51 protein-coding genes, 3 tRNA genes and 1 pseudogene (1 of these 55 cut by a window edge) are annotated in these 45,864 nt (G+C 66.4%); 5 read left to right on the forward strand and 50 right to left on the reverse strand.

Annotated features, from left to right (window positions below; translation table 11 throughout):
- The 8 genes and pseudogenes from K7G19_RS23945 to K7G19_RS23980 all read right to left on the reverse strand — a co-directional run.
- Positions 1 to 1,732, reverse strand: partial view of a glutamate synthase-related protein gene (locus tag K7G19_RS23945; protein ID WP_226109530.1) — the beginning only. Its footprint begins 2,978 nt before the window's first position; 1,732 of the gene's 4,710 nt are visible here — the first part of the coding sequence; the start codon lies at positions 1,730 to 1,732; the stop codon falls past the left edge of the window.
- A 500-nt stretch (positions 1,733 to 2,232) separates the two neighbouring features.
- A complete protein-coding gene (locus K7G19_RS23950; protein ID WP_226109504.1) occupies positions 2,233 to 2,949 on the reverse strand; it encodes a transposase in 717 nt (238 codons plus the stop codon).
- Between the two features lie 310 nt (positions 2,950 to 3,259).
- Positions 3,260 to 4,396: a deoxyguanosinetriphosphate triphosphohydrolase gene (locus K7G19_RS23955; protein WP_149319724.1), complete on the reverse strand. Its 1,137-nt coding sequence runs from the start codon at positions 4,394 to 4,396 to the stop codon at positions 3,260 to 3,262.
- 60 nt (positions 4,397 to 4,456) lie between these two features.
- Positions 4,457 to 5,563 (reverse strand): 3-dehydroquinate synthase, encoded by a 1,107-nt coding sequence (gene aroB / locus K7G19_RS23960; protein WP_149319725.1) that lies wholly within the window; start codon positions 5,561 to 5,563, stop codon positions 4,457 to 4,459.
- Positions 5,550 to 6,167: a shikimate kinase gene (locus tag K7G19_RS23965; protein ID WP_255650896.1), complete on the reverse strand. Its 618-nt coding sequence runs from the start codon at positions 6,165 to 6,167 to the stop codon at positions 5,550 to 5,552. The genes aroB and K7G19_RS23965 overlap by 14 nt, the downstream gene beginning before the upstream one ends.
- A gap of 227 nt (positions 6,168 to 6,394) precedes the next feature.
- Positions 6,395 to 7,798, reverse strand: a pseudogene (locus K7G19_RS23970) (type IV pilus secretin PilQ); the annotation flags it as partial.
- A gap of 392 nt (positions 7,799 to 8,190) precedes the next feature.
- Entirely contained in the window at positions 8,191 to 9,348 is a 1,158-nt protein-coding gene (locus K7G19_RS23975) for a pilus assembly protein PilP (protein ID WP_226109508.1), read from the reverse strand.
- On the reverse strand, positions 9,335 to 10,333 hold the full coding sequence (locus K7G19_RS23980) for a PilN domain-containing protein (RefSeq protein ID WP_226109509.1): 999 nt from the start codon (positions 10,331 to 10,333) through the stop codon (positions 9,335 to 9,337). Before K7G19_RS23980 ends, K7G19_RS23975 begins: the two co-directional genes overlap by 14 nt.
- Positions 10,334 to 10,825: 492 nt before the next feature.
- On the opposite strand from K7G19_RS23980, the gene K7G19_RS23985 reads away from it, so the two are divergent.
- Positions 10,826 to 13,204 carry a penicillin-binding protein 1A gene (locus K7G19_RS23985; RefSeq protein ID WP_149319729.1) on the forward strand — a complete coding sequence of 793 codons (2,379 nt, stop codon included), beginning with the start codon at positions 10,826 to 10,828 and terminating at the stop codon, positions 13,202 to 13,204.
- 226 nt (positions 13,205 to 13,430) lie between these two features.
- Here K7G19_RS23985 and cyaY read toward each other — a convergent pair whose 3' ends face one another.
- Positions 13,431 to 13,766 (reverse strand): iron donor protein CyaY, encoded by a 336-nt coding sequence (gene cyaY / locus K7G19_RS23990; RefSeq protein WP_226109510.1) that lies wholly within the window; start codon positions 13,764 to 13,766, stop codon positions 13,431 to 13,433.
- Between the two features lie 429 nt (positions 13,767 to 14,195).
- On the opposite strand from cyaY, the gene lysA reads away from it, so the two are divergent.
- On the forward strand, positions 14,196 to 15,455 hold the full coding sequence (gene lysA / locus K7G19_RS24000; protein WP_226109512.1) for a diaminopimelate decarboxylase: 1,260 nt from the start codon (positions 14,196 to 14,198) through the stop codon (positions 15,453 to 15,455).
- Between the two features lie 34 nt (positions 15,456 to 15,489).
- On the opposite strand, the gene msrQ is transcribed toward lysA, so the two are convergent.
- The 6 genes from msrQ to K7G19_RS24030 all read right to left on the reverse strand — a co-directional run bounded on the left by msrQ (position 15,490) and on the right by K7G19_RS24030 (position 22,389).
- Positions 15,490 to 16,266, reverse strand: a complete 777-nt coding sequence (msrQ, locus tag K7G19_RS24005; protein ID WP_226109513.1) for a protein-methionine-sulfoxide reductase heme-binding subunit MsrQ — start codon at positions 16,264 to 16,266, stop codon at positions 15,490 to 15,492.
- A gap of 52 nt (positions 16,267 to 16,318) precedes the next feature.
- Complete coding sequence (msrP, locus tag K7G19_RS24010; RefSeq protein WP_150082624.1) at positions 16,319 to 17,323, reverse strand: protein-methionine-sulfoxide reductase catalytic subunit MsrP; 1,005 nt, start codon at positions 17,321 to 17,323, stop codon at positions 16,319 to 16,321.
- Positions 17,324 to 17,523: 200 nt separating this feature from the next.
- A complete protein-coding gene (locus K7G19_RS24015) occupies positions 17,524 to 17,985 on the reverse strand; it encodes a hypothetical protein (RefSeq protein ID WP_149319735.1) in 462 nt (153 codons plus the stop codon).
- 161 nt (positions 17,986 to 18,146) lie between these two features.
- Complete coding sequence (gene ccsB, locus K7G19_RS24020; protein WP_223819518.1) at positions 18,147 to 19,355, reverse strand: c-type cytochrome biogenesis protein CcsB; 1,209 nt, start codon at positions 19,353 to 19,355, stop codon at positions 18,147 to 18,149.
- A 10-nt stretch (positions 19,356 to 19,365) separates the two neighbouring features.
- Entirely contained in the window at positions 19,366 to 21,582 is a 2,217-nt protein-coding gene (locus K7G19_RS24025) for a cytochrome c biogenesis protein ResB (RefSeq protein WP_226109514.1), read from the reverse strand.
- A gap of 147 nt (positions 21,583 to 21,729) precedes the next feature.
- On the reverse strand, positions 21,730 to 22,389 hold the full coding sequence (locus tag K7G19_RS24030) for a cytochrome c (RefSeq protein WP_149319737.1): 660 nt from the start codon (positions 22,387 to 22,389) through the stop codon (positions 21,730 to 21,732).
- Between the two features lie 280 nt (positions 22,390 to 22,669).
- Between K7G19_RS24030 and yihA the strand changes: the two genes are divergently transcribed.
- From yihA to K7G19_RS24045, 3 genes are all read left to right on the forward strand, one after another.
- A complete protein-coding gene (gene yihA / locus K7G19_RS24035; protein ID WP_226109515.1) occupies positions 22,670 to 23,461 on the forward strand; it encodes a ribosome biogenesis GTP-binding protein YihA/YsxC in 792 nt (263 codons plus the stop codon).
- Between the two features lie 297 nt (positions 23,462 to 23,758).
- Complete coding sequence (gene hemB / locus K7G19_RS24040; protein ID WP_150082627.1) at positions 23,759 to 24,751, forward strand: porphobilinogen synthase; 993 nt, start codon at positions 23,759 to 23,761, stop codon at positions 24,749 to 24,751.
- Positions 24,752 to 24,761: 10 nt separating this feature from the next.
- Entirely contained in the window at positions 24,762 to 26,096 is a 1,335-nt protein-coding gene (locus K7G19_RS24045; protein ID WP_226109516.1) for a magnesium transporter CorA family protein, read from the forward strand.
- Between the two features lie 67 nt (positions 26,097 to 26,163).
- Here K7G19_RS24045 and dsbD read toward each other — a convergent pair whose 3' ends face one another.
- The 35 genes from dsbD to K7G19_RS24220 all read right to left on the reverse strand — a co-directional run bounded on the left by dsbD (position 26,164) and on the right by K7G19_RS24220 (position 45,480).
- Positions 26,164 to 28,116, reverse strand: coding sequence for a protein-disulfide reductase DsbD (dsbD, locus tag K7G19_RS24050; protein WP_370639596.1), 1,953 nt, complete (start codon positions 28,114 to 28,116; stop codon positions 26,164 to 26,166).
- 219 nt (positions 28,117 to 28,335) lie between these two features.
- Entirely contained in the window at positions 28,336 to 28,677 is a 342-nt protein-coding gene (gene cutA, locus K7G19_RS24055) for a divalent-cation tolerance protein CutA (RefSeq protein WP_149319740.1), read from the reverse strand.
- Between the two features lie 133 nt (positions 28,678 to 28,810).
- Positions 28,811 to 29,206: a 50S ribosomal protein L17 gene (gene rplQ / locus K7G19_RS24060; RefSeq protein ID WP_006577446.1), complete on the reverse strand. Its 396-nt coding sequence runs from the start codon at positions 29,204 to 29,206 to the stop codon at positions 28,811 to 28,813.
- Between the two features lie 163 nt (positions 29,207 to 29,369).
- On the reverse strand, positions 29,370 to 30,350 hold the full coding sequence (gene rpoA, locus K7G19_RS24065) for a DNA-directed RNA polymerase subunit alpha (protein ID WP_149319741.1): 981 nt from the start codon (positions 30,348 to 30,350) through the stop codon (positions 29,370 to 29,372).
- 178 nt (positions 30,351 to 30,528) lie between these two features.
- Positions 30,529 to 31,152 (reverse strand): 30S ribosomal protein S4, encoded by a 624-nt coding sequence (gene rpsD / locus K7G19_RS24070; RefSeq protein WP_006577444.1) that lies wholly within the window; start codon positions 31,150 to 31,152, stop codon positions 30,529 to 30,531.
- Between the two features lie 283 nt (positions 31,153 to 31,435).
- Entirely contained in the window at positions 31,436 to 31,837 is a 402-nt protein-coding gene (gene rpsK, locus K7G19_RS24075; RefSeq protein WP_023264857.1) for a 30S ribosomal protein S11, read from the reverse strand.
- Between the two features lie 25 nt (positions 31,838 to 31,862).
- The gene (rpsM, locus tag K7G19_RS24080) at positions 31,863 to 32,228 is read right to left on the reverse strand and encodes a 30S ribosomal protein S13 (protein WP_006577443.1); all 366 of its coding nucleotides are present in this window, start codon (positions 32,226 to 32,228) and stop codon (positions 31,863 to 31,865) included.
- A 19-nt stretch (positions 32,229 to 32,247) separates the two neighbouring features.
- Positions 32,248 to 32,364: a 50S ribosomal protein L36 gene (rpmJ, locus tag K7G19_RS24085; protein ID WP_006160433.1), complete on the reverse strand. Its 117-nt coding sequence runs from the start codon at positions 32,362 to 32,364 to the stop codon at positions 32,248 to 32,250.
- A gap of 32 nt (positions 32,365 to 32,396) precedes the next feature.
- On the reverse strand, positions 32,397 to 32,615 hold the full coding sequence (infA, locus tag K7G19_RS24090) for a translation initiation factor IF-1 (RefSeq protein ID WP_006577442.1): 219 nt from the start codon (positions 32,613 to 32,615) through the stop codon (positions 32,397 to 32,399).
- 22 nt (positions 32,616 to 32,637) lie between these two features.
- Positions 32,638 to 33,981 (reverse strand): preprotein translocase subunit SecY, encoded by a 1,344-nt coding sequence (secY, locus tag K7G19_RS24095; RefSeq protein WP_149319742.1) that lies wholly within the window; start codon positions 33,979 to 33,981, stop codon positions 32,638 to 32,640.
- Between the two features lie 46 nt (positions 33,982 to 34,027).
- Positions 34,028 to 34,462: a 50S ribosomal protein L15 gene (gene rplO, locus K7G19_RS24100; protein ID WP_006576228.1), complete on the reverse strand. Its 435-nt coding sequence runs from the start codon at positions 34,460 to 34,462 to the stop codon at positions 34,028 to 34,030.
- Between the two features lie 32 nt (positions 34,463 to 34,494).
- Complete coding sequence (gene rpmD, locus K7G19_RS24105; RefSeq protein WP_006576229.1) at positions 34,495 to 34,677, reverse strand: 50S ribosomal protein L30; 183 nt, start codon at positions 34,675 to 34,677, stop codon at positions 34,495 to 34,497.
- A 14-nt stretch (positions 34,678 to 34,691) separates the two neighbouring features.
- Positions 34,692 to 35,210 (reverse strand): 30S ribosomal protein S5, encoded by a 519-nt coding sequence (gene rpsE / locus K7G19_RS24110; protein WP_006576230.1) that lies wholly within the window; start codon positions 35,208 to 35,210, stop codon positions 34,692 to 34,694.
- 20 nt (positions 35,211 to 35,230) lie between these two features.
- A complete protein-coding gene (rplR, locus tag K7G19_RS24115) occupies positions 35,231 to 35,587 on the reverse strand; it encodes a 50S ribosomal protein L18 (RefSeq protein WP_226109517.1) in 357 nt (118 codons plus the stop codon).
- An 11-nt stretch (positions 35,588 to 35,598) separates the two neighbouring features.
- Positions 35,599 to 36,132 carry a 50S ribosomal protein L6 gene (gene rplF / locus K7G19_RS24120; RefSeq protein WP_149319744.1) on the reverse strand — a complete coding sequence of 178 codons (534 nt, stop codon included), beginning with the start codon at positions 36,130 to 36,132 and terminating at the stop codon, positions 35,599 to 35,601.
- Positions 36,133 to 36,141: 9 nt separating this feature from the next.
- Positions 36,142 to 36,537: a 30S ribosomal protein S8 gene (gene rpsH, locus K7G19_RS24125; protein ID WP_006576233.1), complete on the reverse strand. Its 396-nt coding sequence runs from the start codon at positions 36,535 to 36,537 to the stop codon at positions 36,142 to 36,144.
- 27 nt (positions 36,538 to 36,564) lie between these two features.
- Positions 36,565 to 36,870, reverse strand: a complete 306-nt coding sequence (gene rpsN / locus K7G19_RS24130; protein WP_006576234.1) for a 30S ribosomal protein S14 — start codon at positions 36,868 to 36,870, stop codon at positions 36,565 to 36,567.
- A 9-nt stretch (positions 36,871 to 36,879) separates the two neighbouring features.
- Positions 36,880 to 37,422 (reverse strand): 50S ribosomal protein L5, encoded by a 543-nt coding sequence (rplE, locus tag K7G19_RS24135; RefSeq protein WP_006576235.1) that lies wholly within the window; start codon positions 37,420 to 37,422, stop codon positions 36,880 to 36,882.
- Between the two features lie 25 nt (positions 37,423 to 37,447).
- Positions 37,448 to 37,756 carry a 50S ribosomal protein L24 gene (rplX, locus tag K7G19_RS24140; RefSeq protein WP_226109518.1) on the reverse strand — a complete coding sequence of 103 codons (309 nt, stop codon included), beginning with the start codon at positions 37,754 to 37,756 and terminating at the stop codon, positions 37,448 to 37,450.
- 9 nt (positions 37,757 to 37,765) lie between these two features.
- Entirely contained in the window at positions 37,766 to 38,134 is a 369-nt protein-coding gene (gene rplN, locus K7G19_RS24145) for a 50S ribosomal protein L14 (protein WP_006576237.1), read from the reverse strand.
- Between the two features lie 291 nt (positions 38,135 to 38,425).
- Complete coding sequence (gene rpsQ, locus K7G19_RS24150; RefSeq protein ID WP_149319745.1) at positions 38,426 to 38,704, reverse strand: 30S ribosomal protein S17; 279 nt, start codon at positions 38,702 to 38,704, stop codon at positions 38,426 to 38,428.
- Positions 38,701 to 38,895 (reverse strand): 50S ribosomal protein L29, encoded by a 195-nt coding sequence (gene rpmC / locus K7G19_RS24155; RefSeq protein WP_006576239.1) that lies wholly within the window; start codon positions 38,893 to 38,895, stop codon positions 38,701 to 38,703. The genes rpsQ and rpmC overlap by 4 nt, the downstream gene beginning before the upstream one ends.
- Before the next feature lie 11 nt (positions 38,896 to 38,906).
- Positions 38,907 to 39,323: a 50S ribosomal protein L16 gene (rplP, locus tag K7G19_RS24160; RefSeq protein WP_006576240.1), complete on the reverse strand. Its 417-nt coding sequence runs from the start codon at positions 39,321 to 39,323 to the stop codon at positions 38,907 to 38,909.
- Positions 39,324 to 39,325: 2 nt separating this feature from the next.
- Positions 39,326 to 40,123 (reverse strand): 30S ribosomal protein S3, encoded by a 798-nt coding sequence (gene rpsC / locus K7G19_RS24165; protein WP_023264853.1) that lies wholly within the window; start codon positions 40,121 to 40,123, stop codon positions 39,326 to 39,328.
- A 9-nt stretch (positions 40,124 to 40,132) separates the two neighbouring features.
- Complete coding sequence (gene rplV, locus K7G19_RS24170) at positions 40,133 to 40,462, reverse strand: 50S ribosomal protein L22 (RefSeq protein WP_061956552.1); 330 nt, start codon at positions 40,460 to 40,462, stop codon at positions 40,133 to 40,135.
- A 9-nt stretch (positions 40,463 to 40,471) separates the two neighbouring features.
- Positions 40,472 to 40,747, reverse strand: coding sequence for a 30S ribosomal protein S19 (rpsS, locus tag K7G19_RS24175; RefSeq protein WP_006576244.1), 276 nt, complete (start codon positions 40,745 to 40,747; stop codon positions 40,472 to 40,474).
- Between the two features lie 22 nt (positions 40,748 to 40,769).
- A complete protein-coding gene (gene rplB, locus K7G19_RS24180) occupies positions 40,770 to 41,600 on the reverse strand; it encodes a 50S ribosomal protein L2 (protein ID WP_149319746.1) in 831 nt (276 codons plus the stop codon).
- A 2-nt stretch (positions 41,601 to 41,602) separates the two neighbouring features.
- The gene (gene rplW / locus K7G19_RS24185; RefSeq protein WP_006576245.1) at positions 41,603 to 41,917 is read right to left on the reverse strand and encodes a 50S ribosomal protein L23; all 315 of its coding nucleotides are present in this window, start codon (positions 41,915 to 41,917) and stop codon (positions 41,603 to 41,605) included.
- Complete coding sequence (gene rplD, locus K7G19_RS24190; RefSeq protein WP_149319747.1) at positions 41,914 to 42,534, reverse strand: 50S ribosomal protein L4; 621 nt, start codon at positions 42,532 to 42,534, stop codon at positions 41,914 to 41,916. Before rplD ends, rplW begins: the two co-directional genes overlap by 4 nt.
- An 11-nt stretch (positions 42,535 to 42,545) precedes the next feature.
- Positions 42,546 to 43,196: a 50S ribosomal protein L3 gene (gene rplC / locus K7G19_RS24195; RefSeq protein WP_226109534.1), complete on the reverse strand. Its 651-nt coding sequence runs from the start codon at positions 43,194 to 43,196 to the stop codon at positions 42,546 to 42,548.
- Between the two features lie 340 nt (positions 43,197 to 43,536).
- A complete protein-coding gene (rpsJ, locus tag K7G19_RS24200; RefSeq protein ID WP_006576248.1) occupies positions 43,537 to 43,845 on the reverse strand; it encodes a 30S ribosomal protein S10 in 309 nt (102 codons plus the stop codon).
- An 83-nt stretch (positions 43,846 to 43,928) separates the two neighbouring features.
- Positions 43,929 to 45,119 (reverse strand): elongation factor Tu, encoded by a 1,191-nt coding sequence (gene tuf, locus K7G19_RS24205; protein WP_053822680.1) that lies wholly within the window; start codon positions 45,117 to 45,119, stop codon positions 43,929 to 43,931.
- Positions 45,120 to 45,162: 43 nt separating this feature from the next.
- A tRNA-Thr gene (locus K7G19_RS24210) sits at positions 45,163 to 45,237 on the reverse strand.
- 32 nt (positions 45,238 to 45,269) lie between these two features.
- Positions 45,270 to 45,343 (reverse strand) — tRNA-Gly (locus tag K7G19_RS24215).
- Between the two features lie 51 nt (positions 45,344 to 45,394).
- Positions 45,395 to 45,480, reverse strand: a tRNA-Tyr gene (locus K7G19_RS24220).
- Positions 45,481 to 45,864: the final 384 nt, after the last annotated feature.

A 45,864-nucleotide genomic window follows, 5' to 3' on the forward strand; every position in this document is an offset into this window, starting at 1 on the left:
CGATGTTGCGGATCTTGGCGATGTCCTTGAAGTCCAGCACCGGCTGGGACACTTCGAGGCGCATCGGCGGGTTGATGTTGTTCAGCTCGAGCAGGTTCGGCTTCGGCCCGATGAAGGACACCAGCGACATCACCATGTTCTCGCGGATCGGATCGATCGGCGGGTTGGTGACCTGGGCGAACAGCTGCTTGAAGTAGTGGTACAGCGTCTTGTTCTTCGACGACAGCACCGCCAGCGGCGAGTCGTTGCCCATCGAGCCGGTCGCCTCTTCGCCGGACAGCGCCATCGGCGCCATCAGGAACTTGACGTCCTCCTGCGTGAAGCCGAACGCCTGCTGGCGGTCCAGCAGCTTGGCGGCGGGCTTGGCCTCGGAGGCGACGTCTTCCGGCTTCGCGTCGATCTCGTCGAGCTTGATGCGCACGGCGTCGATCCAGCTCTTGTAGGGCTTGGCGTTGGCCAGGTTGTCCTTCAGTTCCTTGTCGTCGATGATGCGGCCCTGCTCCATGTCGATCAGGAACATCTTGCCCGGCTGCAGGCGCCACTTCTGCACCACGCGCGACTCGGGGAACGGCAGCACGCCGGCCTCGGAGGCCAGCACCACGACGTCGTCCTCGGTCACGTAGAAGCGCGCCGGACGCAGGCCGTTGCGGTCCAGCGTCGCGCCGATCTGGCGGCCGTCGGTAAAGCAGATGGCCGCGGGGCCGTCCCACGGCTCCATCATCGCGGCGTGGTATTCGTAGAAGGCGCGACGGTTGTCGTCCATCAGCGTGTGCTGCTCCCACGCTTCCGGAATCATCATCATCATCGCGTGGACCAGCGGATAGCCGGCCATCGTCAGCAGCTCGAGGCAGTTGTCGAACGACGCGGTATCGGACTGGCCCGGATAGATCAGCGGCCACAGCTTGGGCAGGTCGTCGCCCAGCACCGGCGACGAGATCGCGCCGGTACGCGCGTTGATCCAGTTGACGTTGCCCTTGACGGTGTTGATTTCGCCGTTGTGGGCGACCATCCGGTACGGGTGCGCCAGCTCCCAGGCCGGGAAGGTGTTGGTCGAGAAGCGTTGGTGGACCAGCGCCAGCGCCGACACGGCGCGCGGGTCCTGCAGGTCGCGGTAGTACTGGCCGACCTGGTTGGCCAGCAGCAGGCCCTTGTAGACCACGGTGCGCGCCGACATCGACGGCACGAAGTATTCCTTGCCGTGCTTGAGCTTGAGCGCCTGGATGGCGTGGCTCGCGGTCTTGCGGATCACGTACAGCTTCCGCTCCAGCGCGTCCGTCGTCATGATGTCGCGGCCGCGGCCGATGAAGATCTGGCGGATCACCGGCTCGGTCTTGCGCACGGTCGGCGACATCGGCATGGTCGCGTCGACCGGCACGTCGCGCCAGCCCAGCACGACCTGGCCTTCCAGGCGGACGGTGCGCTCAAGCTCCTGTTCGCAGGCCAGGCGCGAGGCGTGTTCCTTCGGCAGGAAGATCATGCCGACGCCGTACTCGCCGGCCGGCGGCAGGGTCACGCCCTGCTTCGCCATTTCCTCGCGATAGAACTGGTCGGGAATCTGGATCAGGATGCCCGCGCCGTCGCCCATCAGGTGGTCCGCGCCCACTGCGCCGCGGTGATCCAGGTTCTCCAGGATCTTCAGGCCCTGCAGGATGATCTCGTGGCTCTTCTTGCCCTTGATATGGGCGACCATGCCGACGCCGCAGGCGTCATGCTCGTTGGCGGGGTCGTACATGCCTTGCGCCTGCGGGCGCCCGGCGGGCGCTTCGGCCAGTTGCGGGGTCGGTTGCTGGGCCGTTTGCTGGGCCGATTGCTGGGCCATCAGCGACTGGGCCTGCTCGGCCGGCGGGATTTGCGATTGGTCCACGGGCTTCGATTCCGGTGAGGGCAGCGCGCCTCGCGTGGCATCGGCCGGAACGGCGTTCGCGTGCAGTCCGGACGGACGTGGTGGGCAGCGAAGGGGACCGCAGCGGCGTACACAGGACGTGACGCGCCGCACAATGAATGTGGGTGGAGCAAATATAAAAGAATCGTCCGAGGCCCGCAAAAAAATAAAATGGGGTCAGATCATATTAATCCATGCCCTGTTTTGGTGATGGTCATTAATTGGGGACACATTAACATTGCACCATTTCGGGGCGGACGCGGCATCGCCATTGCGCATGCCATGGGACCGCCCACCGCTGCCGCAGACCGCTATCGCGGCCGCCATCGGCTGCCGTCGACAGGCACGAATCATGACGCTTCCGCGGCATCGGGTTCGGCCGGCGCACGCTTCGGCCGACCCTTCGGCAGCGGCTGCACACGCCGTTCGGCATTCCGCTCCAGGCCCCGCAGGAAGCCTTCGCTGCCAAGCGGCCAGCCGCTGTGCGCGTGCTTGCGCAGCACGGCCAGCGTGGACGACGACAGCCCTTCCGCCGCCAGCGACTGGTAACGCGACTGGCGCTCGAAGGGCGTGTTGCCGAGCGCCCAGTAGGCGGAGTGATCGCTCACAAAGGGGCTCGCCTCCAGGCCGACGTGATGGCGGTGGCTGCTCCATCGGTCCTCGTCCGGCGTGTTGGCCTCGCCCGCCCGTACGGCGTTGCCTTCGACGTAGAGCATGGCCGGCAGCATCCAGGCGTCCGGCTCCAGCACCGCCGAGCGGAAGCGCCCTTCCCACAGCGTGCCGGTGCGGTTGGCCACGCGATTGAAGTAACGGGCGTAGCGGCGGCCCACCGCCTGCATGGTCAGGCTGAGCGCGTCGTCGCGGCGCGGCGTCGCTACCAGATGGATATGGTTGGGCCGCAGCCCATAGGCATGCACCGCGAGATCGTGCTCGCGCGCCGCCATCCGCAGGCAGTCGAGGTAGAAGCGGTAGTCGTCGGGGCCCAGGAAGACCGGCTGGCGGTTGTTGCCACGTTGCAACACCAGTGCCGGCAGGCCGGTCGGGGAGAAGCGGGGAAGTCGTGCCATGGCGCCATCGTGTCAGAGCGATGGCGCGATGATAACTGATCTGTCCCTATTTTTGATGCGCGGACCTGGTGTGCGCGAGCTGCTGGGCTTGGTGCGCGGGCTTGGGGCGCGGGCTTGGGGCGCGGGCTTGGGGCGCGGGCTTGGTGCCCGGGCTAGGTACGCGGGCTTGGTGGGCGGGCTTGGGGCGCGGGCTTGGGGCGCGGGCTTGGGGCGCGGGCTTGGTGCCCGGCCTCGGTACGCGGGCTTGGTGCCCGGCCTCGGTACGCGGGCTTGGTGCGCGGGCTTGGTGCGCGGGCTTGGTGGCCGGTCGTCAGTTCTGCTCGCCGACCGCAAACATCCGCCGATGCTCGCGGATCGCGTAGCGGTCCGTCATGCCGGCGATGTAGTGCGCGATCAGCCGCGGCTGGTCGCCGCCATGGGACGCCTGGTACTGGGGCGGCAGCAGGCGCGGGTCGCCCATGAAAGCCTCGAACAGGTCGCTGATGATGCGCTGCGCCTTGGCCGACATCCGCATCACCAGGTAGTGGCGGTACAGATGGCGGAACAGGAAGCGCTTGAGCGCCTGCGCCTCCTCCCTGACCGCCGGGCTGAAGGCGACCAGCGGACCCGCCGCGCGCACCGCGTCGATATCGGCCGGCCGGGCGGCGGCGATATTGCGCTGGGTCGTCTCGATCAGGTCGACGATCAGCGTGTTGATCATCCGGCGGACCGTCTCGTTGATCATCCGGCGGCCGTTGATGCCCGGATAGGCCGCCATGACCTCCGCGCGATGGCGGCCCCACATCGGCACCTCGTCCATCTGCTCCAGCGTCAGCAGTCCCGAGCGCAGCCCGTCGTCGATGTCGTGGTTGTTGTAGGCGATCTCGTCGGCCAGATTCGCCAGCTGCGCCTCCAGCGACGGCTGCGTGCCTTCGAGAAAGCGCCGCCCCAGCTCGCCCAGCGCGGCGGCGTTGACGCGCGAGCAATGTTTGAGGATGCCCTCGCGCGTCTCGAAGGTCAGGTTCAGGCCGTTGAAGCCGCCGTAGCGCTCCTCCAGCTCGTCCACCACCAGCAGGCTCTGCAGGTTGTGCTCGAAGCCGCCGTGGTTCTTCATGCAGGCGTTCAGCGCATCCTGGCCGGCGTGGCCGAACGGCGTGTGGCCGAGGTCGTGCGCCAGCGAGATGGCCTCGACCAGGTCCTCGTTCAGCCGCAGGTTGCGGGCGATCGAGCGCGCGATCTGCGCCACCTCGAGGCTGTGCGTCAGCCGCGTGCGAAACAGGTCGCCCTCGTGGTTGACGAACACCTGCGTCTTGTATTCGAGCCGGCGGAACGCGGTGCTGTGGATCACGCGATCGCGGTCGCGCTGGAACTCGCTGCGCGAGGACGACGCCGGTTCGACATGGACACGCCCGCGCGACTGCGCCGAGTGCGCGGCATAGGGGGCGAGATGGCTTTCGAGGTCGGTCATGCGGCAATCCGGTTGGGCGATGCGGGCATCGTCTGAGGGTTGCGAGGCATGGCCGACCGCTTACGCGACCGGTGCCTCGACGGGACGTTTCAATACGGCGTGCTGCAGCGTGGCGCGCAGGTCGGCATCGGGCACGCTGGTGATCAGCGCCTCGCCGAGCTTCCTGAGCAGGATGAACTTGATCTGGCCGGCCTCCGCCTTCTTGTCGACCTTCATCAGCTCGATATAGCGGTCCACGCCCAGGTCGGGTGCCACCACCGGCAGCATCGCGGCGGCCACCAGCCGCTCGATGCGCGAGCGCGTCTCGATGTCGATGAAGCCCAGCCGCAGCGACAGGTCCGCGGCCATCACCATGCCGCAGCCCACCGCCTCGCCGTGCAGCCACTCGCCGTAGCCCATGCCGGCCTCGATCGCATGGCCGAAGGTATGGCCGAAATTGAGCGTGGCGCGGATGCCGCCCTCGCGCTCGTCGGCGGCCACCACCGCGGCCTTGATCTCGCAGGAGCGCTGCACCGCCAGCGCCAACATGTCGGCGTCGCAGGCGTTGAGCGCGCCGATATGCTGCTCGATCCAGGCGAAGTAGTCCGCGTCGGCGATCGCGCCATGCTTGATCACCTCGGCCAGGCCCGCGGCCAGTTCGCGCGGCGGCAGCGTCTTCAGCGTGCCGATATCGGCGATCACCGCCTGCGGCTGGTGGAAGGCGCCGATCATGTTCTTGCCGAGCGGATGGTTGATGCCGGTCTTGCCGCCCACCGACGAATCGACCTGGGCCAGCAGCGTGGTGGGCATCTGCACGAAGGGCACGCCGCGCATGTAGCAGGCCGCGGCAAACCCGGTCATGTCGCCGACCACGCCGCCGCCCAGCGCGATCAGCGTGGTCTTGCGGTCGGCCCCGGCGCCGAGCAGCGCATCGAAGATCAGGTTCAGCGTCTGCCAGTGCTTGAAGGACTCGCCGTCGGGCAGGGTCACCGTGCGCACGATCTTGCCCAGGCCGGTCAGCGTGGCCTCGACCCGCGCCGCGTACAGCGGGCCCACGGTCTCGTTGGTGACAATGACGGCGTGGCGGCCACGGACATGCGGGGCCAGCAGGTCGGCGCGGTCGAGCAGGCCGGCGCCGATATGGATGGGATAGCTGCGCTCTCCCAGGTCGACTTCAAGCGTGATCATCGGTCTTGGTATCTTGCGCCGGCTCGATGTCGGCATCGTGGTGGGGATCGCTGGCGCCGTCGCCGCGGACATCGCTCCGGGCGTCGCCGTGGATTTCGTTGCCGCCGGCCGCGGCGATCCAGCCGGACATCTCGAGTTGCATCAGCACCATATTAGCAAGCTGCGCTACCGAGGGCTTGCCGGTCTCGATGACGAAATCGGCGACCTCGCGATAGAGCGGGTCGCGCTCGGCGTACAGCGCCTCGAGACGCCCCTTCGGATCCTGCGTCTGCAGCAGCGGGCGGTTGCGGTCGTGCCGCGTGCGCAGCCACAGGTCGTGCGGGCTGGCGCGCAGATAGACCACCGTGCCGCGCGCCTTCAGCCGGCTGCGGTTCTCGGGCCGCAGCACCGCGCCGCCGCCGGTCGCGAGCACGATGCGCTCGCGCTGCGTCAGCTCGTCGATCATCTGCGCCTCGCGGTCGCGAAAGCCGCTCTCCCCTTCATGATCGAAGATCACCGGGATGCGCACGCCGCAGCGCGCCTCGATCTCATGGTCGGAATCGACGAAGGCATAGCCGAGGCGGCGGGCCACGGTGCGGCCGACAGTGGTCTTGCCGGCGCCCATCAGGCCGACGAAAAAAAGGTTCGGACGGGAAGCGGTCACGGATTCGCGGCGAGCCGATCGGCGCTCTGCAGGCGGCTCGCGGGTTGGAAACGGCATCATCTTCTTATGTCGGGCCCGGCGGGGCAAGACCCGTGCAGGCGCGGGGCCGGCGCGGAAGGCAAATCCCCGGCGAAAATCGCCCGATCCTGCCGCATGCCGGCGCCGCCGCTGCATTTGCGGGCCTCAGTCTACTGCATCCCGCCGAACGGGGCGCCCGAATGGCCCCGTGCCGGCGCGACGGCATCGCGCAGGATGCGTGGGGTCAGGAAGACCAGCAACTCGGTGCGATCACGCCAGACCGAGCGGCTGCCGAACAGCCGGCCGAGCACCGGGATATCGCCCAGCAGCGGCACCTTGGCGACATCGCCGCGCTCGGCGCGCGTATAGATGCCGCCAATCACCGCGGTGCCGCCGTTCTCGAGCAGCACCTGGGTCTGCACGTGCCTGGTGTCGATGGCGAAGCCCTGCGTGGTCTGCACCCCAACGCTGTCCTTGCTGACGTCGACGTCCAGCAGCACCTGGCCCTCGGGCGTGATCTGCGGCGTTACCTCCAGCTTCAGGTTGGCCTTGCGAAACTGCACCGAGGTCGCGCCGCTGGAGGTGGCCGCCTGATAGGGCAGCTCCGTGCCCTGCTCGATCAGCGCCTTGATATTGTTGGTGGTCACCACGCGCGGGCTCGAGACGATCTTGCCCTTGCCGTCCGCCTCCAGCGCGGACAGCTCCAGCGCAACGAAACGGCTGGCCGCGCTGTTGAACAGGCTGACCGCCAGATGGCCCGGGTCGGCGCCATGCAGCGCGCCGGCCGGCAGACTGAGCAAGGGCCCGGGCTCGCCGGCCGCGCCGGGCAGCACGTCGGTCCAGGTATCGGCGACGCGGCCGCGCCCGTACTGCGCGGCAAAGCCCAGCTTGACGCCCAGATTGCGGCTGAACTTGTCGTCGGCCTCGACGATGCGGGCCTCGATGATGACCTGGCGCACCGGCACGTCGATACGCGCCAGAAAGGCGGCGATCTGCTGCAGCCGCTCGGGCAGGTCGGAGACGAACAGCTGGTTGGTGCGGGCGTCCGCCGTCAGGCTGCCGCGGCGGGACAGCAGGCGCCCCGCCGATGCGCCAGCGGATGTGCCGACCGACGTGCCCATCGACGCGCCAACCGATGTGCCAATCGATGTGCCCGCAGGCGCGCCATGCCCGTGCGATCCGCCATAGGGGCCGTGTCCCGCCACGGCTGCGCCGGGTCCGCTCCCGAGCAGCAGCCGGCGAACATCGTCGGCGCGCTGGTAGTTCAGCTGGAACACCTGGCTGCCGACCGGCTCCAGATCCGCCAACTGCTGCCGCGCCTCCAGCTCGTGCCTGTCCCGCGCCGCCAGCTCCGCGCGCGGCGCGACCCACAGCACATTGCCCTCGCGCCGCGACGCCAACCCCTTGGCATCGAGCACGATCCGCAGCGCCTGCTCCCACGGCACGTCCTTGAGCCGCAGTGTCAGATTGCCCTGCACGCTGTCGCTGGCCACCACGTTCAGGTCGGTGAAATCGGCGAATACCTGCAGCAGGGCGCGGATATCGACGCGCTGGAAATTGAGGGACAGGCGGTCGCGCATGGGTGAAGCCGCGGCGGCGGGCCGCGACGCGGGCGTTGCGGCCGTTGTGGGTCTGACGGTCGTGGCGGCCGTGGCGGTCGTGGCGGCCGTGGCGGTCGTGGCGGTCGTGGCGGTCGTGGCGGTTGTGGCGGTTGTGGCGGTTGTGGCGGTTGTGGCGGTTGTGGCGGTTGTGGCGGTTGTGGCGGTTGTGGCGGTTGTGGCGGTTGTGGTGGACGTGGTGGGCGCGGGTACGGGCGCGAGCGTCGGCGCGGACGTGGGGGTGGGGTCGGGCTCAGGCGTGGCAGGCACGGCCGCCCCGAGCGCGCGCAGCGGAGCGGCGAGCGGGATAGCGAGGACAAGCGCGAACGCCAGCGTCCACGACGCGCGCCGCCGCGGCATGCGCCCCGTCATGCCGGCGCATCCAGCGCAAGGCGAGCCGTCGTCTCGATCCATCGATCCTCTCCGTTCCAGACGCGCTCGCGCAGCACGATCTCGTCCCGGCCGATGCGCACCACGACGCCATCGCGGCGGCCCAGACGCTGGCCGACCTGCAACGCCGCCACCATGCCATCGGCGCCATCCACGCGTATCACGCCGTAGGCGCGGCCCGCGCTATGCAGGCTGCCGACCATGCGGATCTGCTCCAGGGCATACGCCTCGAGCGGCTCGCGCGGACGCGCCGCGAGCGCATCGTCCGGCGGCGCGAATGACGGTGCGGCCAGCCGAGCGTAAGCGAAGGGGTCGATTGCCGCCGGATCGGTGTCGCCCGCATGGTGGGCGCCAAGCAACGGCAGGCGCAGCGCGACGTCCAGCGGCGCGGGCGTCCACGCCATCGAAGGCGGGGGCTGGCTTCCGGCTTTCCCGCGCGAGGTACGCGCCCCCCGCTGCTGCGCGGCGCGTTCTCCAACGTCGAGTGCCCGGTAGGCCAGCGCGACCGCCTCCATCGTCAGCTCGCCGGCGTCCCTGCCGTCCCTGCCGTCCTTGCGCTCCCTGCTTTCCCTGCCCTCCTTGCCGGCCGCCAACTGCATCGACTGCAGCGTCACCAGCCGAGGCAAGGCCGCGATATCGGCCAGCCAGGCCGCGATCTCGCGATAGCCGCCGTCGACGCGCAGCCTCAGCGGAATCCGGGCGAATTCCTCGCCTGCCTCCGCGGCCTGCGGCTGGAACAGCACGATCCGCAGCCCGCGGGCGGTGGCCAGCGCGCTCAACGTGACCAGCAGGTCGTCGATGCCGCCATGGTCGGGCAGATGGCGCTCCCGCCTCGTCAGCGCCTGCGTCAGTTCGGCCAGGCGCCGCCGCAACGGCTCGGCGCTCGCCGCCTCGGCCGCCTGTCGCCCGGCGGACTCGCGCAGCGCCGCGTGCTCGGCCTGCCGGCTGTCGAGCAAGTCCAGCTTGTCGCGCCAATGCCATTGCCAGCCGGCCGCCAGCACCGCGCAGGCGGCGAGGACGGGCCACAGCGGGGACCCTGCGGCAAACCCGCGCAGCGCTCCCGCATCGCGTTCGACCCACTGGCCAAGCCAGGATGCCGAGGCGGCCGGGCTCTCGTCTTCGTCATCCGGCGCCATGTGGGCTCCTGTCCGTCGGTGGCGATGTTGCCGTGGAGGCGCCAGTTCCAACCGCGCCCGCCCTGCCGGCCCTGCCTGCTCTGGCGGCCGTGCTTGCCGTGCTTGCCGTGCTTGCCGTGCTTGCCGTGCTTGCCGTGCTTGCCGTGCTTGCCCTGCTTGCCGTGCTTGCCGTGCTTGCCGCGCTTGCCGCGCTTGCCGCGCTTGCCGCGCTTGCCGCGCTTGCCGCGCCCGCAGTATCGACAGGGCGATAGACCAGCCGCACCGAGAACGCAAATGCCGCTGTCGGATCGCCGCCCGTGCCCGCCCCGACGGATGCCGAGCGCGACTCGATCAGTTCGGCGCGCGCCAGCCACGGCAACGGCGCGAGCTGGCGCACCAATGCCGCCACCCGCTCGTGATGGCGCGCCACCCCTTCGATCGTCACCGTGTCGTCCTGCTGGCTGACGCTGCGCAGATGGACGCCGGGCGGCATCTGGCGGGCCAGCGCATCAAGCAGTAGTGCGGGCCGGCCACGGTGGTGCAGCAGCGCATCGAGCGCGCCGCCGCGCCGGCTGACCGCCGCGATTTCCTGCCGCAGCCGGGCAGCCTCGTGCGCCGGCGCTTCCCATTGCCGCGCCCGCTCGGCCAGGGCGCGGTTGCCTCCCTCGATGGCCGCGATGCGGCGATCGAGTACATAGCCACCGACCAGCACGGCCGCCCCTGCCACGCCGGCTGCGGTGCGCCAGCCTGGCAGCAGCGAACCGGCCAGCCGGGCAGAAAGGGGCGCAAGCCGCGGCGCCAGATCCTTCAAATCCGGCGCCCGATCCCGGACCCATCGCGACGCCAGATCGCGCACCGATGGCGGCGCCAGACGCCGTGCCAGACGCGCCGCGCGATGCCATCCCCTCCGCCAGATTCCCTGCCCCCGCACGATGCCTCTCCCCTCGTCGATCCGGCACGGCGTTGAACTCGACGGCGCGATCGCGGCTCTAACCGGCGCTTCCACTGCTGACCGCCTGTCCGAAATCCGCCGCCCTGCCCTGCCCGTTTGCCTGCCCCGTTCTCGCCCATCACGCCGATCCGCGCCACGACCGACGACGCGCGCCTGCCGCACGCGTGCTGCCTGCATGGCCCCACGCGTCCCACACATCCCGCACACATGCGGCACACATGCGGTTCACATGCGGCTCACATGCCGCCCGCATGCTGCCCGCACGCCGCACGCACGCCGGGATGGCGCGACGATGGACCGATTCTCGGCAGGCGGACATGGCACCGGCAATGCGAGGCCATGCCCATCGAGCCGGTTTTCGCAAGTCACGGCGCGATTGCGCTTGGGCCGCAGGCGCCCATACTGATATGAGGGGCGACGATGAGCGGCGACGTTTTTTGGCCTTACATCTTGTAACAGCATGGATGCGCCCGCCACGGCACTACCCGCCCGGGAGCCGCGAAGGCGAGCGATATAATCCGGGCACCTCCAACTAGGTATTACCCAATGGCTACTGCACAACAGAAGCCGGCTAAACCGGCTCGCCGCCCGCTGTGGATACGCGCCAGCTACTGGGCGCTGGGCCTGATGGCCGCGGGTGTCGTCACGGTGGCCCTGCTGCTCGGCTACGCGCTTCTGGTGGCGGCGCCGAATCTGCCGTCGCTCGACACGCTGACCGACTACCGTCCCAAGATTCCGCTGCGCATCTACACCGCCGACAACGTGCTGATCGGCGAATTCGGCGAGGAGCGGCGCAATTTCGTGCCGATCGCCGAGATCCCCGACGTGATGAAGAAAGCCGTGCTGGCGATCGAGGATGATCGCTTCTACGAGCATGGCGGCGTCGATTTCATCGGCGTGCTGCGCGCGGGCCTGGCCAATCTGCGCGGCGGGCTGTCGCAGGGCGCGTCGACCATCACGATGCAGGTCGCGCGCAACTTCTTCCTGTCCAGCGAGAAGACCTACACCCGCAAGATCTACGAGATGATGCTGGCGTACAAGATCGAGGCGAATCTGAGCAAGGATCAGATCCTCGAGCTGTACATGAACCAGATCTATCTGGGCCAGCGCGCCTACGGCTTCTCCAGCGCCGCGCGCGTCTACTTCGGCAAGTCCATCAAGGACGTCACCGTGGCCGAGGCCGCGATGCTGGCCGGCCTGCCGAAGGCGCCGTCGGCCTACAACCCGGTGGTCAACCGCAAGCGCGCCAAGGTGCGGCAGGAATACATCCTGCAGCGCATGCGCGACCTGGGCTATATCACGCCGCAGCAGTACGACGAGGCGGTGCACGAAGAGCTGAAGGTCCGCAACGAGGGCAACGAGTTCTCGACCCACGCCGAGTACGTGGCCGAGATCGTGCGCCAGCTGATGTACGCCCAATACCGCGAGGAGACCTACACGCGCGGCCTGACGGTGTACACGACGCTGACCAAGGCCGACCAGGACGCGGCCTACGAGGCGGTGCGCACCGGCATCATGAACTACGAGCGCAAGCACGGCTATCGCGGCCCCGAGGCCTTCATCGACCTGCCGTCCGATCCGGCCGAGCGCGAGCAGGCCATCGACGACGCGCTGGTCGAGCATCCGGCCAGCGACGACATGCGCTCGGCGGTGGTCACCGCGGCATCGAGCAAGCAGGTGCGCGCGGTGCTGCTGTCCGGCGAGGAAGTGGTGATCGAGGGCCAGGCGCTGCGCTATATCGCGCCGTCGCTGGCGGCCAACGCCCAGCCCAAGGTCAAGATCCGTCCCGGCGCGATCATCCGGGTGGTGCAGAACGAGAAAGGCGCGTGGTCGGTGGCGCAGCTGCCCGAGGTGGCGGCAGCCTTCATCTCGCTGAACCCCGAGGACGGCGAGATCCGCGCGATGGTCGGCGGCTTCGATTTCAATCGCAACAAGTTCAACCACGTCACGCAGGCGTGGCGCCAGCCGGGTTCGAGCTTCAAGCCCTTCATCTATACGGCCGCGCTGGAAAAGGGCTTCTCGCCGGCGACCGTGATCAACGACGCGCCGCTGTCGATCGGCCCCGATACCGGCGGCCAGGTGTGGGAGCCCAAGAACTACGACGGCCGCTTCGAAGGCCCGATGACGATGCGCCGCGCGCTGGCCAAGTCGAAGAACCTGGTGTCGGTGCGGATCCTGCGCGCGATCGGCACGCAGTATGCGCAGGAGTTCATCACGCGCTTCGGCTTCGATGCCGACAAGCATGCGGCCTACCTGCCGATGGCGCTGGGCTCGGGCAGCGTGACGCCGCTGCAGATGGCGGGCGCCTATTCGGTGTTCGCCAACGGCGGCTATCGCATCAACCCGTACCTGATCCAGCGGGTGGTCGACGCGCGCGGCAACGTACTGTCGGAGACCAAGCCGCAGCGCGCCGGCGAGGACGCGGTACGCGTGCTCGACGCGCGCACGGCCTTCATCGCCGACAGCATGCTGCGCGACGTGGTGCGCACCGGCACCGCCTACAGTGCCAAGCAGCGCCTGGGCCGCAACGACCTGGCGGGCAAGACCGGTACCACCAACGACGCGGTCGACGCCTGGTTCGCCGGCTATACGCCGAAGCTGGTGGCGGTGGCCTGGATGGGCTACGACCAGCCCAAGAGCCTGGGCGTACGCGAGACCGGCGGCGGCCTGTCGCTGCCGATCTGGATCAGCTACATGTCGAAGATGCTCAAGGGCGTGCCCGAGAGCCCGGACCGCCAGCCGCCGGAAGGCGTGGTGATGGTGGCCGGCGACTGGACGCTGGAAGAGAATGCCGGCGGCGCCGGCGTGGCCTCGGTGGGCCTGGGCGATCCGTGGCCCGGCAAGGCACCCGATCCGGGCGCGCCATCGCCGGCGGATCTGGAGCAGGAAAAGCGCCGCATCCTGGAGATGTTCGGCGGCGGCTGATGCGGCCGACCGATGGCAAGACGCGATCGCACAACGCCCTCGCAAAAGCGCGATCGCACAACGAAAAGGCCAGCCCGATGGGCTGGCCTTTTTGCTTGCCACGGGGGCAGGTATGCGGTTATGCGGTTATGCGGTTATGCGGTTATGCGGTTATGCGGTTATGCGGTTGTCCGGTTGTCCGGTTGTCCGGTTGTGCGGTTGTGCCGATGCGCCGCTATGCGGAAAATCAGCCCAGCGTCAGCGTGGTCCCGGCCTGCTGGCTCAGGTAGCGCGACAGCGCCTGGTACAGCTCGGTGCCCTCGCGCGTGTCGACCCAGCGCTCGCCGTCGCGGCGGAAATGGAAGCCGCCGGCGCGCGCCGCGACCCACAGTTCCTGCATCGGCGCCTGGCTGTTGATGATGATCTTCGAGCCGTCCTCGAACTCGAGCTCCATCACATTGCCGCTGCGGTTGATTTCGATATCGGCGTCGGCCGAATCGGCGGCCTGCTCGATCGCGCTTTCCAGCCGATCCAGCTCGCCGGTCGCCAGCGCCAGGAACTCGCTTTCGCTCAAAAGGGACATGCTACACTCCAAGACCGCCAGCCGCGGCCGGTCCCTGCCGGGACCCGTTCCGGGCTGATGCATTGTTCTGCGGGCCGATCCGGGCGCCGACCCGAGTGCCCGCGGGCACCGTTGCCCGGCCCCGGCTGCTCCGGTCCGCCTCCCGTTCGACCCCTGTTTCCAAGGACGACCCGATGTTGCGTCGTGTTGCGATTGTAGCGGCGTTTGCCGCCGGCCTAGCGATGCCCCTGCTCGGCGGATGCGGCATTCGCGGCCCGCTGGTGATGCCGCAGCGCCCGCCCGCGCCGGTGCAGCCCAGCGTCTCCGATCCCGGCCTGTCGCAGCCGGACGCCGCGCCGATGCCCGCGCGCACGCCGGCGGCCCGCACGCCTTCGTCCTTCGCGCCTGCGTCCGCTCCTGCGGCCCCTGCCGCCCCTGCCGCTCGATAACATGACCGCATTTTTCCATCGCCGCGACGGCGCCCTCGCCGTCGAACAGGTGCCGCTCGCGCGTATCGCCGAGCAGTTCGGCACGCCGACCTACGTCTATTCGCGCGCGGCGCTGACCGCCGCCTACCAGGCCTACGCCGCCGCCTGCGCGGGCCATCGGGCCCGCGTGCAATACGCGATGAAGGCCAATTCGAATCTGGCCGTGCTGCAGGTGTTCGCGCAGCTTGGCGCGGGCTTCGACATCGTCTCGGGCGGCGAGCTGCAGCGCGTGCTGGCGGTGGGCGCCGATCCGCGCAAGGTCGTGTTCTCCGGCGTGGGCAAGTCCGAGGCCGAAATGGAACTGGCGCTGGCGCACGACGTGCTGTGCTTCAACGTCGAATCGATTCCCGAGCTCGACCGCCTGAACGCGGTCGCCGGCCGCGTCGGCAAGCGCGCGCGCGTGTCGCTGCGGATCAATCCGGACGTCGACGCGCGCACCCATCCGTATATCTCCACCGGACTCAAGGGCAACAAGTTCGGCATCGCCTTCGACGACGTGCTGCCGACCTACCGCGCGGCCGCCGCGCTGCCGCACCTGGAGATCACCGGCATCGACTGCCATATCGGTTCGCAGATCACCGAGGTCTCGCCCTACATCGAAGCGCTGGACAAGGTGCTCGACGTGATCGAGGCGCTCGAGCGCGAGGGCATCGTGCTGTCGCATATCGATGTCGGCGGCGGGCTGGGCATCACCTATGACGACGAGACTCCGCCCGATATCACCGGCTTCGCGCGCACGCTGCTCGAGCGCGTGGCGCAGCGCGGCCACGGCCATCGGGAGGTCCTGTTCGAGCCGGGCCGTTCGCTGGTCGGCAATGCCGGCGTGCTGCTGACGCGCGTCGAATTCCTCAAGCCCGGCGAGGCCAAGAACTTCTGCATCGTCGATGCGGCGATGAACGACCTGGCGCGCCCGGCAATGTACGAGGCCTTCCACCGCATCGAGCCGGTGGTGCCGCATGCGGGCGAGGCCGTGACCTATGACGTCGTTGGGCCGGTGTGCGAATCGGGCGACTGGCTGGGCCGCGATCGCGCGCTGGCGGTCGCACCCGGCGACCTGCTGGCCGTGATGTCGGCCGGCGCCTATGGCTTCGTGATGAGCTCGAACTACAACACTCGTGCGCGCGCGGCCGAGGTGATGGTCGACGGCGAGGCGGTGCACCTGGTGCGCGCCCGCGAGCGCGTCGAGGACCTGTTCCGCGACGAGAAGCTGCTGCCGCGCTAAGGCGCCGACGACTGCCGCGCGACTACTGCCGCGGCTACTGCCGCGACTGCTGCGGCGACGACTGCCGCGAGGATTCCCTCGGCGCGGCAGCAGCGGTAGCGGCGCGCGCCGTCCCGCGCCACCACCACCACAGCCGCGCGCCGAGCAGCGCCGCCACCACGGCGGCGTAGATCGACACCTCGCCGAAATCGTTCTTGCCGGCCTTGTGCCACCAGTAATGCAGGATCGCCAGCACCGCGATCGCATAGATGCTGCGGTGCAGGGCCTGCCAGCGACGGCCGCCCAGCCGCCGCACCATCGCATGCGTCGAGGTCGCGGCCAGCGGCACCATCAGCACGAACGCGGCAAACCCCATCGTGATGAACGGACGCTTGAACACGTCCTTGGCCATATAGGCGAGATCGAAGCCGCGGTCCACGCCGAGCCACAGCATGAAATGCAGCGTGCCGTAGAAGAAGGCGAACAGGCCCAGCAAGCGCCGTATCCGCAGCAGCCAGTTCCAGCCGCTCAGGCGCCGCAGCGGCGTCACCGCCAGCGTCGCGCACAGCATCACCAGCGTCCAGGTGCCGGTGGAGCGCGTGACGAATTCCAGCGGATTGGCGCCGTACTGGCCGGTCGCGCCCAGGTACACGAGCCGTGCGAACGGCAGCAGCGCCAGTACCCAGATCAGCGCCTTCAGCGCGCGCAGCCGCGCCGGCGGCAGCGTGCCGGGCGTGGCGGCGGAACGGCGGGCGCCTGTCGGCGACGCTGCCTGCGCGGCGGCATGGGTCGCGCCCGGGGGCGCAGCAGGCGTCGTGTCGGTGCAAGGCATGCGGCGGCGTAGGCGAACGTTGGCGGAGGCTGGGCAGACCCGGGCTGGCGTCCTAGAAGAACTTGCGCAGATCCATGCCCTGGTACAGCGAGGCGACCTGCTGCGCATAGCCGTTGAACGGCAGCGTCTTGCGCTTGGGCGCGAACAGCGCCGCGAAGCCGCCGCCCTTGTCGTCGCCGATGCGGCGCTCGGTGGCCTGGCTCCAGCGCGGATGATCGACTTCCGGATTGACGTTGGAATAGAAGCCGTACTCCTGCGGCGCGGCCAGGTTCCAGCTGGTGGCCGGCTGCTTGTCGACGAAGCGGATCGCGACGATCGACTTCGCGCTCTTGAAGCCGTATTTCCACGGCACCACGATGCGCACCGGCGCGCCGTTCTGGTTCGGCAGCACCTCGCCGTACAGGCCGAAGGTCAGCAGGGTCAGCGGATGCATGGCCTCGTCCAGGCGCAGGCCCTCGCGATACGGCCAGTCAAGCACCGGGCTGCCGAGCCCCGGCATCTGCTTCTTGTCGGCGAGCGTCACGAATTCGACGTACTTGGCGCTGCCCAGGGGTTCGGCGCGCCGGATCAGTTCGGCCAGCGGAAAGCCGACCCACGGGATCACCATCGACCAGCCCTCGACGCAGCGCAGCCGGTAGACGCGTTCCTCCATCGCCGCCATCCGCATCAGGCCGTCGATGTCATACGTCTTCGGTTGCCGCACCAGCCCTTCGACCTTGACCTGCCACGGACGCGGCCGCAGCGTACCCGCATTGCGGGAAGGGTCCGATTTGTCGGTGCCGAACTCATAGAAATTGTTGTAGGTGGTGACGTCCTCGTAGGGCGTGCGCTTGTCGGTCACCACGTAGCCGGGATTGGGCGTGGCGGGCAGCTTTTGCCCGCGGCCCGGCTGCTGCGCCAGCGCCTGGCGCGCGGCCCACGGTGCCAGCGTGCTGCCGGCCGCGCCGGCCGCGACCATCGCCAGCCAGCGCCGGCGCGCGGCGAACGCTTCGGGCGGCGTGATCTCGCTGGACGGAATGTCGTCGCCGCGCAGCCATTTCGGAGAGGGAATCCACATCGTCGTTCCTTGCTTGGCGGAGCGCCGGCGCGCCGGGCGGTCCCACGGATCGCGCCGGGCCGGCACAGTTTGGACCGGCCGGCCGGCCTTTGGTGCGGCGGGCCGCGGCGCCCGTCGCCGATGGCTTATGGCACCGCCTTACGTCGCCGCGGTACGTCACCGGGTCACGTCACCGGGTCACGGCACCGCGTTAAGTCACCTCACGGCGTGGCGATGTGCCAGACGTTCATCACCTTGTCGCCGGTGCGGTCGCCCGGCTTGGTGTCCTTGGCGAAGCGGTACAGTGGCTTGCCGCGATAGGCCCACTGCCGGCTGCCGTCGTCGCGCGTGATGATCGTGTACTGGCCGGTGGCCGAGGTGCCGGGCTGGGCCAGCAGCGGCGGCCAGTTGACCGCGCATTGCCCGTTGCAGACGCTCTTGCCGCTGCCCGCGGTATCGCGGTCGAAGGTGTACAGCGTCAGGCCTTGCGGGTCGGTCAGCACGCCGTTGCTGACCTTGACGGTCGGCGGCATGTTGCCGCTGGTGCTGGCCGAGCTGCTGGCGCTGGCACTGCTGCTGCCCGAGCCCATGCCCATGCCGGAACAGGCGGTCAGCAGGATGGCGGCGGCGACGGTGAGGGGAAGGGCAAGACGACCGGAAGCGGTAAGGCGCGAGAGGGCCATGATGTCTGTCTCCAGGAAAGGTCGGCGCCGCCCACCGGCGCCGTGTTTCCCAGTAAACACCCTCAGGCGCCGCTTTATTCCCTTTCCAATCAAAAAAACCTGCCCGAAAGGGCAGGTTTCCTCGCTTCCACGCCGTAAAAGCGCGCTTCAGATCACAACGATCACAATTCGCCGTAGCTGTGCAGCCCGGACAGGAACATGTTGACGCCAAGGAAAGCGAAGGTGGTGATCAACAGCCCGATCAGCGCCCACCACGCCGCCATCGCGCCGCGCAGGCCCTTGATCAGGCGCATGTGCAGCCAGGCGGCGTAGTTCAGCCAGACGATCAGCGCCCACGTTTCCTTCGGGTCCCAGCTCCAGTAGCCGCCCCAGGCCTCCGCCGCCCACAGCGCGCCCAGGATGGTGGCGATGGTGAAGAAGGCGAAGCCGACCGCGATCGCCTTGTACATCACGTCGTCGAGCAGCTCCAGCGCGGGCAGGCGCTCGGCCAGAATGCCGCGTTGCTTCAGCAGGTAGGCCACCGCGACCATCGCGGCCAGCGCGAAGGTGCCGTAGCCGATGAAATTGGCCGGCACATGGATCTTCATCCACCAGCTCTGCAGCGCCGGCACCAGCGGCTGGATCTCGTGCGCATCGCGGCTGACCGTGTACCACAGCAGGAAGCCGACGGCCGCCGACACCACCAGCATCACGAACGGGCCCAGCGCGCCGGTGCGGTAGCGGCCCTCGTAGTACAGGTGGAACAGCGTGGTGATCAGCACGAACAGCACGAACACTTCGTACAGGTTCGACACCGGGATATGGCCGATATCGGGGCCGATCAGGTAGGACTCGTACCAGCGCACCAGCATGCCGGTAAAGCCGAGCACCACCGCCGCCCAGGCCAGCTTGTGGCCGATGCCGTAGCCGGTCTGCGAGCGCGCCAGCAGGCCGCCCCAGTAGAACAGCGTCGACAGGAACACCAGCGCGCACATCCACAGGATGGCCGACTGGCTCGACAGCAGGTACTTGAGCAGGAAGGCCTGCTCCGCGCGCGCCAGTTCGCCGTGGTAGAGCTGCACGGCCAGCAGCGCCAGCACGGCCAGCCCCGCCATCAGCGCGCGCACCGGCTTCCAGTGCCAGCCCAGCAGCGCGAAGGTCGGCACGGCGCCGATCAGCACCGCCTTGTCGTAGCCGTCCATCCACTGGCCGTAGCGGGCCAGGCCGATGCCGGCGCCGACCACGAGCAACAGCGCGTAGAGCCAGTCCAGCCACGACAGCCGGCCCAGGAACGAGGGCTCCAGGTATGAGGTGTCCACTGCCGCCGGGGCGTGCCCTTCGTTCGCCGTGGGGTTGGCGGGGGCGTGCAGCTTGGAAGAATTGGAAGACATGACGAAATCCCTACCGTGTCGCCGGCGCCGTGGGCGGCGCGTCCTGCGCTGCCGCCGCGGCACGCTGCACGTCCTCGCGCAGCGCGGCGAATTCCTTCTCGAAGTCCAGGGTGCGACGCTGGGTCGACATTGCCATCAGCACGTGGCTGCCGGCGGCGCGTGGCACGCCATCGTCCGGCGCGGCATCCTGGGCCGCATTCGGCTGCGCATCCTTGACCCAGACCCACACGCGGCGCTCGCGGATATAGAGCATCGCGAACACGCCCAGCACCAGCAGCAGGCAGCCAAGATACACGATGTTCTTGCCAGGCGCACGGGTCATCTGGAACACGCTGGCCTTGACCTCCTGGAAGTCGTCCAGCTGCAGGAACACCGGCGCGACGTAGAAGAAACTGTCCGACAGCGCGTTGATCGCCTGCTGCAGGAAGGCACCGCTCCGGGCGCTGTTGGCGACCACCGGCAGGTCGGCGCGTTCGCGCGCGAGCTGCCACAGCTCCCACATCGAGCCGTTCAGGATCTTCAGCAGCACCTCGGCGGCCTTCTGCTGTTCGGCCTGCGGCACCGAGCGCTCGAGGAAGGCCGCGATCGCGGCGAAGCCGCCCGGCGGCGCATCGGCATCGTGCCGCGCCGCGCCGGCGAACAGGTCCAGTGCGCGTCGCGCGCTCTCGGCCAACTGCGCCCGCACCTCGGCCTTGTCGTCGCCCGGCATCGACGCCAGCGCGAAACGGCGGGCGGCCTCGCCGCGCAGTGCGCTGTCCTGCAGCGCCGCGCGCAGCCGCATCCAGTCGGCCACGCTGCCCTGCTCGTCGGCCGGAATGCGCAGATAGCGGAACGGCTCGTTCGGCGTATCGCGCGTGCCGGCGAGGAACACCGACTGGCCGTCGAGCTGGACCGGCACCATGTAGTTGTGGAATTCACGTGCCTGGCCGTTGCGGTCGCGCAGCTTGTACTGCACCGATGGGCCGACATTGCGCAGCTGCTTCTCGCGCTCGGGATTGGCGGCCGCGCCCAGGCGCGCCTCGATGCGCTCGTTCAGCGGGCGCGTCGCCACGCCGCGCGCATCGGCCTTGCCCGAGGCATCGGTCACGTTCTCGATGTTCATCAGCCGGAAGTCGCTGAACTCGACCGCCAGCCCCTGCGCATCGACCGCGGTGCCGGTGCCCTGCAGCGGCGCGCTGTTGCCGACCGTGCCGGCAAACGGGAAGGACTTCGCCGAGCTGCCCTGCATCGGATAGCCGACGAACTTGAGCCGCGAGCCGCCGTCCTCGAAGCTGGACTGGTAGATCGCGATGCCGTCGACGATCAGCGGCTCGTTGACCTTGATGGTGGCGGCGGTCTGCTTGCCGGTGGCGCGGTCCGTGACGACCACGTCCGAGGCGAACAGCTTCGGCATGCCGGTCGAGTAATGCTCGATGATGAATTTCTTCAGCGTCAGCGTGAACGGCAGGTCCTGCACCAGCGCGCCGTCGGCAACGTTCAGGATCGCGGTCGACACGGTCGCGCCCTCGGGTACGAAGGCGTTGCCGCGAAAGCCCGGGTTGCTGCTGGAGAGCCGGTGCTGCGGCGGAATCTCGTTGATCACCGCGTTGCCGCGGATCGGCGTCTTGCCGCCGAACCACATCTGCGCGCGGATCAGCATGTCGCCATCGAGCAGCCCGCCGATGCAGATCACCACGATCGCCGCGTGCGCGAGGATATAGCCGAGCTTGTTGGCCGCGCCGGCCTTGGCCGCCAGCAGCGTGGCGCCGTCGTGCTCGACCTGGCGCACGCGATAGCCACGGTTGGCCAGCAGCGCGCCCAGGCGCTGCACCGCGCCGGCGCGCGACGGCGCGGCATCGAACTCGACGCGGTGGTGGAAGGCGCGCAGGCTGCGCTCGCGCACATGGTCCTTCCACGAGCGCATGTCGGCCACCATCTTCGGCGCATTGCGGACCAGGCACAGCGAGGTCGACACCACCAGGAAGGCCAGGATCAGCAGGAACCACCACGAGCCGTAGACCTTCTGCAGCGACAGCGCGTGGAACAGCTCGGCCCAGAACGGTCCGAACTGGTTCACGTAGTTGGCGTACGGCTCGTTCTGCTTGAGCACGGTGCCGATCACGCTGGCGATCGCGATCACCGACAGCAGCGCGATCGCAAAGCGCATCGACGAGACCAGCTCGACGGTATCGCGCAGCAGGCGGTGGGGGGTCTTCAGGCGCAGGCCCGAAGTGGAAGCGGTCGGCATGGCAGGAAAGGCTGAAGGCGCGGGGCGCAAAAGACAAAGAGGGAGGCGCGCTGACGCGGGCCACCCTCTTCGATTATCGCCGGTCCGGTTGGTTGCGCCCCCGCACCGCGCCGGCGAGGGCCGGCCGGCCCGGGGCTACCGGTGAGCTTAGCGCAGGCCGGCGACGTAGTCCGCCACCGCCTTGATCTCGGCATCGGACATCCGCGCCGCGACCTCGGCCATCACCGCGTTGTTCTTGCGGCCGCCCTGGCGGAAGGCCACCAGCTGGGCCTCGGTGTACTCGGAGAACTGGCCGCCGATGCGCGGATACTGCGCCGGGATGCCGGCGCCGGCCGGCCCATGGCAGGCCGCGCAGGCCGGAACGCCCTTGTTGGCGATGCCGGCGCGGTAGATCTTCTGGCCCAGTTCGATCGTGTCCTTGTTCTTCGCGCTGGCGGGCTTGAGCGTCTGGCGGGCCAGGTAGGCGCCGACGTCGCGCATTTCCTGGGCGGTCAGCTGCGAGGCGATCGGCGTCATGATCGGGTTGTTGCGCACCTTGGCCTTGAAGTCGGCCAGTTGCTTGTCGCTGTATTCGGGATGCTGCGCGGCCAGCTTCGGATTGACCGCGGCGCCGCTGTTGCCGTTGGCGCCGTGGCAGCTCAGACAGGCGGGAACATTGCGATCCGGCGCGCCCTGCGTGTAGAGGGTCTCGCCCTTGGCCGGGTCCGCCTTCACGGCGGCTTGCTCGGCGGCCGAGGCCAGACCCGTGAAGGCCGTTGCCGGCAAGGCCAGTGCTACGACAGCCACAAGTTTCGCAATGCCATTCATTCGCACACCTTGTCTGAATTGTTTTGAATTCGCTATCGCGTGCCGGTCAGCCTCCGGCCTGCGGTGAGGACGCGCATTGGGGCGAAAAGACGGGACAGACCCGTTGGCAGACCACTGCCGGCCGGCAATATCAGGTCATGCCGGCCGCCAACAAGGCCAAAAGAACGTCGAACGCCACCCGGCCGGGAGGCCGTTAACCGCGGTATTGTACAATAAATCGCTTCTCGGATAGACGCTTGGCGCACTCCCGCGCGGGCTTCCCCGACCCTGCCTCTCCCTCATGTCTCTCCTACACCAGGCCCGCTTCTTCACCACCGTCAACCATCTGCGCGACCTGCCGGCCACCGCCGTGCCCGAGGTCGCCTTTGCCGGACGGTCCAATGCGGGCAAGTCGACCGCCATCAACGTGCTGTGCAACCAGAAGCGGCTGGCGTTCTCGTCCAAGACCCCCGGCCGCACGCAGCACATCAATTTCTTTGCGGTGGCGCCGGTCAAGGCACCCGATCCGCTGGCCTTCCTGGTCGACTTGCCGGGCTACGGCTACGCACAGGTGTCGGGCTCGGCCAAGTACCACTGGCAATCGCTGCTGAGCGACTACGTGCAGGCCCGGCAGCAGTTGGCCGGGCTGGTGATCATGATGGATGCGCGCCGGCCCTTCACCGATCTCGATTGCCAGATGGTCGAGTGGTTTCTGCCCACCGGCAAGCCGATCCACGTGCTGCTGACCAAGGCGGACAAGCTGACCAGCAGCGAGAATGCGCTGGCGCTGCGCGAGACGCGCCGCGTGCTGGCCGACTATGCAGCCCAGCTGGAGAACCCGCCCTTGCTGACCGCGCAGTTGTTCTCGAGCCTGAAGCGCCGCGGCATCGAGGAGGCGCAGCGCCATATCGCCGGATGGCTGGGGCTGCCCGAGGCGCAGCCTGCCGCGGCGCCGGCGACCAACGATGCACCGGCGGCCGCTGCATCGCCGACGGACGATGCAGCGCCGGAGGCCGCCGGCGACGACGCGCCGGACGGCACGCCTCCCGGCGAGTCCGACCGCAAGCCGGGCGGCGACGGCACCCCGTCGTAAGCGAGCGCGCAAAAAAAACCCCGCTGCAAGCAACGGGGGGGAATATTCCCGCCGCGAGGCGGGTACCCGCTCAGGGAGGAGTAGCGGGGGACCTCGCGCCACGCACGCGGCGCAACGCAAAGGGTCCGCGAGTATGATAGCGGGCACGCACAAAAGTTTAGTTTTTTATTGGACGCGGGACGCCGCCGCCCGACAGGCCAAGCCCCTGCCACATCCGGTCCCTTCGCCGTGACGCTGCGATCGCCCAGGTATCGTGGCCGGCTGCGCTCCGCCGTCCCCCTGACTGACGATCCCACCATGTCGACCTTCCCCGAATTCCGCCCCCGCCGCATGCGCCGTGACGACTTCTCGCGCCGGCTGATGCGCGAGCACCGGCTGTCGCCGGACAACCTGATCTACCCCGTGTTCGTGCTCGACGGACAGGGCCAGCGCCAGACCGTCGCCTCGATGCCGGGCGTCGAGCGCGTGTCGGTGGACCTGCTGCTGCCGGTGGCCGAGCAATGCGTGCAGCTGGGTATCCCGGTGATCGCGCTGTTCCCGGTCATCGATCCCTCGCTGAAGACGCCCGACGGCATCGAGGCGACCCGCGACGACGGACTGATCCCGCGGGCGGTGCGGGCGCTGAAGGACCGCTTCCCCGAACTGGGCGTGCTGACCGACGTCGCGCTCGACCCGTACACCAGCCACGGCCAGGACGGCGTGCTCGATGCCGACGGCTACGTGCTGAACGAGGAGACCGTCGAGATCCTGGTGCGCCAGGCGCTGACGCAGGCCGCGGCCGGCGTCGACATCGTCGCGCCGTCGGACATGATGGACGGCCGCATCGGCGCCGTGCGCAATGCGCTCGAGGATGCCGGCCACATCCACACCCGCATCATGGCGTACTCGGCCAAGTACGCGTCGGCGTTCTATGGCCCCTTCCGCGACGCGGTGGGCTCGGCCGCCAATCTGGGCAAGGGCAACAAGATGACCTACCAGATGGATCCGGCCAACACCGACGAGGCGCTGCGCGAAGTCGCGCAGGACATCATGGAAGGCGCCGACATGGTGATGGTCAAGCCCGGCATGCCGTATCTGGACATCGTCCGCCGTGTCAAGGACGAGTTCCGCTTCCCGACCTACGTCTACCAGGTCAGCGGCGAGTACGCGATGCTGAAGGCGGCCGCGCAGAACGGCTGGCTCGACCACGACAAGGTCATGATGGAATCGCTGCTGGCGTTCCGCCGCGCCGGTGCCGACGGCATCCTGACCTATTTCGCGCTCGACGCCGCCCGCCTGCTGGCGCGCTGATCCCTCGCGCATGCAGCTGCTCGGTTTTTCCGCCAGCCAGGTCCATCCGCTCGATTCGCTCGAGGCCGCGCGCGCCTTTCTCGCCGAACAGGCCGCGCCGCGCTTCGTCTGGGTCGACTGCACGCTCGCCGAGGTCAGCGCGGCGCCGTCGGCCTGGCGCGACAACCTGCAGACGCTGACCGGCGCGCCGGTGCTGGACCTGCATCTGGCCGACGCCACCAATGCCGCGCATCCGTCGTTCTTCGATACGACGCATGCCTACGACATGGTGATCTTCCGCAAGCTGACGTTCGAGACCAGCCGGCTGATTGCCGAGGCCGGCAGCGAGGGACCGGCGGCGGTGGGCGGCAATGCGAGCGACGCCGGCACCGGTGCCGGCACGGGTGCCGGCAACAGTCGCGCGCCGCACAACGGCGGAGCGGACACCGCGGCGCGGGCATCGGGGACGTCGGCGGCGACGGGGGCGGCGGGCACCGCCGGTCCCTCCGGCGCCTCGGCCCCGGCAACAAAGCCGCGCCGCCATCCGCCCGGCTTCCTGCCCGCGCTCGCCCGCATCGACACGCAGCCGGTGACGTTCTTCGTGTTCGACCACGTGCTGGCCACCGTGCGGCCCGGGCAGTCGCGCACGATCGAGCAGGTCCGCCAGCGGCTGCTCGAGCTGACACGCGGGCCTCGGCCCGAGGTCCGCACCAATGGCGGCACGGCGCTGGTGCACGGCATCCGTCCGCCGACGCGTCCCGAAGACCTGATGCTGCGGCTGCTGAACGCGATGGTCGACCGCTATCTCGAACTGCGCGCGCCGCTGACGCGCCAGCTCGACCGCTGGCAGCGTGCGCTGCTCAATGCGCGCAGCGGCTTTTCCAGCTGGGAGGGCCTGCTCGATGCGCGCATCCAGCTGCGCCGGCTGGAACATCTGTGCGAGGAACAGCGCGACGCGCTGCAGGAATTCCGCGACAGCCTGCTCGACAACACCTACAGCGACCCGGCCGGCGCCACTGCCAACGACCGCGACGAGGTGCTGCTTGTTCGCATCAACGACGTGATGGAACACATCCTCCGCGTGCTGGCGCATGCGCGGCGCCTCGAGGATTCGATCGAATCCGCGGTGCAGATCCACTTCTCGGCGGTCGCGCACCGGACCAACCGCACCATGCGGATGCTGACGATGATCACCGCGCTGTTCATGCCGCTGACGCTGATCACCGGCGTGTTCGGCATGAACTTCGAGCGCATGCCGTGGCTGCAGGAGCCCAGCGGTTTCTGGTGGTCGATCTGGCTGATGGGTGCGGTGGTGGTGGGAATCGGCGCGATGTGGGCGGTCGGCCGCTGGTTGTGGCGGGAGTGACTCGGGGCCGCGGGCAGGCCACGGCTTTGGCCGCGGCTTAGGCCCCGGCTTAGGCCCCGGCTTTGCGTCAGGCGCCCGCCGGCCCGAACGCGCGTTCCAGGCTCGCCAGGAAGCGTCCCGCCGCCTGATAGCCGATCACCCGCACCGGCAGCTCGCGCCCGTCGTCGCCGAACAGGATGATGCCCGGTGGGCCGAACAGGCCGAAGCGCTTCAGCAGTGCCTTGTCGTCGGCGTTGTTGGCGGTCACGTCGGCCTGCAGCATCACCACGTCGGCCAGCCGCGCCTGCACGCGCGGGTCGCTGAAGGTGAAGCGCTCCATCTCCTTGCAACTGACGCACCAGTCCGCATAGAAGTCCAGCAGCACCGGCTTGCCGGCGGCGCTGGCCTGCGCGATGCGGGCATCGAGCTCGGCCACCGAGCGGATCCGCTCGAAGCGCACCGCCTCGGCCGCCGGCGCACCGTCGCGCACGCCCGCCACCAGATGCGACAGCGGCTGCAGTGGATTGCGGCTGCCCGAGGCGAGGCCCACCAGCAGGATCGCGCCCGCCAGCGCGGACAGCACGCCGAGCCCCTTGCCCAGCCGCGCCACCGGATGCGGGTCCGCGCCCAGGCCGTCGAAGGCGCGCAGGAACACCGCGCCGACCAGCAGCAGCGTCGCCCAGCCCAGCATCGACAGCCAGGCCGGCAGCACCGGCCCGATCATCCACAGCGCGACGCCGAGCAGCAGGAAGCCGAACACGCGCTTGGTCGCCTCCATCCAGCGGCCCGCGCGCGGCAGCAGGTTGCCGGCGCCGACGCCGACCAGCAGCAGCGGCACGCCCATGCCGATCGCCATCGAGAACAGCGCGGCGCCGCCGGTCCAGGCGTCGCCGCTCTGCGCGATATAGGCCAGCGCGCCCGCCAGCGGCGCGGTCACGCAGGGACCAACGATCAATGCCGAGATCGCGCCCATCGCGGCGGCGCCGGCGATCTGGCCGCCGGGGCGGCGATTGGCGGAGTCGGTCAGGCGCGTCTGCCAGCGCTGCGGCAGTTGCAGTTCGTAGAGGCCGAACATCGACAGGGCCAGCGCGACCATCAGCGCGGCAAACAGCGCCAGCACCCAGGGCTTTTGCAGCGTCGCCGCCAGCCCTTCGCCGATCAGCCCGGCGGCGACGCCGACCGCGGTGTAGACCACCGCCATGCCGAGCACATAGGCCAGCGACACGACGAAGGCGCGGCCGCGATGCAGATGTTCGCCGACCACGATCGACGACAGGATCGGCACCATCGGCAGCACGCAGGGGGTGAAGGTCAGCAGCAGGCCGAGGCCGAAGAACAGCGCGACGATCGTCAGCAGGTGGCCGCCGGCGAGCGTCGCAGCGATGCGGCCGCTGTCGTCGATGGCCTTGCCGGGGTCGGCCTGCGCGGCGGCGCTGCGGGTTCCGGTGCCGGCGGGCAGCGGCGTGGCGGCGGCGATGGCGGAGGTGGCGTTGGTTGATGTGGCGTTGGCCGGCGTCGCATTGGAGCGGCCGCCGAGCAGCGCGCCGATGCCGGCGCCGCCGACCTCGTAGACGCTCTCCATCGGCGGATAGCACAGGCCCTTGTCGGCGCAGCCCTGCGAGGTCACGATCAGCGTCCATTTGCCGTCGGCCGGCGCGGACTCGACCGGCACGCGGATCGTCACCGTGTCGCGGTAGGTCTCCATCTCCTTGCCGAAGGTCTCGTCGAACTTGACCTTGCCGGCGGGCAGGTCGGGCGCGCCGAGCTTGACCTGCGCCGGTTGCGCGGCGAAGGCGAAGCGTTCGCGGTAGAGGTAGTAGCCCGGCGCGACATCGAAGCGGACCTCGACGGTGCGCGGGTCGATGGTGCGCGCGGCGAAGCGGAAGGCCTGCTCCGGCGGCAGGAAGTCGTCCTGGTCGGCCGCGCGGGCCGGGCCGGCGCCGAGGCACAGGCAAACGGCGAGCATCGCCAGGGCGATCGCGGCCAGCGTTTGCCAGGCTTGCCAGCCTTGCGCGCGCCGGGCGCCCTGCCCCGTGACCATGTCCATCGACCCCAAGCTGCTGCCCATCGTCGGTTCCTGCTGTTATTCGTTATGTCGTTGCGCTTTGCGTTGCGCTATGCCGCAGTGCCAGGTCGTTGCGCCATGCGGTTGCGCCATGCGGTCGCACTATGCGGTTGCGCTATACGCCTGCGGTTGCCCTATCTCTTTACGTTCGGCCGCGTCCCGCCGCGTCTTTTCCTGTCCTGTCCTGCGGCCGGCTCACGCGCCGCCGTCCGGCCCGGCCGTCTGCTCGCGTACCCAGTCGAGATAGGCCGGCAGGCCCGCTGCGACCGGCAGCGCGACGATCTCGGGCACATCGTAGGGATGGTGCTGGCGGATGACGGCTTCGAGCGCGTCGTAGCGCGCCCGCGTGGTCTTGATCAGCAGCGGCAATTCGCGCGCCGTCTCGACCGCCCCTTGCCACCAGTACTGCGACTCGCATGCCGGCAAACGGTTCACGCACGCGGCCACCCGGGCCTCCAGCAGCGCGCGGGTCAGCGCGGCGGCACTGTCCTCGTCCGGCAGCGTGGTGATCACCACCAATACCTGCGATGCGTCCATCGATATCGCTCCTGCATGACGCCGGCCAAAAAAACAAAAGAGCCAGGCAATTGCCTGGCTCGATTGTAAGCGGTTCGCCAATCCGCGGCGCCCGTGGCGGCCGCCGCGTCGGATCGGCGAAGGGGCGAAGGTCTTACTCCGCAGCTTCCTCGGCCGGGGCCTCGGTCACTTCGGGACGATCGACCAACTCGACCAGCGCCATCGGCGCGTTGTCGCCCTGACGGAAGCCGAACTTCAGGATGCGGGTGTAGCCGCCCGGACGGGTGGCGTAGCGCGGGCCCAGTTCGTTGAACAGCTTGGTGACCATGTCGCGGTCGCGCAGGCGGGCGAAAGCCAGACGGCGGTTGGCGACGGTGTCCTTCTTGGCCAGCGTGATCAGCGGCTCGACGACCTTGCGCAGTTCCTTGGCCTTCGGCAGCGTGGTCTTGATCAGCTCGTGCTGGAACAGCGAGTTGGACATGTTGCGCAGCATCGCGAGACGGTGCGACGAGGTGCGGTTCAGTTTCCGCAAACCATGACGGTGACGCATGATGATTCCTTTCTAGATCAGTGTTTGACCAGCTCTTCTATCGCCAGCGCATTCCCGTCGGGAGCGCGCTGGCGCGGGCCGGTAGTCGGTTTGCGCCGCCTGGCCATCGCTGGCCGGGCGGCAGGGACTGGCAGCGGACGCCGGCTGGCGCCCGCCGCGCAGATTACTTCTCCAGGCCGGCGGGCGGCCAGTTCTCGAGCTTCATGCCGAGCGTCAGGCCACGCGAAGCGAGGACTTCCTTGATCTCGTTGAGCGACTTGCGACCCAGGTTCGGGGTCTTCAGCAGCTCGTTCTCGGTACGCTGGATCAGGTCGCCGATGTAGTAGATGTTCTCGGCCTTCAGGCAGTTGGCCGAGCGCACCGTCAGCTCCAGGTCGTCGACCGGACGCAGCAGGATCGGATCGATCTGCGGCGCGCGGCTCGAAGCGGCTTCCGCCGACGACTCGGTGCCTTCCAGCGCCGCGAATACGGACAGCTGGTCGACCAGGATGCGGGCCGATTGACGGATCGCTTCCTCGGGCGAGATCACGCCGTCGGTTTCGATGTTCATCACCAGCTTGTCCAGGTCGGTACGCTGCTCGACACGGGCCGACTCGACCGCGTACGAGACGCGGCGCACCGGCGAGAACGAGGCGTCCAGCACGATGCGGCCGATCACCTTGTTCGACTCGTCGCCGAACTTGCGAACGTTGCCCGGCACATAGCCGCGGCCCTGTTCGACCTTGATCTGCATGTCCAGCTTGCCGCCGGCCGACAGATGGGCGATCACGTGGCCGGGATTGATGATCTCGACATCGTGCGGCAGCTCGATATCGGCGGCCGTCACCACGCCTTCGCCTTCCTTGCGCAGCGACACCGTGACTTCGTCGCGGTTGTGCAGCTTGAAGACGACGCCCTTCAGGTTCAGCAGCAGGTTGACGACGTCTTCCTGCACGCCGTCGATGGTGGAATATTCGTGGACCACCCCAGCGATCGTCACTTCGGTCGGGGCATAGCCGACCATCGACGACAGCAGCACGCGACGCAGGGCGTTACCGAGCGTATGGCCGTAGCCGCGCTCGAACGGCTCCATCACGACTTTGGCGTGATGATCGCCCAGCGGCTCGACGGCGATGATTTTTGGCTTGAGGAGTGCTGTTTGCATTAGGTTGTCCTTTTCAATACCCTCGGCTCGTTACACCGATAAGGCTGAGTTCTGGAACCCGAAAAAACCCATCGTACGATGGGCAATAAGCCCGGCGCGCCGAAGCGCGCCGGGCTGAAGATGGAGCTCGACGAGAAATCGCAAGCCGCGGCCGTTGTAGGCGAACGGGTCCGGGCGATTAACGCGAATACAATTCGACGATCAGGCTCTCGTTGATGTCGCCCGAGATATCGGCGCGATCCGGCACTTGCTTGAACGTGCCTTCGAACTTCTTGGCATCGACGGCCACCCAGCTCGGGAAACCCGACTGCTCGGCCAGCGACAGCGACTCGGCGATACGAGCCTGCTTCTTGGCCTGTTCGCGGATCGACACCACGTCGCCGACCTTGATCTGCGCCGACGGCACGTTCAGGGTCTGGCCGTTGACCAGGATCGCCTTGTGCGACACCAGCTGGCGCGCTTCGGCACGGGTCGAGCCGAAGCCCATCCGGTACACGACGTTGTCCAGGCGGGTTTCCAGCAGCTGGAGCAGGTTTTCGCCGGTATTGCCCTTGCGGCGGTCGGCCTCGGCAAAGTAGCGGCGGAACTGGCGCTCGAGCACGCCGTAGATGCGCTTGACCTTCTGCTTTTCACGCAGCTGGGTGCCGTAGTCGGAGGTACGGGCGCCCGAGGTACGGCCGTGCTGGCCCGGCTTGCTGTCCAGCTTGCACTTGTCGGCGAGCGAGCGGCGCGCGCTCTTCAGGAACAGGTCGGTGCCTTCACGGCGGGAAAGTTTGGCCTTCGGGCCGGTATAACGTGCCACTTTATCTTCCTTACTGATTCGATCGCGGCGCCAGGATCGACGCGCCGCGAGTCCGCCTGCTGCATCCGCCTTGAGGGACGGTGACGGCGAACGGTGGGCTTATCCAACGCGCGCGGCCGAACGGCTGCGCGCCACACAATGAATTCGCACGGAATTCCGACGATCTGTCCGGCAGCACCCGCTGGCGCGGATGCCTCGCCGACAAAACGCGGCATTCTATCACAACAAGAACGACAGGACCCGCGCCCGGAAAATCCGACGCGGGTCCGGCGATGCCTGGCGCTTAGATACGGCGGCGCTTCGGCGGACGGCAGCCGTTGTGCGGCACCGGCGTGACATCTTCGATCACGGCGATCTTGATGCCCAGCGCGTTCAGCGCGCGCACAGCCGATTCACGACCCGGGCCCGGGCCCTTGATGCGCACTTCCAGGTTCTTGATGCCCTGGTCTTGCGCGACGCGGCCGGCGTTCTCGGCAGCAACCTGGGCTGCGAACGGGGTCGACTTGCGCGAACCCTTGAAGCCCTGGCCACCCGAGGTCGCCCACGAAAGGGCATTGCCCTGACGGTCGGTGATCGTGATGATCGTGTTGTTGAACGAGGCGTGGACGTGCGCGATGCCGTCGGCGACGTTCTTCTTGACCTTCTTACGCGCGCGCTGGGCGGCGTTGTTCGGACCTTTTGCCATTAGTTATCTTCCTCTGCCTTGGGCGTTACTTCTTCAGAGCCACGCCGGCCTTACGCGGACCCTTGCGGGTACGGGCGTTGGTGCGGGTGCGCTGGCCACGCAGCGGCAGGCCGCGGCGGTGACGCAGGCCACGATAGCAACCAAGGTCCATCAGACGCTTGATGTTCATCGTGGTTTCACGACGCAGGTCACCCTCGACCGTGACCTTGCCCACTTCGTCACGAAGCTTTTCCAGGTCGGCGTCGGTCAGATCCTTGACCTTCTTGTCAAAAGGAACGCCAGTGGCCTCGCAAATCTTGCGAGCGCGCGAGCGGCCGATACCGTAAATCGCCGTCAGGCCGATCTCGGTATGCTTGTGATTCGGGATGTTAACCCCTGCGATACGTGCCATTCGTCAATCCTCTTTACGATTAGCCTTGGCGTTGCTTGTGGCGGGGATCCGACGAGCAGATCACGCGCACGACACCGTTGCGCTTGATAACTTTGCAGTTGCGGCAAATGCGCTTAACAGAAGCCAGCACTTTCATGATTTTCCTCTTCCTTCAATTCCTGTTTCGGCTCACTTCGTCCGGAAGACGATGCGCGCGCGTGACAGATCGTATGGCGTCAATTCGACCGTAACTTTGTCCCCCGGCAGGATGCGGATGTAGTGCATCCGCATCTTCCCGGAGATATGGCCCAGTACGACATGGCCATTTTCCAGCTTCACCCTGAAGGTCGCATTGGGCAGGTTTTCGATTACCTCACCCTGCATCTGGATGACGTCGTCTTTAGCCATACCTAGCCTGTCCTGACCCGGCTCAGCGCAAAGTCAGGTTACCTTTGAAATTGGCCTTCTTCAGCAACGACTCGTACTGCTGCGACATGACATAGGACTGAACCTGGGCCATGAAGTCCATCGTGACGACCACGATGATCAGCAGCGAAGTTCCGCCGAAATAGAACGGCACGTTCCAGCGCAGCACCAGGAATTCCGGCAACAGGCAGACCAGTGTGATGTAGATCGCACCAGCCAGCGTCAGTCGCACCAGAATCTTGTCGATATAGCGCGTCGTCTGCTCGCCAGGACGGATGCCCGGAATGAAGGCACCGCTTTTCTTCAGGTTGTCCGCGACTTCCCGGCTGTTGTACACCAACGCCGTATAGAAGAAGCAGAAGAACACGATTGCCGCAGCATAGAGCAGGATGTACACCGGTTGGCCGGGCGACAGGGTCGCGGCCAGGTCCTTGATGAACCTGCCCACGGCGCCGGTCGAATCCGACGTGAACCAGCCCGCGATCGTCGCCGGGAACAGGATGATCGACGATGCGAAGATCGGCGGAATCACCCCTGCCATGTTCAGCTTCAGCGGCAGGTGCGACGACTGGCCGCCGTACACCTTGTTGCCGACCTGACGCTTGGCATAGTTCACCAGGATCTTGCGCTGGCCGCGTTCGACGAACACCACCGCGAACGTCACCGCGATCACGATCGCCACGATGAAGATCGCCGCGATGATGCTCATCGAGCCGGTACGAACCAGTTCGAACAGCCCCCCGATCGCATTGGGCAAGCCCGCCGCGATACCACCGAAGATGATGATCGAGATGCCGTTGCCCAGTCCGCGCTCGGTGATCTGCTCACCCAGCCACATCAGGAACATCGTGCCGGTCACCAGCGTGATCACCGCGGTAGCGCGGAACATCATGCCGGGGTCGATCACCAGGCCCGGTTGCGACTCGAGCGCGACCGCGATCGAGAACGCCTGGAAGGTCGCCAGCAGCACGGTCCCGTAACGGGTGTACTGGGTGATCTTCCGCTGTCCGGCCTGCCCTTCCTTCTTCAGCGATTCCAGCTGCGGCAGCACGATCGTCAGCAACTGCATGATGATCGACGCCGAGATGTACGGCATGATGCCGAGCGCGAACACGGTGAAGCGCGACAGCGCGCCTCCCGAGAACAGGTTGAACATCCCGAGGATGCCACCCGACTGACTCTGGAACAGCTGCGCCAGTTGCTCCGGATCGATTCCCGGCACCGGAATATGCGCACCGATGCGGTAGACGATCAGGGCCAGCACCAGGAACATCAGCCGGCGCTTGAGATCGCCGTACTTCGCCGTGTTCCTGGCCTGTGCGCTTGCATTGGGTTTCGCCGTGGCCAAACGATGCTCCGACTTGTGACTCGCCTATGCTGCGAAATCTGCTTACTTACTCCGCGATCTGACCGCCCGCGGCTTCGATCGCTGCCTTGGCGCCAGCGGTGGCGCCCAGACCCTTGATCGTCACCTTGCGGGTCAGCTCGCCGGCCTTGATGACCTTGGCGCTCTTGACCAGGTCGCTGACCAGACCGGCCTGCTTCAGAACCAGCAGGTCGACTTCGGCCGCTTCCAGGCGCTCCAGATCACGCAGCGTGACTTCGGCGGTGAACGCCTTGGTCAGCGACGTGAAGCCGCGCTTCGGCAGACGACGGTACAGCGGCATCTGGCCGCCTTCGAAGCCCACCTTGTGGAAGCCGCCCGAACGCGACTTCTGACCCTTGTGACCGCGACCGGCGGTCTTGCCCAGGCCGGAGCCGATACCGCGGCCGACGCGACGCTTGGCGTGCTTCGAACCGGCGGCCGGTTTCAGGTTGTTCAGTTGCATATTGCTCTCCATATCCCGATCTTGGCCCAGGCTCAGCCGATGACCTTCACCAGGTACGAGACCTTGTTGATCATGCCGCGCACGGCCGGCGTATCCTGCAGTTCCGACACCGAGTTGAGGCGGCGCAGGCCAAGACCACGAACGGTGGCGCGATGATCCTCGCGCGTGCCGATCAGGCTGCGCACGAGTTGCACTTTTACGGTTTTCTGCGACATTTCGTTCACCTGCCTTAACCGAGGATGTCTTCGACAGACTTGCCACGCTTGGCGGCGATTTCGCCCGGCGTGCTCATCTTCTGCAGACCGTCCAGCGTGGCGCGAACCATGTTGTACGGGTTGGTCGAGCCGTGCGACTTGGTGACCACGTTGGTCACGCCCATCACCTCGAAGATCGCGCGCATCGGGCCGCCGGCGATCACGCCGGTACCTTCCTTCGCCGGCATCATCAGCACCTTGGCGGCGCCGTGCTTGCCAACGACTTCGTGCTGCAGCGTGCCGTTCTTCAGCGGGACCTTGACCATCTTCCGACGGGCTTCGTCCATTGCCTTCTGCACGGCCACCGGCACTTCCTTCGCCTTGCCCTTGCCCATGCCGATGCGGCCATCGCCGTCACCGACCACGGTCAGCGCAGCGAAACCGAGGATCCGGCCGCCCTTCACCACCTTGGTGACGCGGTTGACCGAGATCATCTTCTCGCGGAGGCCGTCGTCGCGTTCGTCCTGCTGGACTTTTGCTTGCATCTTTGCCATGACGTATCTCTCTTAAGCGCTTAGAACTTGAGGCCGGCTTCGCGGGCAGCGTCAGCCAGGGCCTTCACGCGACCGTGGAAGCGGAAGCCGGCGCGATCGAACGCGACGGTTTCCACGCCGGCAGCCTTCGCCTTCTCGGCGATGCGCTTGCCGACCACGGTGGCAGCAGCGGTGGTGGCACCGCTGCCGGCCAGTTCCTTGCGCACTTCTGCTTCGACGGTCGAAGCCGACGCCACCACCCGGGTGCCGCACGGCGAGTAGACCTGAGCGTAAATATGCGTATTCGTACGGAACACAGTCAGACGATTGACCTTCAGCTCGGCAATCTTGGCGCGGGTCTGACGTGCACGGCGCAAACGAGCGTCTTTCTTGTTCATCACTGCACCCCTTACTTCTTCTTGGTTTCCTTCAGGATGACGCGCTCGTCTGCGTAGCGAACACCCTTGCCCTTGTAGGGCTCGGGCGGACGGTACGCGCGGACTTCCGCGGCAACCTGACCGACTTTCTGCTTGTCCGCACCCTTGATGATGATCTCGGTCTGCGTCGGCGTTTCCGCCTTCACGCCTTCCGGCATCTCATGGATCACGTCGTGCGAGAAACCAAGCTGGAGCTTCAGCGCAGCGCCTTGCAGCTGGGCACGATAGCCCACGCCTACCAGGGTCAGCTTGCGCTCGAAACCGGTGGTCACGCCCTTGACCATATTGGCCACCAGAGCACGCATGGTGCCCTGCAGAGCGTTTGCTTCGCGCGATTCGTCAGCGGCGGCGAAGGTCAGCGTGTCGTTCTCGACGTTGACCTTGACCAGGCTGTGAATCGGCTGGGACAGCGTACCGAGCGGGCCCTTGACGGTGAGCACGCCGGCCGCCACATTCACTTCCGCGCCTTTCGGCAGCGCGATGGGAGCCTTACCTACACGGGACATGGTTACTCCTTACGCGACGTAGCAGATGACTTCGCCGCCCACGCCCGTGGCACGTGCCGCGCGATCGGTCATCAGACCCTTGGGGGTCGAGATGATCGCGACGCCCAGGCCGTTCATCACTTGCGGGATTTCGCTGCGGCCCTTGTACACGCGCAGACCGGGCTTCGACACGCGTTCGATGCGCTCGATCACCGGACGGCCGGCGTAGTACTTCAGACCGATGGTCAGTTGTGCCTTGCCGCCTTCCTCGGCGACAGCGTAGTCGTCGATATAGCCTTCGTCCTTCAGGACCTTGGCGATCGCCACTTTCAGCTTCGACGACGGCATGACAACCGACGCCTTCTGCACGCCCTGGGCGTTGCGGATGCGCGTCAGCATATCGGCGATAGGATCGCTCATGCTCATACTGTTTCTCCTGTAGCCTGTGCGTAATTACCAGCTGGCTTTCGTCAGACCCGGAATTTCGCCCTTGAAGGCGATCTCGCGGATCTTGTTACGCGCCAGGCCAAACTTGCGGAAGGTACCGCGGGGACGACCGGTGATCGCGCAGCGATTGCGCTGGCGGGTCGGATTGGCGTTGCGCGGCAGCTGTTGCAGCTCCAGGCGCGCTTCGTAACGCTCTTCTTCCGACTTCGCTTGGTCGTCGATAATGGCCTTGAGGGCAGCGCGCTTCTCGGCGTACTTCGCCGCGAGCTTCGCGCGCTTCTTCTCACGTTCAATCAGAGCCAATTTAGCCACGGTTACCCCTTAATTGCGGAACGGGAACTTGAATGCGGCGAGGAGCTCCTTGGCTTCCTCGTCATTCTTCGCCGTCGTCGTGATGCTGATGTTCAGACCGCGCAGCGCGTCGATCTTGTCGTACTCGATTTCGGGGAAGATGATCTGCTCTTTCACACCGATGTTGTAGTTGCCACGGCCGTCGAACGACTTGCCGGACACACCACGGAAATCGCGCACGCGCGGCAGGGCCACGGTGACGAAACGGTCGAGGAATTCCCACATCCGTTCGCCACGCAGGGTCACCATCGCACCGATGGGATAGCCCTGGCGAATCTTGAAGCCGGCGATGGCCTTGCGGGCCTTCGTCACGACCGGCTTCTGACCAGCGATCTTGGTCAGGTCGCCCACTGCCAGTTCGATGACCTTCTTGTCATTGATGGCTTCGCCCAGACCCATGTTCAGCGTGATCTTGGTGATGCGGGGCACCTCCATGACCGACTTGTAGCCGAACTTCTTCATCAGGGCCGGAACGACCTGTTCTTTGTACTGCTCTTGCAGACGTGCTGCCATGCTCAACTCCTATCCGTGCCCAGAATCAAGCGGCGACGACGGCGCCGGTGGTCTTGAGCACGCGCACGCGCTTGCCTTCCACCAGCTTGATGCCGACGCGCGACGGCTTGCCATTGGCATCCACGAGCGCAACGTTGGAAATATGCAGGGGCATGACCTTGTCGATCACGCCACCGGTCGTGCCCAGCATCGGGTTCGGACGTGCGTGCTTCTTCGCGACGTTCACGCCCTCGACGGCGACCTTGTCGCCCAGCACGGCCTGGACCTTGCCGCGCTTGCCCTTGTCCTTCCCGGTCAGGACGATGACGTCGTCGCCTTTGCGAATCTTGTTCATGGCGGCTCCTTACAGCACTTCCGGTGCGAGCGACACGATCTTCATGAAGCGCTCGGTACGGAGTTCACGAGTCACCGGCCCGAAGATACGGGTGCCGATCGGCTCGAGCTTGTTGTTCAGCAGGACAGCGGCATTGCCGTCGAACTTGACGAGCGAACCGTCCGCGCGGCGCACGCCCTTGGCGGTGCGGACCACGACGGCGTTGTAGATATCGCCCTTCTTCACGCGACCGCGCGGCGCTGCGTCCTTGACGGTCACCTTGATGATGTCGCCTACGCTCGCATAGCGGCGCTTGGACCCACCCAGCACTTTGATGCACAGCACTTCGCGCGCACCCGTGTTATCGGCCACTTCGAGCCGGCTTTCTGTCTGAATCATGGTGTTTGTCTTCCCAACTTAATCCACCGGGCCCACGAAAAAGGTACGCCCGCCGGTCAGTCTTGGTCCCGTCGGCCACCGGCATTGCGCCAGTCACCGTTTGGGTTGATCAACTTGAAGTCGGTGTGCCAGGCGGTCTGAACGATGTAACAAGTCAGGAGCCGCTAGGCCTGGGGTTCGCTTTAACGGACCGCCCGGGTGGTGTTACAAGAGACGGCCGCAATAAAGCGGAAGTCCAGGATTATAGCACATAACCCTGGACCTGCAAGTCAACCGAGAACCTGTTGGTTCTTAGATGACGCGCGCTGCTTCGACCAGCCGGGAAACGACCCAGGACTTGGTCCGCGAGATCGGACGGCCTTCCTGGATCTCGACCTTGTCGCCTTCCTTGTACTGGTTGGCTTCGTCATGCGCCTTGTACTTCTTCGAGCGCAGCACGTACTTGCCATACAGCGGGTGCTTGACACGGTTTTCGACCAGGACCGTCACGGTCTTGTCCATCTTGTCGCTTACCACGCGGCCGACCAGGGTACGGCGAAGCGACGATTCCGTTTGTGCAGTTTCAGTCATTTCGAGTTCGCCTTTTCGTTCAGCACGGTATGCACCCGCGCGATGTCCTTGCGCACCTTCTTCAGCTGGCTGGTGTTCTGCAGCTGTTGGGTGGCCTTTTGCATGCGCAGGCTAAATTGGGCCTTCAGGAGCTCGGAGAGCTCTTGGTTCAGGCCTGCGGCGTCCTTGCCGCGAAGTTCGGATGCTTTCATCCCTGCTCTCCTTACGTCCCGACCTGGCGCACCACGAAATTGGTCGCGATCGGCAGCTTGGCCGCCGCGAGGCGGAACGCCTCACGCGCCAGCTCTTCGCTCACGCCATCCATTTCGTACAGCATCTTGCCCGGCTGGATTTCAGCCACGTAGTATTCCGGATTGCCCTTGCCGTTACCCATACGGACTTCGGCGGGCTTCTTCGAGATCGGCTTGTCCGGGAAGATCCGGATCCAGATGCGGCCGCCACGCTTGATGTGGCGGGTCATCGCACGACGTGCCGACTCGATCTGACGAGCCGTCAGACGGCCACGGCCCATTGCCTTCAGGCCGAATTCGCCGAAAGACACGGCGTTGCCACGGGTAGCCTTACCCGTGTTGCGGCCTTTCTGCTCCTTGCGATATTTTCTGCGCTTCGGTTGCAGCATCGTTATTCTCCACTCTTCGCGTCTGCGCCAGGCGCAGCGCGGCGACCGGCACCAGCGCCACCGCGGCGGTTGCCACCCGGACGGCCTTCACCGTCACGACGGCGACCGTCCGGACGACCCGGGCGACGACGACGTTCGTCTTGCGGCTCTTCCACCACCGGCGCGTCGTTGCGGCCGAGGTGATCACCCTTGTAGACCCACACCTTGACACCGATGATGCCGTAGGTGGTTTCCGCTTCGGAGAAGCCGTAGTCGATGTCGGCACGCAGGGTATGCAGGGGCACGCGGCCCTCGCGGTACCACTCGGTACGTGCGATTTCGATACCGTTCAGACGGCCCGAGCTCATGATCTTGATGCCCTGGGCGCCCAGGCGCATCGCGTTCTGCATCGCGCGCTTCATCGCGCGGCGGAACATGATGCGGCGCTCGAGCTGCTGGGTGATCGAGTCGGCGATCAGCTGAGCATCGGTTTCCGGCTTGCGGATTTCCTCGATGTTCACGTGCACGGGCACGCCCATGCGACGCTGCAGCTCGGCCTTCAGCAGTTCGATGTCCTCACCCTTCTTGCCGATCACCACGCCCGGACGCGAGCTGTAGATGGTGAGACGGGCATTGCGGGCGGGGCGCTCGATGACGACGCGGCCCACCGAAGCGTTCTTGAGCTTCTTCTTCAGAAAGTCGCGAACTTCGATGTCTTCCTTCAGCATGCCGGCGAACTTCGTGTTGTTGGCGTACCAACGCGAAGCCCAGTTACGGCTGACGGCCAGACGGAAGCCAGTCGGATGAATCTTCTGTCCCATCGTGACTCCTTAGTTGCCGAGCGTCACAGTGATGTGACAGGTTTGTTTCTCGATGCGGTTGCCGCGGCCCTTTGCCCGTGCGGTGAAGCGCTTGAGCGAGGTTGCCTTGTCGACGTAGATCGATTTGACCTTCAGCTCGTCGATGTCGGCGCCTTCGTTGTGCTCGGCGTTGGCGATGGCCGATTCGACCACCTTCTTCACGATCCCGGCGGCCTTCTTCGGGCTGAACGCCAGGATGTTGAGCGCGCGCTCGATCGGCAGACCACGGATCTGGTCGGCGACCAGGCGCGTCTTCTGGGCGGAGATGCGGGCACCGCGATGAATCGCTTTCACTTCCATGATGGCACCTTACCTCTTCGCTTTCTTGTCAGCCGCGTGGCCCTTGAACGTGCGCGTCAGCGCAAATTCACCGAGCTTGTGGCCGACCATGTTTTCCGTGACGTACACCGGCACGTGTTGACGGCCGTTGTGGACGGCGATCGTCAGGCCGATGAACTCCGGCAGAATGGTCGAGCGGCGCGACCACGTCTTGATGGGTTTCTTGTCCTTGCCGCTGACAGCCGTTTCCACCTTCTTCAGCAGGTGGGCGTCACAGAAAGGACCCTTTTTTGCAGAACGAGTCATGTGTTTAGCTCCTACCTACCGATTAACGCTTGTGGCGGCGCTGCACGATCATGCTGGCAGTGCGCTTGTTGCTGCGGGTGCGGTAACCCTTGGTCGGGGTGCCCCACGGCGACACAGGATCGCGACCAGCAGCGGTACGGCCTTCACCACCACCGTGCGGGTGGTCGATCGGGTTCATCACCACGCCGCGGACGGTCGGGCGAATACCGCGCCAGCGCGTCGCGCCGGCCTTGCCGATCACGCGCAGGCTGTGCTCTTCGTTGCCCACTTCACCGATGGTGGCGCGGCATTCGATATGCACGCGGCGCACTTCACCGGAGCGCAGACGCACCTGGGCGTAGACGCCTTCGCGAGCCAGCAGCACGGCGGAACCGCCGGCGGCACGCGCGATCTGGGCGCCCTTGCCCGGCAGCATTTCCACGTTGTTGATCGTGGTACCGACCGGGATGTTGCGGATCGGCAGGTTGTTGCCGGCCTTGATCGGGGCTTCCGCGCCGTTCATCAGCTGCTGGCCGGCAACCATGCCCTTGGTGGCGATGATGTAGCGGCGCTCGCCGTCGGCGAACAGCACCAGCGCGATGTTGGCGCTGCGGTTCGGATCGTATTCCAGGCGCTCGACCTTGGCGGGGATGCCGTCCTTGTCGTTGCGCTTGAAGTCGACCACACGGTAGTGATGCTTGTGGCCACCGCCCTTGTGACGGGTGGTGATGTGGCCATTGTTGTTACGGCCCGACTTCTGGAATTGCTTTTCCAGCAGCGGCGCGTACGGTTCGCCCTTGTGCAGGTTGCGGTTGACAACCTTCACCATCGAGCGGCGACCCGGGGAAGTCGGCTTGGTCTTGACGAGTGCCATGATTACTTGGCCTCCGCTTCAAAATTGATTTCCTGACCCGGCTTCAGCGACACGTAGGCCTTCTTCACATGGTTGCGACGACCCATGAAGCGACCGAAACGCTTTTGCTTGCCCTTCTGGTTCAGGATCTGAACGGACTGCACCTCGACCTTGAACAGCAGTTCGACCGCCGCCTTCACTTCCGCCTTGTTGGCGTCGCGAGCGACTTCGAACACCACTTGTTCGTTCTTGTCGGCGACCAGGGTTGCCTTTTCGGAAACCACCGGCGCGAGCAGCACCTGCATCAAACGATGATCGTTCTTGGCTACTTGCGTCATTTGAGCAACTCCTCGATCTGCGCGACGGCCGCCTTGGTCACCAGCACCTTCTTGTAGTGCACGAGCGACAGCGGATCGGCGTGGCGCGGCTCGACAACCGCCACGTGCGGCAGGTTGCGCGAAGCCAGGTAGAGGTTTTCGTCGAGGTTGTCGGTGATGATCAGCACCGAGTCCAGACCCATGGCCTTGAACTTGTCGGCCAGCAGCTTGGTCTTGGGCGCGTCGACGGAGAAACCCTCCACCACGTTGATACGACCTTCCCGGGCCAGCTGCGAATAGATCGAGCGCATGCCGGCACGGAACATCTTCTTGTTGACCTTCTGGCTGAAGTTCTCTTCCGGCGAGTTCGGGAAGATACGGCCGCCCCCGCGCCACAGCGGCGACGAGGACATACCGGCACGAGCACGGCCCGTACCCTTCTGACGCCACGGCTTCTTCGTGGTGTGCTTGACCTCTTCGCGGTCCTTCTGCTTCCGGTTGCCGCTACGCGCGTTGGCCTGGTAAGCGACGACGATCTGGTGAACCAGAGCTTCGTTGTAATCGCGGCCGAAGACTTCGGGCGAGGCGGAGACGCCTGCACCGATCTGGCCGTTGTCCTGGAGGAGCTTAAGTTCCATGTGTCCGCTCCTTAAGCCGCAGCTTTGGCCTTGACGGCCGGGGTAACGATGACTTTGCCGCCCTTCGAACCCGGGATCGCGCCCTTGACCAGCAGCAGCTTGCGCTCTGCGTCGATCTTGGCGATGACCAGGTTTTGGACGGTACGCGTGACGTCACCGAGGTGGCCGGTCATGCGCTTGCCCGGGAACACACGGCCCGGATCCTGCGCCATACCGATCGAACCCGGCACGTTGTGCGAACGCGAGTTACCGTGCGTGGCACGGCCCGACGCGAAGTGGTAGCGCTTGATGGTACCGGCGTAGCCCTTACCGATCGTCACGCCCTGCACGTCGATCTTCTGGCCGACCGCGAACAGGTCGACCGACAGCGTGCCGCCGGCTTGCAGCTCGGCAGCCTTGGCTGCAGCCACGCGGAATTCTTTGATGACTTCGCCCGCTTCCACACCGGCTTTGGCGAGGTGACCCGCCAGCGGCTTGGTGACGCGGCTTGCGCGCCGGGCGCCGAAGGTGACTTGCACCGCGGTATAACCGTCGGTCTCGTCCGTCTTGATTTGCGTCACGCGGTTGTCGCCGACCTCGATCACGGTCACGGGAATTGCTTCACCGTCGTCCGTGAAAATACGGGTCATGCCAACCTTGCGACCTACAAGGCCAAGGCTCATGGTTTGCTCCATTCCCGGCTGCGATTGGCCGGGGCTGATTGATACACGAAACGTGTTGAGTGTTTCTGGTGTCGGGGGCTTGCGCAAAAGAGACGGCGCGCGGCCAAAACGGCCAGCCCAATACCCATAGATAGATGGGTAGCCTTACACTATATCGCAGCCTCCTGGAAAGGGCAACTGCAATCTGGCAAGGGGTTCAGCAAATGGGGGTTTTGCTGTTGCAACGTGGTTGATACGTCGCTATTTCGGCGTTCCGGCACCGAAAAAGGAAAACGGCGAACTTGCGTTCGCCGTTCCACTGCAGAGCGGCCGCGCGGGGCGGCCGGTCTCGTCGGATCGATTACACCTTGATCTCGACGTCCACGCCAGCCGGCAGGTCCAGCTTCATCAGCGCGTCGACGGTCTTTTCCGACGGGTCGACGATGTCCAGCAGACGCTGATGGGTGCGGATCTCGAACTGATCGCGGCTGGTCTTGTTCACGTGCGGCGAACGCAGGATGTCGAAGCGCTCGATGCGGGTCGGCAGGGGAACCGGGCCCTTGACGATCGCGCCGGTGCGCTTGGCGGTATCCACGATTTCGGCGGCCGACTGGTCGATCAGGCGATAGTCGAAAGCCTTCAGGCGGATACGGATCTTCTGGTTCTGCATGATTTTTCCTTAAAAGAGCGATGGGCCGTCACGGCCCGGTGGTAGCAGGGACGGGCGGAGGCCACCCGTCCCGACAGCCTGGTTTAGTCCAGGATCTTGGCGACGACGCCGGCGCCGACGGTGCGGCCGCCTTCACGGATGGCGAAGCGCAGGCCTTCTTCCATCGCGATCGGGGCGATCAGCTTGACGGTGATCGACACGTTGTCGCCCGGCATGACCATTTCCTTGTCCTTCGGCAGCTCGATCGAGCCGGTCACGTCGGTCGTACGGAAATAGAACTGCGGACGGTAGTTGTTGAAGAACGGGGTGTGACGGCCACCTTCGTCCTTCGACAGGATGTACACCTCGCCGGTGAAGTGCGTGTGCGGCTTGATCGAACCCGGCTTGCACAGCACCTGGCCGCGCTCGACGTCTTCACGCTTGGTGCCGCGCAGCAGCAGACCGACGTTGTCGCCAGCCTGGCCCTGGTCCAGCAGCTTGCGGAACATTTCCACGCCGGTGCAGGTGGTCTTGACCGTCGGGCGGATGCCGACGATTTCGATTTCCTCACCGACCTTGATCACGCCACGCTCGATACGGCCGGTCACCACGGTACCGCGGCCCGAGATCGAGAACACGTCTTCGACCGGCATCAGGAACGTGCCGTCCACGGCGCGCTCCGGCGTCGGGATGTAGGTGTCCAGTGCCTCGGCCAGGCGCATGATCGCCTCTTCGCCCAGGTCGCCCTTGTCGCCTTCGAGCGCCAGCTTGGCCGAACCCTTGATGATCGGGGTGTCGTCGCCGGGGAACTCGTACTTCGACAGCAGCTCGCGCACTTCCATTTCCACCAGCTCGAGCAGCTCGGCGTCGTCCACCATGTCGCACTTGTTCAGGAACACGATGATGTACGGCACGCCGACCTGACGGGCCAGCAGGATGTGCTCGCGCGTCTGCGGCATCGGGCCGTCAGCGGCCGAGCACACCAGGATCGCGCCGTCCATCTGCGCAGCGCCGGTGATCATGTTCTTGACGTAGTCGGCGTGGCCCGGGCAGTCAACGTGCGCGTAGTGGCGGTTGGCCGTCTCGTACTCGACGTGCGCGGTGTTGATGGTAATACCGCGTGCCTTCTCTTCCGGCGCCGCATCGATTTCGTCGTACTTCTTCGCGGCACCGCCGAACTTCGAAGCCAGCACCGTCGCAATCGCCGCCGTCAGCGTCGTCTTGCCGTGGTCAACGTGACCAATCGTACCAACGTTCACGTGCGGCTTGGTCCGCTCGAACTTTTCCTTTGCCATTTCGCGACTCCTGTCTCGGTAGCGATATTGCCAGTGCGGTATTTGGTGCCCATGGGCAGGATCGAACTGCCGACCTCTCCCTTACCAAGGGAGTGCTCTACCACTGAGCCACATGGGCGAAACTTGATGACTGCGTTGCAGCAATCCTGCTGGAGCGGGTGAAGGGAATCGAACCCTCGTCGTAAGCTTGGAAGGCTTCTGCTCTACCATTGAGCTACACCCGCCCGGGTTACTTCACTTCACCGACATTGCCGGACTGCTGCTGCATTGCATTCTGGTGGAGAGGGTTGGATTCGAACCAACGTAGGCGTAAGCCAACAGATTTACAGTCTGCCCCCTTTAGCCACTCGGGCACCTCTCCGCAGAGAACTTGCGATTATGGTGTAATCGCCCCCGCCTGTCAAGCGCTTTCCCTCTGCTTTGCCAGGAAAACGGCTTGTTCGATCATCGGCGGAAACGGGCTGCGGCGGCCCGTGGCGAACCATCTTCGCGAACATCGGAAACGATGTCCTCTCACCCTATAGGGGCCCGCAAAACGGCCTGGAACGCGTCTACAGCAGTCGGGATATGGCGGTTGAGCTACCTGGGAGCGCGGTGGACTGGCCCGCTTTCCGCCGCCGCAAAGCAAAACACCCCAGACCTTGGGAGATCTGGGGTGTTCTGGGGATGGAGAGCCTGGCGATGACCTACTTTCACACGGGTAGTCCGCACTATCATCGGCGCGAAGTCGTTTCACGGTCCTGTT

This window comes from Cupriavidus sp. DB3, assembly GCF_020418465.1.
Taxonomy (GTDB): Bacteria; Pseudomonadota; Gammaproteobacteria; order Burkholderiales; family Burkholderiaceae; genus Cupriavidus; species Cupriavidus cauae.

Excerpts from the sequence above, each read along its gene's own strand:
- rplW (WP_006576245.1), bottom strand. The coding sequence starts at position 41,917 with ATGACGCAAGTAGCCAAGAACGATCATCGTTTGATGCAGGTGCTGCTC.
- rpmD (WP_006576229.1), bottom strand. The coding sequence starts at position 34,677 with ATGTCGCAGAAAACCGTAAAAGTGCAACTCGTGCGCAGCCTGATCGGC.
- rplD (WP_149319747.1), bottom strand. The coding sequence starts at position 42,534 with ATGGAACTTAAGCTCCTCCAGGACAACGGCCAGATCGGTGCAGGCGTC.
- msrP (WP_150082624.1), bottom strand. The coding sequence starts at position 17,323 with ATGTGGATTCCCTCTCCGAAATGGCTGCGCGGCGACGACATTCCGTCC.
- rpmJ (WP_006160433.1), bottom strand. The coding sequence starts at position 32,364 with ATGAAAGTGCTGGCTTCTGTTAAGCGCATTTGCCGCAACTGCAAAGTT.
- cyaY (WP_226109510.1), bottom strand. The coding sequence starts at position 13,766 with ATGTCCCTTTTGAGCGAAAGCGAGTTCCTGGCGCTGGCGACCGGCGAG.
- rpsS (WP_006576244.1), bottom strand. The coding sequence starts at position 40,747 with ATGACTCGTTCTGCAAAAAAGGGTCCTTTCTGTGACGCCCACCTGCTG.
- rplC (WP_226109534.1), bottom strand. The coding sequence starts at position 43,196 with ATGAGCCTTGGCCTTGTAGGTCGCAAGGTTGGCATGACCCGTATTTTC.
- yihA (WP_226109515.1), top strand. The coding sequence starts at position 22,670 with ATGTCTCTCCTACACCAGGCCCGCTTCTTCACCACCGTCAACCATCTG.
- K7G19_RS23965 (WP_255650896.1), bottom strand. The coding sequence starts at position 6,167 with ATGGGCGCCGGCAAGACCACTGTCGGCCGCACCGTGGCCCGCCGCCTC.
- K7G19_RS23950 (WP_226109504.1), bottom strand. The coding sequence starts at position 2,949 with ATGGCACGACTTCCCCGCTTCTCCCCGACCGGCCTGCCGGCACTGGTG.
- aroB (WP_149319725.1), bottom strand. The coding sequence starts at position 5,563 with ATGATCACGCTTGAAGTCGACCTGGGAGAGCGCAGCTATCCCATCCAT.
- rpsH (WP_006576233.1), bottom strand. The coding sequence starts at position 36,537 with ATGAGCATGAGCGATCCTATCGCCGATATGCTGACGCGCATCCGCAAC.
- rplV (WP_061956552.1), bottom strand. The coding sequence starts at position 40,462 with ATGGAAGTGAAAGCGATTCATCGCGGTGCCCGCATCTCCGCCCAGAAG.
- K7G19_RS23985 (WP_149319729.1), top strand. The coding sequence starts at position 10,826 with ATGGCTACTGCACAACAGAAGCCGGCTAAACCGGCTCGCCGCCCGCTG.
- rpsM (WP_006577443.1), bottom strand. The coding sequence starts at position 32,228 with ATGGCACGTATCGCAGGGGTTAACATCCCGAATCACAAGCATACCGAG.
- rpsC (WP_023264853.1), bottom strand. The coding sequence starts at position 40,123 with ATGGGACAGAAGATTCATCCGACTGGCTTCCGTCTGGCCGTCAGCCGT.
- ccsB (WP_223819518.1), bottom strand. The coding sequence starts at position 19,355 with ATGTCTTCCAATTCTTCCAAGCTGCACGCCCCCGCCAACCCCACGGCG.
- hemB (WP_150082627.1), top strand. The coding sequence starts at position 23,759 with ATGTCGACCTTCCCCGAATTCCGCCCCCGCCGCATGCGCCGTGACGAC.
- rplO (WP_006576228.1), bottom strand. The coding sequence starts at position 34,462 with ATGCAACTGAACAACCTGAAACCGGCCGCCGGTTCGAAGCACGCCAAG.
- msrQ (WP_226109513.1), bottom strand. The coding sequence starts at position 16,266 with ATGCCTTGCACCGACACGACGCCTGCTGCGCCCCCGGGCGCGACCCAT.
- rplB (WP_149319746.1), bottom strand. The coding sequence starts at position 41,600 with ATGGCACTCGTCAAGACCAAGCCGACTTCCCCGGGTCGCCGCTCGATG.
- K7G19_RS24045 (WP_226109516.1), top strand. The coding sequence starts at position 24,762 with ATGCAGCTGCTCGGTTTTTCCGCCAGCCAGGTCCATCCGCTCGATTCG.
- rpsE (WP_006576230.1), bottom strand. The coding sequence starts at position 35,210 with ATGGCAAAGATGCAAGCAAAAGTCCAGCAGGACGAACGCGACGACGGC.
- rpmC (WP_006576239.1), bottom strand. The coding sequence starts at position 38,895 with ATGAAAGCATCCGAACTTCGCGGCAAGGACGCCGCAGGCCTGAACCAA.
- infA (WP_006577442.1), bottom strand. The coding sequence starts at position 32,615 with ATGGCTAAAGACGACGTCATCCAGATGCAGGGTGAGGTAATCGAAAAC.
- rplF (WP_149319744.1), bottom strand. The coding sequence starts at position 36,132 with ATGTCCCGTGTAGGTAAGGCTCCCATCGCGCTGCCGAAAGGCGCGGAA.
- rpoA (WP_149319741.1), bottom strand. The coding sequence starts at position 30,350 with ATGCAAACAGCACTCCTCAAGCCAAAAATCATCGCCGTCGAGCCGCTG.
- K7G19_RS24030 (WP_149319737.1), bottom strand. The coding sequence starts at position 22,389 with ATGAATGGCATTGCGAAACTTGTGGCTGTCGTAGCACTGGCCTTGCCG.
- rpsJ (WP_006576248.1), bottom strand. The coding sequence starts at position 43,845 with ATGCAGAACCAGAAGATCCGTATCCGCCTGAAGGCTTTCGACTATCGC.
- rplQ (WP_006577446.1), bottom strand. The coding sequence starts at position 29,206 with ATGCGTCACCGTCATGGTTTGCGGAAACTGAACCGCACCTCGTCGCAC.
- rplE (WP_006576235.1), bottom strand. The coding sequence starts at position 37,422 with ATGGCAGCACGTCTGCAAGAGCAGTACAAAGAACAGGTCGTTCCGGCC.
- K7G19_RS24025 (WP_226109514.1), bottom strand. The coding sequence starts at position 21,582 with ATGCCGACCGCTTCCACTTCGGGCCTGCGCCTGAAGACCCCCCACCGC.
- rpsQ (WP_149319745.1), bottom strand. The coding sequence starts at position 38,704 with ATGACTGAAACTGCACAAACGGAATCGTCGCTTCGCCGTACCCTGGTC.
- rplX (WP_226109518.1), bottom strand. The coding sequence starts at position 37,756 with ATGAACAAGATTCGCAAAGGCGACGACGTCATCGTCCTGACCGGGAAG.
- tuf (WP_053822680.1), bottom strand. The coding sequence starts at position 45,119 with ATGGCAAAGGAAAAGTTCGAGCGGACCAAGCCGCACGTGAACGTTGGT.
- cutA (WP_149319740.1), bottom strand. The coding sequence starts at position 28,677 with ATGGACGCATCGCAGGTATTGGTGGTGATCACCACGCTGCCGGACGAG.
- rplP (WP_006576240.1), bottom strand. The coding sequence starts at position 39,323 with ATGCTGCAACCGAAGCGCAGAAAATATCGCAAGGAGCAGAAAGGCCGC.
- rpsK (WP_023264857.1), bottom strand. The coding sequence starts at position 31,837 with ATGGCAAAAGGTCCGAACAACGCCGCCCAGCGCGCGCGTAAGAAGGTC.
- lysA (WP_226109512.1), top strand. The coding sequence starts at position 14,196 with ATGACCGCATTTTTCCATCGCCGCGACGGCGCCCTCGCCGTCGAACAG.
- K7G19_RS23975 (WP_226109508.1), bottom strand. The coding sequence starts at position 9,348 with ATGGCGCCGGATGACGAAGACGAGAGCCCGGCCGCCTCGGCATCCTGG.
- dsbD (WP_370639596.1), bottom strand. The coding sequence starts at position 28,116 with ATGGTCACGGGGCAGGGCGCCCGGCGCGCGCAAGGCTGGCAAGCCTGG.
- K7G19_RS23955 (WP_149319724.1), bottom strand. The coding sequence starts at position 4,396 with ATGACCGACCTCGAAAGCCATCTCGCCCCCTATGCCGCGCACTCGGCG.
- K7G19_RS24015 (WP_149319735.1), bottom strand. The coding sequence starts at position 17,985 with ATGGCCCTCTCGCGCCTTACCGCTTCCGGTCGTCTTGCCCTTCCCCTC.
- rplR (WP_226109517.1), bottom strand. The coding sequence starts at position 35,587 with ATGAACAAGAAAGACGCTCGTTTGCGCCGTGCACGTCAGACCCGCGCC.
- rplN (WP_006576237.1), bottom strand. The coding sequence starts at position 38,134 with ATGATTCAGACAGAAAGCCGGCTCGAAGTGGCCGATAACACGGGTGCG.